Raw genomic sequence first — 55,752 nt, forward strand, 5'->3', positions numbered from 1 at the left:
CACTCTCGATTAACGAGTGCTAATTCATATTTTTTATTTACCATACTTTAATATATTGTGTCAACAATTATAAGGAGATTGATTTAATTACAGTAATAAATATAGATATTGAAAGACATGAATGAATAATTATAGGAATAACAGTAAATATGATATAATGAGCAAACTAAATATATTAGATCATTTACTGGAGGCAACATGTTAACATTTGAAGAAAAATTAGCAATTATTGAATCTTTCCCTGAACTAGAAAGAAAAGATGTCTCACTAGGAAGAGTTAATTTCCATTACAACATGAGTCACTATGATCAAAAAAACGTTGTTTATCATTTACATCCAAATGGAAATGGTTTTGTCTATGCTGGGAAAATGACAGGCTACCAAACAAATGATAAGGGGATGGTCAACATCCGTGATTTTACGGAAAAAGCCATTCGTTCTACGATCAGAAAATCTATTCTCTCTCTCATTCCAAAGCAAACGGAAGTAACAAATGAACCAAAAGAAGAAGTATGGATTAATGAGAATACTGTAACACTCACCTTACTAAAAGAAGAGGAAATCTGGAACGTTTATGCTGATGACAACATTCTAGACGGAACCTTTAATTCTTATGGAGAAGCCACGCAGTATTTAGATGAAGAAGGATTTTCACGGATTTAAAGATTATTAAAAAATAATGTTTTGCAATAAAAGCGATGCTATCAACTATGAGCATCGCTTTTATATATTTTAAGGGGAGACTAACTTTTTTCGGTTTTTCTACGTTTGATAATACATAAATTGAGGGTAGTAATCTTAGAAAACTGATAATAAGCATCAAAATCAGCCTCAATCCAGGATTATGGGAATTTACCACAACAGAAGCTGGCTGCCAATCATTCGGTAATAGGCCATTCCTCCGTGATAATTAGCATCTCTAACTATTTGATGTGTGCCCCCACATTCCTTATGGTTGAAATTCTCTCCTTTTAAAAAAACAGTTGAGATGACTGTCTCAACTATTTTGACTATCTTACTTAGATGATAATACAGTAATCTTTCCATCAACAACATCGACTTTAAATGAAAGAAGCTTTTCTTCAGTATCAATAATAATCGAAGTAATTTGATCTTCTATATGCTCTTGAATTGCACGACGTAATGGACGAGCACCAAAAGCTTTGTGATAACCAAGTTCGGCTACTTTTTCCTTGGCTTCATCTGTCACTTCAAGGAGAAAATCTTGTTCTAGAAGTGCTCCTCGTAGTTCCTCTAACATAATTTCAACAATTTTAATCAAATCATGTTTCTCTAAGTGCTCAAATTCAATAATCGAGTCAATACGGTTTAAAAACTCAGGTTTGAAGTATGCTCGCAAACTCTCTAGAATGCTTTCGGTAGCGAGTACCTGATGACCATCTGAGTCACTAAATCCAATTCCAGCTACCTTCTTATCGGTCACACCTGCATTAGACGTCATGATAATGACCGTTTCATTGAAACTAACCGTTCTTCCTTGGCTATCCGTCAGGCGACCGTCCTCCATTATTTGTAAGAACATATTCATTACGTCAGGATGTGCTTTTTCTATTTCATCTAAGAGAATGATCGAATATGGATTACGTCGAACTTGTTCCGTTAATTGACCGGCTTCGTCATGGCCTACGTATCCTGGAGGAGATCCAATTAATTTAGAAATAGAATGCCTTTCCATATACTCACTCATATCAAGACGTATCATGGAATCCTTCGTCCCGAACAATTCAGCTGCTAAAGTTTTTGTTAACTCCGTTTTACCCGTTCCTGTTGGGCCCACAAATAAGAATGAAGCTGTTGGACGAGACTTCGGTTTTAATCCTACACGTGCGCGTAGGATCGCTTTTGCGACTTTTTCAATTGCTTTGTTTTGTCCAATTACTTTCTTACTTAGATTCTTTTGTAAATCTTTCATTTTCAATTGCTCTGACTTCTGAAGTTGTTTAACTGGAATTCCTGTACTAGTTTCGATAATGTCTTGTATATGCCGAATCGTAATTTCAGTCGCAGGTACCAATATTCCGTTTTCAATTTTGCTTTTTAACGCTAGCTCTTCATCGCGAAGCTTTGCTGCTTTTTCATAGTCTTCTTGTTTTGTTGCACCCTCTTTTTCACGAGTAATATCATCAAGACGTTTTTGTAATTTCACTTTATCTGTTTCTTCTTGTGTTAAGTTTAATTTAGAACCAGCTTCATCTAGTAAATCAATTGCCTTATCCGGTAGGAAACGATCTTGAATGTAACGATCAGATAACGTCACACAAGCCTTTAACACTTGATCCGAATACGTCACATTGTGATAGTTTTCATAAATAGGTCGAATTCCTTTTAGAATTTCAAATGCTTCATCTACGGTTGGTTCCTTTACGACAACTGGTTGGAATCGACGTTCTAAGGCTGGATCTTTCTCAATCATTCGATATTCTTTTAATGTAGTTGCGCCAATAATCTGGAAATCTCCTCTTGCCAATGCTGGTTTTAATATATTTCCTGCATCCATTGAGCCTTCAGATGTACTACCAGCACCGACCATCATGTGTAACTCATCAATAAATAGAATCACATTATCACGTTGTTGTAGTTCACTTACAAGTTTTTGCATATTTTCTTCAAATTGGCCTCTATAACTTGTACCAGAAACTAAAGAGGTAATGTCTAATACATATACTTCTTTATTAAGGAGCTTTGATGGGACTTCTCCTTTGACAATTTTAAGAGCAAATCCTTCTGCGATTGCCGTTTTACCCACCCCTGCTTCACCAATTAAGACGGGATTGTTTTTAGAACGTCGATTTAATACTTCAATAGCGCGTGCAATTTCTTTCTCGCGACCAATGACACCATCAATACGTCCTTGTCTCGCTTCTTCAGATAAATTACGCCCATGTTGATTTAGAAATCCACTTCCTCCTTGTTTTAAAGGAGTTTCTTTTACTTGTTGTTGTGTAAACCCATTCGCAAATTGATTTCCTTGTGCTTGGATAAATCCTTTGAACAGATCATCAAAGTTAAACGAGTTCATTCCAATCTGATGGTTTATTTGACCATAACAATCTGAACACAATGAAATTTTCTTTTTTGATTGATTAATAATCAGGTTTATTGAAACATCTGCTTGATTTTTTTGACATTTTTCACATAACATATTTTTCATCCTTTCAATCCTTACTTTGACTTTGACTATCTTTGATCAATTTTATAAAAATTAAAGCCCGTAGGCTGTATTAGTGATTAAGATTATTATATTTGACCTTATTTGACTTTTCAAGTGAAAAGCACTGAAATGTTAAATCCATTATAATAACTACGCAAAAAGACCAGTTCCATCAGGACCTGATCTACTTATTTCTAATTAGAGCCGCCATTGCCGCTTAATATAAGTTAACCACCACTTCTAAAAGTGGTGGTTAACTTATATTTATCACGTACAATGCAGCGCAATCTGTATCGATAACGTTCGATAAGCCATGTTTTGTTCCTTTGTACTGCAAACGGTTTTACCCTCGTACTCCGGTGGTAATCATCTATCTACAGTTGGCAATACCAATCTGTCTATCTCTCCGTTGTTATTCCTTCAAGATAGTTCCCCTACCAAGTTTGGGTTTCTCGCTCGTGGGGTTTACCGCGTTCCACCTCTTTCATTTCTAAAAGAGCTTCGTCACTGTGGCACTTTTCAGGGGTACTCAACCATAGCCTGTGGCCTTAGGCGTTTTTCCCCGCCGGCAATCCAGTAACACCAGATTGCCCTAGCTTATTGTTTCGCTAGGCACGAACACTACGATCATTTCAGATCGTGCGAGCATGGACTTTCCTCTACACCTAATGATGCAGCGATTACCTAAACGTTATCTCAGTTGCTGTAGCAATAGTATATAATGAATTGTAATTCTGCGCAACTAGAAATATTTGGATATCAGTTTTCTAAGATGCCAATGTTTAAAGTAAAGCAATATCAAAAGTACCCCTCTAGTTAACTAAGCTATTTCATCAAAACCGGTCCCTTCCGTCCATTTTTCAATTTAAAATAGGTTTTAAGAGCTTGATCGGAAATATCTTGTGCCATTCCTTTTCTTCCGCCCCCATCATCCAATTTCGCAAAAGGAACAACAACTGCAAAGGCAATCTCAGGAGCATCATAAGGAGCATAGCCAACTAACGTTTGTGTATTCCCCTCTAAAAACTGTCGATTGTTATCGCTTCCTACGGCAATCCCGACCTGGGCTGTCCCCGTTTTCCCAGCTGGTCGATAAGTAGCATCCGCAAACTTCTTTGAGGCCGTCCCTCTAGTCATTACTCTTCTAAGTCCCTTTTTTACCCGTTTGATATGAGCATCGCTCATATCAATACGATTTAAGATTTCAGGTTCAAAACTCTGTACAACGATACTAGGTTCATTTTCTTTTATAGCAGGTTCTCTAATTTCTCGGACAAGTCTAGGTTGCATACGATACCCATCATTAGCGATCGTAGAAATATACTGAGCTAGTTGTAAGGGTGTGTACGTATCATACTGACCAATCATTAAATCCATTAGATTCCCGCCAACTTCACTTTCTCCTTTAAGTCCTGTTTCATAATAGGGTAAATCAATACCTGTTTCAGAACCCAAACCGAATTGACTAAAGCTGTTGCGAACCACACTATAGGCTTCTCTAATCGATTCACTATCCCATCCACAATGCTTGTTGGCTCCTTCGTAATAACACTTAGCTAATCTCATCCCAATTTGGAACATGTAAACGTTAGACGATTGTTCTAGTGCACGTAAGTCGTTAACAACACCTAACTGATTTGTCCAAGATTTTTTCACTGGTGTTGCCGGCAATCGGATAGGTTGATCATGAAATTGATCTCCAGGCTTAATAATTCCAGATTGAAAACCTGTTAAAACGGAAGCTGCCTTTACAGTTGATCCCATTACGAAAGCTTTTGTAACATTTCCAATATGGTCATCATAATTCGTGCTTTCATAATCTGCCCGGTCTAAGAAACCTGCCATCGCCAAAATATCACCTGTTCTGGGATCCATTAAAACCGCGTAAGCTGAACGATCTTGCAGGAACGCATAGTTTCCAGCTTTTTCCATTTCATTTTTTAATATATTTTCTAGATGTTGTTGCAACTCCATGTCAAGTGTTAATACAAGATCATTTCCTCTTTTACCTAGCTTGCTATTGGTTTCAAGATGAATTGTTTGATTAGCTGATTTTCTTGTGATACTTTCGATAACAGCTTTCTCTCCGCGCAATACATCTTCATACCGGGCTTCAAGAAAACTAACTCCCACTAAATCTGAGCGCTGATAACCTCGTGATTCATAATAGTCAACTTTCTCCTTTGGAATAGCATTTATAGATCCAAAAAAACTACGAAAAGAATCTCCGTACAAATAGGTTCTAGTCGAATCTCGTAAGATGTCTATACCAGGCAGACGATCTAAATTTTCACTGATGACATGTGATTCTTCCTCTGTTATGTTCTTTTTAATAGACTGAGGGATGTTCGCGTGCCCACGTTGCATTTTACGAAAAATAGCTATAACTTTATGATCTTTGTCAGTTAATGCGGTTACCCTGTCATCAGGAATTCTTGAAATTTCTAGTCGGTATTCTTCTGAAAACGATTCAATTTCCCTACGTTCCTTTTTACTTACTAATTTATAGCGAGATTCTTCATCCATCTGCAATAGAAGATATTCTCTTCTATCTCTATCTGTTATTCGCCTTGTGTCGATTTCTAACATAGGCTCTAATGCTTGAGCAATACCTAGAATTTCCTTCGTGTTTACTGTGCTAGAAGGGTTTGTATATGTAAGAGACAATTCTAATACATTATCAACGACAACATTTCCATACCTATCATACATAATACCTCTTGGTGCGCTGATTTTTGAAGTTGAATTAGATGTTGATTCAAGTTCATTAATATAATCTTCTCCTTGTACGATTTGAACGATACCTAACCGTAAGATCAAACCCGAGAACAAAAGGAATATCACAAAAAACAGGACATTAACTCGAAAGGTTAAATGAGTTCGTTTATTTTTGCTACTCATGATATCCCCCTATTTATAATCATATCTTTGTATTAAAGAGGCTAACCAAAAAACGAGATATTATCAAATACCGTTAATTTTAATTAAAAATACAAATCGATCCTTCCAAAAATTACTGTAATCGTTTTCATCAATTAATTACATAATATTAAAAGTTGAAAAACATACTAACTTCAAAACCAAGAAAGAGGTGTATGTATCATGGCAAATAACAATAATTCAAATCAATTATTAGTTCCAGGTGTGCAGCAAGCATTAGATCAAATGAAGTATGAAATTGCTTCAGAATTTGGTGTTCAATTAGGCGCAGACACAACTTCCCGTGCTAACGGCTCTGTTGGTGGCGAAATTACAAAGCGTCTTGTTCAAATGGCTGAGCAACAAATGGGTGGAACTCAGTTTTAATCACTGTAATAGAATAATGAGATTGCTTTGATAAGTAAACCACATTATTTAAGATCTAAAAAAAATAATCTTCTAAAATTTCACGTAAAAAGGCTTGAGGGTTTTATTATTCCCCCAAGCCTTAATTAAGTTATTAAATCATCTTGGTGAATAAAATATCCTCGATCTTCAGATACTACTAGACAGTCTGGATCCCGGGAGAATAGCTTCAATCAACATGAATATAAATGGGTACCATGCAAAACAAATCTTCTTAATTGATGAGAATGGCAAATAGAAATTTACCTTATAATGCTTCAATAGCATTTAGTTCCTCTTCTAAAAAGTTCATTAATTCTTTAATCATATCCTCCGAGAAGTCAAAGCGGATGCCTGCCATTTGATACACTTCAGGCAATGATTTGGAAGAACCTAGGGAAAGAGCTTTTTTATAATTTTCAAGTGCTCCTTTTGGGTTTTCACGATATTGTTTATACATTTGAACCGCGCCAAGTTGCGCAATGACATATTCAATATAATAAAACGGCACCTCAAATATATGAAGGACTCTTAACCAAGCAATTTGTTGCCATTTTTCATGCCTGCTCCAATCCACGACATTAGAATCTAGCTCATTCATAAGCTCCATATACTTCTGATTTCTTTCAGCTGCCGTATGTGTAGGATTTTCATAAAGCCAATGCTGAAACTGGTCAATAATCATCCCTTGAGGTAGAAAGTTAATAATATCCTTCAATTGCATTTTCATAGCTCGTTTCAACTCATACTCATCCTTGTAAAATAAAACCCACTGATCCATCGTTAATAATTCCATCGACATACTTGCGAGTTCCGCTGATTCCATTGGTGCTTCTTGATAGTCACTTACAGGCTGTTTTTGCATAAGGTCATTATGAATACAATGTCCCATTTCATGAAAAAGAGTTATCATATCATCATGTGTTGTTGATGCGTTCATAAAAATAAAAGATAAGCCAGATAAAGGAAGAGATGAGCAAAAACCACCAGGTGCCTTGCCTTTTCTACTTTTTAAATCAAGCATGCCTCTTTTGTCCATCGTCTTTAAAAGTTCTGAGAAGCGACTATCTAGGTTTTCAAAAACAGCTGCTGTATTCTCAATTAGATCTATAGTATCTTTAAACGGTTGCAAAGGAGTTTGGCCAGCTGGTACGGCATGTAAATCCCATGGTTTATATGTATCAATCTCAAGTTCAGTTTGATGCTCTCTTTGAAGCTTTTCTTTAAGTGGTTTTACATACTTCTGAATTGAATCTGCTAGTACTTTACAATCCTCTGGCGTATAGTCAAAACGCTCATACTCCTTAAACATATAATCTCGATAATTAGCAAGACCTGCATTTGCAGCTTTTTGGTCCCGTATGACGATTAAATCGTCCATAATTTTTTGAAGCTTAGGCTCAACTGAAGTAAACGCTTCAGCTGCTAATGTTGCAGCTTTTTCCCTTGTGTTTCTATTAGCATCTTGCAAGTAAGGTGCTAACTGACTAATCGTTAATTCTTCATCATCCATCTGGACCGTTAATGCCCCAGTGTGTTCAAAGTACTCTGTAGCAAGACCATCTTCCTTGATTTCAAGATCAATATTTTCTAACCTAAATAATTCTTTCGCATTTTTTTTGCTCTTAATTAATGGCTGATAAAAAACTGAATCTAACTGTTCTACATGGTTCGATGCCAAAAATTTATCATTTAAAAGTGAAATGTATTTTTTATACATCGGATCAATCACATTTTGATCATGTTCAAATACTGCTTTTGCTTCCTTTGAGTCACTTTGACATTGAAAATCTATGTAGTGCCCAGACATTGCCTCATCGAGTGCTCTTTTAAGCTTAGATTGTTCCTTAAGCCAACTTTCAACCTGTTCTACTGTTTCGAGTGGTTGCTTAAGCAACTTTTCAAATGCATTCTCCACTTCTTTTGGATTTTGAAAATCATACGTTTCTATATAATATTTGGACATTGAGGAATCTCCCTTTTTGTGAATTCATCCTATCAAAACCGTAGCATTAAAAAGATGAATTCGATTCGACCGAATTCATCTTTTTTTACGACTATTATTTTTCCATCCAGTTTGTATGGAACGTTCCTTCTTTGTCAACACGTTGATACGTGTGTGCTCCGAAATAGTCACGTTGCGCTTGCAATAGATTAGCTGGAAGTGTAGCTGTACGATAGCTATCATAATAAGCTAATGCGCTTGAAAGACCTGGTACTGGAATCCCAATTTTGATGGCAGTAGCAACAACGTCACGAGCTGCCTCTTGATAGCTCTCCACAATTTCTTGGAAATATGGATCAAGTAATAAATTAGTTAAGTTAGCATCACGATCATAGGCTTCTTTAATGTTTTGAAGGAAGCGAGCACGAATAATACAACCACCTCTAAAGATCATCGAGATATCACCTAAGTTTAGGTTCCAATCGTATTCTTCAGATGCCACTTTCATTTGAGCGAATCCTTGAGCATATGAAACAATTTTACTTAAATACAAAGCCTTACGAATTTTTTCAACAAACTCTTTCTTTTCGCCTTCAAAAACAGCGTTTGGACCACGAAGGATGCTACTAGCCTTAACTCTCTCTTCTTTCATTGCAGATAAAAAGCGCGAGAAAACAGATTCGGTAATGATCGATAACGGCACGCCTAAATCCAGTGCACTTTGGCTTGTCCATTTACCCGTACCTTTTTGGCCTGCTGTATCTAAAATAACATCAACCATGGGCTTACCTGTTTCTTCATCTACTTTTGTAAAGATATCAGTAGTAATATCAATTAAGTAGCTATCAAGTTCACCTTGGTTCCATTCTTTAAAAATTTCATGAAGCTCAGCAGCACTTAAACCAAGAACATCTTTCATTAAGTGATAAGCTTCACAGATCAATTGCATATCTCCATATTCAATACCATTATGAACCATTTTTACATAATGACCGGCTCCATTTGGCCCAATATACGTGCAACAAGCATCGTCTCCAACCTTTGCTGCAATCGCCTTAAAAATCGGTTCAACAAGATCATATGCCTCTTTTTGACCTCCAGGCATAATGGAAGGACCTTTAAGAGCACCTTCTTCTCCACCTGATACACCAGTACCGATAAAGTGTACTCCCGACTCAGCAAGATCTTGATTTCTTCGACGCGTATCCTCAAAGAATGTATTACCTCCATCGATTAAGATATCGCCTTTTTCTAAATGAGGTAAAAGTTGTTCAATTGTTGCATCTGTTGCTTGACCTGCCTTGACCATCAATAAAATCTTTCTTGGCGTTTCAAGAGAGGCAACAAATTCTTCAATATTATATGTACCTAAAACATTTTTACCCTCTGCTTCTTTTAACATGTCTTCTGTCTTTTCAGCCGAACGGTTAAATACGGAAACACCATAACCTCTACTTTCAATATTCAAAGCAAGATTACGACCCATTACCGCAAGACCAATAACTCCAATTTGTTGTTTTTCCATTATCTACCACTCCTAATTCAATCTTTCTATAGTGTGCTCTGACTTTACCCAATACATAATCATTTTCTCATAACATTTCATCTTCGGGAAGAGTTTTTGACTTCTTGATTATATTACTACCAACTTCGAGTAGCAAATTTTTTTATAATCGAATGCAATCAAACAGAACGTTTGTTAGCTTATGCTACTTTTAAGTACTCGAAATAACTTGCAAAATAAACATACTTTTTAACATTTCAGCTTAATCATCAGATGCGAAAACGAATCTCAAAACGGGAGGACTAATTTTTAAAACTTGAAAATGACCCTGACTTAAATCAAGGTACTGTAAACTTGCTTTCCTATAAACATATAAAAAAGTAAAAAATTTCTTAATAAAAGCCTATCTACCACTCGTCCAATTTACATATCTATCCATTAACCTGTTAATAAAAATAGCTTGCTTGCATATGATGAATCAAACAAGAAAAACAAATTGGTAGGTGATTATTTGAAACGGCCTCGAATGATACAGTACAATTTTCAAAACTTACAAGAGAAAAAAATGACTTTTGACCAAGTGTTTAACCGTATTATTAAATTTATGAAGATTAAACCAAGTGGAAATTATCGACTTATGGTCGGAACCGACTCACAAGTACATTCAAAAACCACTGTTTTTATTACTGGAATTGTCATACAACATACGGGTAAAGGAGCTTGGGCCTGTATTCGGAAAGTAGTGGTCCAAAGGAAAATGCTGCATTTACATGAACGAATTTCACTTGAAACAACTTTAACAGAAGAAGTTGTATCTATGTTTACAGAAGAAAAGAAAAACCGGATGATTGACATCGTTTTACCTTATTTGTATCAAGGTGCTACGTTCTCTTTTGAAGGTCATATTGATATTGGCTCTGGCCAAAGAAATAAAACACGTGAATTTGTTAATGAAATGGTTGCTCGTTTGGAAGTGATTGGAGTTGAGCCTAAAATTAAACCTGATGCGTTTGTTGCATCAAGTTATGCAAATCGATATACAAAAAAAGCAGGTAAATACACCCCTACTTAAATTACTTGCAAACGGCCAGATATAGTTGTAACTGCACGACCGCCTACTTTTGCGATCATTGTACTCTTCCTACATGATGTTTGAACCTTAACATAACCTGGTCTTCCTATCCTATGGCCTTGAGCAATAGTAAATTCATGTACACTTTTGTCATCAAGGAATCCTTCTAACATTAAATAACCAGCTAATGCACCATTTGCTGATCCCGTAACAGGATCTTCTGCAATGCCAACTGCCGGAGCAAAATCACGAGTATATAGCAAGCAATCCTTCTCTTGACTATCAAACGTAAATAAATGATCGTACAAATATTATTATTTTCATTATGTGATTCTAAACGTTTCAAATTCGGAACTGCCGTGTCTAGAGCTACTCTTATTTTTACAGGAATCAATAAATGCCAATTGCCAGTATAACCTAACTTGATTGGATACTACGGTCTATATCTTCTACTGAGAGACCCATTAAAGTAGACACTGTATCAAGATTTAATTCTATATCTTTCACTTTAGGTTTTACTTGTGTCATCATCAGGTTTTCATCAGCTATTTCTAATGAGATAATCCCAATAATTGTCTCTAAACGAATGGTCTCCTTTTCTCCCCAACCATATTCAGATACTAAGATCCAAGTAGAACCTAAAGTAGTATGACCGCAAAAATCAATTTCGTTGCTCGGTGTAAAAAAAACGAATTCGAAAGTCTGCTTGATTATGATTACAAGCAGTTAGGAAAGCCGTTTCGGATTGATTTAATTCTTCGGCTATTTTTTGCATCGTTTCAATTGAAAGTGGATCGAATTCAGGAACAACACCAGATGGATTTCCTCCAAAAGCAGCTATGTAAAGGCATCAACGTGATAAATATTCATTTTCAACTCACTCTCTCACCTAGTAGTTATTCCATGGTTTTTATAATATAACAAGTGACCATACAAACACTTTATTTTGAATTTGATTCAATCATCCATTTGATTAAACTAAGTTCCTTTTCGGTAAGTGTTCTACTTAGATTACGTTCGAAATAAGTTGCAAGCTCATTTACTGTTAATTTATCCAATTTATTACACCCTTTCTCATAAAATGATCATTCAGATTTTTCTAGATTTAATCGTTGTTCTTTTAAAATATGTCGTTGCGCTCTCTTTCGCTTTACCCAATTAAACACAAGCAAAAGGCCTACTAAACTAATTGCAATTGTACTAGAGTACCATATATGGGATGAAATCCATTGAATCATAAGGTCAAATCGAGGTATTACCCACAAAACACTTAAAAATAAAGTAAATACGATTATTTTCACAAAATCTGACACGCGTATTCCCCTCCAAAAGTTTGTCCCTATCACTTATATATGAGAAAAATGTGTAAAGATGTCAGTTTTTTAATAAAATCCAGAAAAACTTAATTAATATTAAAAACAGAATTACTTAGGTTAAAACAATAATGAAATAATTATATAAATTGAGTAAAACATAGCACTTATGTAAATTCTCAAATTTCAGAATTTTCCGTTTACCAATTTCAGTTTACATGATATTATGTTCTTACTTAGAAGAGGTGACAGATATGAAAACAATCTGGTTATTGCTATCTGGTATCATATTATTATCTGCATCCTCTACATCATTTTTCTATCCAACCAAAGGTTCAGCGTATGTCTATGACCACGTAATGGTTAGTCAAGATTTGACTACACAAGAAAATTTGTTCTCAAAAAGCCAAAATGGACTAATACCATTGATGGTACTTGGCATTTTTCTAGTAATCCATATCTTTTTTTTACTTAGAAAAAGACTAATCTCTCACCAAGCAAAACATTTTTTATTGGCCGTATTTTATCAGTCGAACAACTTTTTAGAAGCATTCGTTTTCTTTGTAAAAATAAGTAGAACGGAGGAAACGATATGCTATTATTACGTGCACTAACCATTTGTATTTTCTCAGCTTGCGCTCTTAGTATTTTCTTATATCAAGGAATAGAATTTACTCATGCGATATTTGATCTTATGAGAAATAAAATAAAATTTTAGATTAATGTAGTATGTCTAATAAAAGACATTAAATCTCTCCCAGTTTAATAGATTAAACAGTTAAAAGCGCAATGGATTTTAATGATCCCATTGCGCTTTTTAACGTTAGTTAAATTAAAAATTTTAGTATACCTCTTCAAATTCTAAACTCTCTAATTCATTAATTTTTTGGAATCTAACAGAAAAAAGCGTTTTGTTTAATTTTATATGCTTACATTCAAACTCAAACTACTTATCACTATAGATCCCACACCAATCTAATAACGTTAAGGCAATAATTTCTGCTGCTTCAAATACATGATCAAGAACAATATATTCATTAGGGAAATGTGCTTTTTCTGTTACACCCGGTCCGAATATAATTGATGGTGTATCACCTAACTCGGTTAATAACCCCCCGTCTGTTCCCCACGGAGATGCTTCAATAATAGGGGACTGGTTTAATACGGTTAAATAATTATTAGATAAGGAATGTACTAGAGGATGATCTACCTCTATCGAACTTGGCAACCACCTTGCCCCAAACCACTCAAGCTTAACAGGATGTCGCTTAAACCAAAGGTCTTTCTCAACTAATCTATTAATCCATTTCTCCATTTCCTCTTTTGCATCTTCAATAGGTTCATCTGGTGCTACTCCCATTCTACCTTCTATCTTTACCAGATCTGCAACAGACGATGGCCAATCACCGCCTTCAATCTTTCCAATGTTGATTGGAATTGGGATAGGGATTTTGTTATATAAAGGGTCTGAGATTCGTTTATTTCTTTTCGTTTCTAATTTCGCTATATGGTTAATGACAACCATACTTTTCTCAATTGCACTGACTCCTTCATAACGAGTACCACCATGAGCAGACCGCCCCTTGACGTGTAATCTGAACCACATCGAACCTTGTTGTTTGGGGAAGATTTTCATATTTGTGGGTTCAGGAATTAGAGCTGCATCCGCTTTATAACCTCTTAAAATAGATGATAATGTTCCAGAGCCGCCACTTTCCTCTTCTATAACACTTTCAAAAATAACATCGCCTTTTAGTTTAATGTTTAATGCTTGAAGGGCTTGAATCGCTAAGAGAAGAGAAACATTTCCGCCTTTCATATCGGTTACGCCCCGACCATACATTTTGCCGTCTTTAATCGCACCACTGTACGGCTCAACGTCCCATTGCTCTTTGTCTCCTGCTGGAACAACATCAATATGACCATTTAAAATGATTGACCGGCCCTCCCCTTTTCCTTTTAAGACACCTACCACATTAGGACTTCCAGTAAAGTCGGAACGAGATGATGCAAAATAAGGATGCTTCTTTAATTCGTTCCCCTTTTGTTCCCATAAATCAACATCCAACCCCATGCCAGTTAATGTTTCCAAAATAATATTTTGCGCTTTTGCTTCGTTTCCTTGTGTACTTTCTGCTTGCACTAATTTTTGAAGCAATTGTATACCAGCATTCTTGTTTTCGAAAAGCCATTGTTTAATTTGTTTTCTTAACTCTATTTCCTTGTTCATCTCCATTCTCCTCCCTGCAATCTTTCACAATTCTAATTGAATCAGGTACTAATAAGGGAGCTTCAGTTAGTTGAATGACGTCTTCAACTGTATGTGGTGCCATTACCTCACTTAATATTAACCCTTGTTCTGTTCTATGAATCACAGCCATATCCGTAATGATCATATCAACGCAAGCTTTTGCTGTTAAAGGAAACCGACACTCTTTTAGGATTTTCGGCTCTCCTTTTTTACTTGTATGGTTCATGACAACAATTACTTTCTTTGCCTTTTTTGCTAGCTCCATCGCCCCGCCTATACCAGGCACTCTTTTTCCAGGAACAATCCAATTAGCTAAATCACCCTGTTCACTTACTTCTAAACCACCTAAAATGGTCATATCAATATACCCGGACCTTATCATGCCAAAAGCTGTCGCACTATCGAAGAAAGATGCTCCTGGCTTGATCGTAACTGGAAGTCCGGCAGCATTACAAAGCAGTGGATCTTCTAGCCCTTTTTGAGGTGACTTATCCATACCAAGAATGCCATTTTCGGCATGAAACATGACATTAAAAGAAGTTGGAATATGATTTGCAACAAGGGAAGGAATACCAATCCCTAAATTAACAACCATACCATCTGCTATTTCTTCAGCTGCTCGTTTGGCCATTCGATTACGGATGTCTATTCCCATGACCATTTCCAATCGACTCCTTTGCTTTCAATCACCATGTCTACGAATATACCTGGTGTTACAATCTCAGTGGGTTCTAATTCCCCGAGTGGAACAATTTCATCTACTTCGGCAATTGTGTAGGTTCCAGCCATGGCGACCAATGGATTCGTATTTCGGGCACTTGTCTCATACACTAAATTACCGTAATAATCAGATTTTTTTGCGGAAACAATGGCAACATCCGCTGTTAAAGCTGTTTCAATTAAATATTCCTTTCCATCAATAAAAACTTTTTCTTTTCCCTCCTCAATAATGCTTCCTACCCCAATATCAGTTATGATTCCCCCAAGACCCACCCCTCCTGCACGAATTCGTTCAGCCAACGTTCCTTGTGGTGAAAATTCAACTTCTAATTTACCGTCAACCATTAACTGCCCAGCAACAGGATTTGATCCAATATGTGATGCAATTAATCTTCTCGCTCTACCTTGACTGACAATTTTCCCAATTCCAATATGAGGAAAGCCAGCGTCATTTCCAATTAAGATTAAATTTTTAATATCTTTTTCGATCATTCCATTAATCAATGTCGGTGGATTCCCCACGCCCCCAAATCCACCAAACATTAAGGTGCATCCATCACTAATTTTTGACAACGCCTCATCGAGTGTACCGATTTTACTAGAAGTATTTTTCGGTTTGACCATATCCGCCACTCCTATCCAGCCTGAATTCCTTGTAAAACTTCATCAAAAATAGTTACTATTTGTTTCATTTCCTTCTTTTTTATTAGTAAGGGAGGAGCAATAATAATGGCATCTCCCATCCTGCCATCTACTCCTGCTGATGCCGGGTAGAGGAGTAGCCCTTTCTCTCTAGCACGTTTAATCACTTTATTCGTTAATCCTTCCCCGGTTGGAAATGGTTCTTTTGTGAGTTGATTTGCTACAAACTCTACTCCAATCATTAAACCTTTCCCGCGAATATCACCAATTAGTCGTTGTGATTTAGCCATTGATTGTAATTTAGTCATTAAATACTTACCGTTTTCAGAGGATTTCTCGACCAAATGATGCTTTTCTATATAGTTAATAACAGCTAATGCAACTGCAGTAGATTGTGGATTTGCACTATACGTGTGGCCACTCATAACTGAGTTTGATCCTTCGATTATTGGCTTCACGACCTTTTCATTTGCTAGAGTAGCTGCTATTGGGGCATATCCTGCACTCATTCCTTTGCCAAGAGCGATAATATCAGGCTTAATACCCCAATAATCCATCGCAAACATCTTCCCTGCTCGACCAAAGCCAGTCATTACTTCATCTGCAATAAATAAGATATTATGCTTTTCGCAAATCTGTTTAATTCTTTGATAGTAGCCTTCTGGAGGTACAATAACTCCTCCAGCTGCACCAACTATCGGTTCTGCAATAAAGGCAGCAATTTGCATAGAACCGATGCGATTAATTGCCGTTTCAAGTTCAGTTGCACAAGTTAGATCACAACTTGGATAGGACTTATTGAATGGGCAACGGTAGCAATATGGCGGAGAAACAGATGGGTAGTCTTCTAAAAGTGGTTGGAACCGTTCTCTCCTTCCCACATGCCCAGACATCGATAAAGCACCAATGGTAATGCCATGATAACTAATCCAACGAGAGAGTATTTTCGTTTTCTTATAATCCCCTTGTTCTTGCCAATGTTGAATTGCTATCTTCATAGCCGTTTCTGTTGCCTCAGAACCGCTATTGACAAAAAACGACCAGTACCGTTCTTCAGCTCCTACTAGCTCGTTAAGCTTAAATGCCAACTCTTCTGCAGGATCAGATGTAAATTGTGATCGATATACGAAAGAAAGTTTCTTAGATTGGTCATGCATAGCTTTGATGATTTCTTTCACGCCATGGCCGATACTTGCTGTAATAGCACCCGATGATCCATCTATATATTTCTTTCCTTGATCGTCGTATAAATAAATGCCTGAGCCACGAACTGCTTTAGGATAGAAATCATTCATCATTGGTTTAATTAATAATGATTCTTTCATCACGATCCCTCTCTCTTTTTAAATGAAGGGCAACACATTATTTTAAAAACGGAAATAATTGTGTTTTAATAATTTGGGTTGAGCCATTAATTGCGTATATGTTATTGTTTTCTCAAGGTTCTTTGTATCAATAATCATTAATTGATCTTCTAATTGAATAATTGTGCTTTCCGTTTGATATTCCATCCCACAGGACTTACAGTAAATTCCTGGTGTTTCTGTTATTTCTATGGCACGGGAGCCATCTGGCAGCTCCCAATAAACCGTACAAGAGATTACTTTTGCCCCATCTTCTTCACACCATTCACACTTCATATTTCCATCTCCTTTCAGTAAGATTACGTTCTATGATTCATCCTTTTTCTTAAACTGAGCTTGATATTTCTTCTCTTTCATTTGATCTCTTTTTTCTCGTTTATCCTTTAAAGTTGTATATCCTTCCGATTGTTGATAATTAGTACGACGATTATACCGTTCTAATGATTTTGGAACGATCGTCATTTGCTCATCATTTAAAATCGCTGAAATACCTGTATTTCCTTGTTTTTCTTTATAATTTTGATAAATATTCTCGAAGTATTCATCCGCACGACCCGAAACATACCCTTTTGGTTCTGGGTAACTTGTAATCACTCCCTCGAAGTTTCTAAGAATGACTTTTTCTGGGCTTTGGGAGATCATATAATTGGGTTGTAAAGTGATTTTTCCGCCACCTCCTGGTGCATCTACGACAAACGTAGGTACACTATAACCGGACGTATGACCACGCAAGCCCTCAATGATTTCAAGTCCTTTCGAGATAGGAGCCCGGAAATGTCCTATCCCTTCAGACAAATCACATTGGTAAATATAATAAGGACGAACTCTAATTTTCACTAGGTCAAGGTTAAGCTTTTTCATGATAGGCAGGCTGTCATTGATTCCAGCTAAGATGACTGCTTGGTTTCCTACTGGAACTCCCGCATTTACTAACATTTCACAGGCTTTCTTGGACTCTTCTGTAATTTCAATAGATGTATTAAAGTGAGTATTTAACCATACTGGATGATACTTCTTCAAGATATTACATAAATTTTCTGTAATTCGTTGTGGAAATACAACCGGTGCTCTCGTTCCAATTCTTATAATTTCAACATGAGGAATATCTCTAAGGTTCTTTAATATATATTCAAGAATCTTGTCATTAATTAGTAGACCGTCACCACCTGAAAGAAGGACGTCTCGTACCTTTGGTGTGTTACGAATATAATTAATCGCATCATCTAGTTGCTTTTTTGGAACTCCCATTCCAATTTGACCTGAAAAACGTCTGCGTGTACAGTAACGACAATACATCGAACATTGATTAGTTACTAGAAAAAGTACACGATCCGGGTAGCGATGAGTTAATCCTGGTACCGGAGAGTCCTCATCTTCCTCTAGTGGATCTTCCAAATCGTATTTTGTTTTATTTATTTCTTCTCCAATTGGAACAGATTGCATTCGAATTGGACATCTTGGGTCATCTGGATTCATAAGTGATGCATAATAAGGTGTAATATTAAGCGGAATGGTTTTCGTCGATATAAGGACTCCTTCTTCTTCCTCAGGAGTTAGATGAATGACTTTCTTTAGATCATCTAAAGTACGAATCGTGTTGGTTAATTGCCAAATCCAATCATTCCACTGCTCATCTGTGACATCTTTCCACAACTCAATTTCTTTCCAGTGACGTTTCGGTTCATATAAATCCATTTTCATATTGATCCCTCCTATTTCACTCTTACTTATTCATTAGCAATTTCCGTGCCAACTTTCTAAGCTTGAGGAATGTTGACTAATTGCTAACATTAATTGTCTAAAGAGGATTATCATCGTAATTATTAATAAAAATACAAATAAACTGCCGAATATTGAGCAGTTTATTTGTATTTAATTGTTTTTTATAATGCCTGATTTCTGGCAGAAAGTTTAAAACTCGGCAGCTCTTCTTGTGAAGGTGATCGTTACAAATCTGAAATGAGCAGTCTAATTTCCCAACTCAATTCCCAGGTCAGTATTCTTACTGGGATAAATCTTTAACCCATACATTCATATCCTCAAGTTTATTATCGTAAATATAGCAATTGTTTGTTAATCTACCTTTATACGTGTAATCAAGCTGATAAAAGGCTGCATTCATTCCAAATGATAATGCTCTTGCAATGGAGAATGAACAATAAATCTTTTCTTTCCTCAACTCATCTTCAAGTTTCATAAGTAACTCCTTCATTAAACCATATTTGCGATGGTCCACTAACGTTGCACAATCCGTTAATTCAGCATGGTTATAATGTTTATTGATATCGGCTGATGCTGCACTAACAATCTCATTGTTACATTCAACAATATAAAAAAGCGTATCGTCATTCATTACTTTTTTCACATATTCTTCGTTACCCATTGGAGTAGGATAAACTTGGAAAACGCTTCCATAAAGGTTTGCCAGTTTGCTTGAATCAGATAAAGTAGCTCTCCTAAATTGATAATAAGACGGTGTTGGTTTTTGTTCTTGCTTTTTGCCTTTAGCTATCACACCGGTAAGGATTTCATCCTCCTTAATCCAAACGTTACTTGTTCGTCTAGCATTTTCTGTATAGTAAGACATCGTATAATTATCCGACCCATTAAAAAAACCACTAAAAATAGCTTCTAGTTCATAGCCATGGGACAGCAATTCTTCCCAATGTTCTGGTCGACTATGAAATATAATTTTAGAGAACTTTTCTTCATAAACCACATCTCTAATAGCCTCTACAATTTTCCCTATGTTTCCTCTATAATCATCAATTCTAAGTCGTTCATTAAAATAGTCCAGGTAAAACTTAGCCACAAAATGAGAGGTTGAAATCACTTTCGTTGCTGAATTAGGTTTCATTACTCAAACTCCTTTCTTTTATCTCTTATAACTCAATTTGATATTTCTTTAATTTATATTGGAGTGTTTGTCTTGGAATCTCTAGTAATTTTGCTGTTTGCATAATGTTATAGTTTGTCTTTGTTAATGCTTGATTGATCAGTTCAATTTCTGTTTGCTCAACGGTTAAACGAAGAGATTTTATATGTGCAAGATTTTTTTTCATAACCGGTATATCCTTTAAATACACAGGGAGATGTTCCATCGTTATTTTGTCATTTTCAACCATATTCATCGCAAATTCGATAGTATGTTCAAGTTCCCGTACATTCCCTGGCCAATGATGAGCCTCAAGCTTTTCCAAAACATCAGAATCTATGTCGACAACCAATTTATTGAAAGAATAATTATATTTTTTAATGAAATGATAAACTAATAAAGAAATATCCTCTTTTCGCTTACGTAATGGTGGGATTTCAATAAATATCACATTTAAACGATAGTATAAATCAGTTCTCAATTGCTGCTTTTCGATACATCTATGTGGATGCTCATTCATCGCTACGATTATACGAGTATCAACTAAATAAGACTCTGTTCCACCTAACCTCCGGATGACCCCATCCTCAAGAACTCTTAAAAGTTTTGATTGAAACTCAAGCGTCATTGAATTGATCTCGTCGAGAAATAAAGTTCCTCTATGGGCAAGTTCAAATAAGCCTGCTCGGTCAATCGATCCCGTATAAGTCCCTTTCTTCGTTCCAAATAATGTACTTTCAAGCAAAGTTGAAGGTAAGGTTGCACAATTCTGAGCGATGAATAATTCATTTTGTCGATTGGAGTAATTATGAATTGATTGGATAAGCAATTCTTTACCCGTACCAGTTTCTCCATAAATCATAATAGGAGAAGTTGTGTGAGCAGCTTTCCGAGCTAAATTCTTTATTTTCTTCATTTCAGAAGATGCCGTAACAATATCATCAAAATGATATTTAGCTCCGGAAATAGAAACTGGCTTTGACTTTGGAGGATGAACCTTCCCTTGAAGATCAAGAAGAGATTGCGAAAGACTTTTTATCATTGATAAATCTTTCGCAATCTCTACTGCACCGATAATTCTTTTACCAACCTTGATAGGTAACGTTGTATTAACTGTATCAATAAATTGCCCTTTTATATTTTTATATGACTGAGGCTGTTGATAAATAGGCTTTCCATTTTCAATCACCTTAAGTAAAGTACTGGATTGTTTATTTAATGAGGGGAATACGTCTAGAATATGTTTTCCTAGAACTTCTCCGATTTCGACTCCATCATTAATTGCCGCCACTTGGTTATAGTAAATAGTTATTCCATCTGCATTAACAACATGAATCGCCTCATCAATGCTTCCTAATATGGCTTCAAACATTTGTTTTGTTTCAAAAGGTTTTAAAAACAATAGTCTCTCCCCTTTCCAAAACAAATAATACTCATCATCAAACGATTTACAAAATTGGTGACAATAACCTTGAAATCGATTCCTTGAATCGAATTTTAGAAGAACGCTGTTCGTATTCCTCTAATGTAAGCTCTCTTGACTCTTTCATATCCTCGTGAAAAAGATGTGTTAACTCTTTTACTTTATCAGTTGAATAGAGAAACGCATTGACTTCGAAATTTAACCGAAAGCTTCGTACATCAATATTAGCCGTACCAACCGAGGCTATTTTGTCATCTGCTACGATCGTTTTACAATGAAGAAACCCATTATCATAGATATAAACTTTTGCCCCCATTCTTAACAACTCGCCGATATTGGAGTAGGTTGCCCAATAGATAAATGGATGGTCAGGTTTGTTAGGGATCATAATTCGAACATCTAAACCTGAAAAACAAGCGACTTTAAAGGCGTCTAATAAGCTTTCATCTGGAATGAAATAAGGTGTTTGAATATAAACATAATCTTTTGCTGTTAAGATCATTTTTATATAAGCTTTCTTGATTTGTTCTAATTGCGAGTCTGGACCACTTGAAACTATTTGTATTCCAAATTGTCCATAGCTCTTAGTAAAAGGAAAAAGAAAATCTTTAATTAGTAATTCCTTTCTTGCTGCCTGATTCCAATCTTGAATAAATCGTGTTTGAATATGATTAACAGCTTCACCAACAATTTTTAAATGCGTATCCCTCCAATAGCCGAAACGTTGGTTTAACCCTAAATATTCATCCCCAACATTGAACCCGCCAATATAACCCGTTTCGCCATCAATTACGACAAGCTTTCGATGATTACGAAAGTTAAGCGTTAAATTAATAAAATGAATTTTAGATGGAAAAAAAGCTTCCACCTCGCCCCCTGCTGATTTAATTTTATGAATAAAGGCTTTACTTAATGTCCTAGAACCTAAATCATCATATAATAATCTTACTTGGACACCGCTTTTTGCCTTTTTCACTAATTCATCAGCTAATTTGTTACCGAGCTCATCGTCGCGGATAATGTAATACAAAATATGTATGTGTCTTTTAGCCTGTTTAATGTCTGCTAAAAGAGCATCAAATTTTTCTTGGCCTATTGTATAAATGGTTACGTTGTTATTTTGAGTAAGCAAAGATGAATTCTGATTTAAATTCATCATAATAAAGTCTTTGTACTTTGAGATTGCCGGGTCGTCAATTTGATACGAACCATTTTTCAAAGAAGATTTCTGATCCGTGACTAACCCTTCTAACAGCAAATAGCTTTCCTTGTCCCATCTAAAAAGCTTTGAACGGCTTAAATTCCGACCAAAAATAATATACAGAATAAAACCAACTATAGGAAGAAAGGTTAATACTATTGCCCATGTCCAGATAGAGCTAACATTTCTTCTCTCAAGAAAAGTAATCATAAGTATGAGTACTATATTGACTAAAAAAACAATCGCGAGAATGATTGAAATCATATTCATATTCATAAAGCCTCCACCATTTCAATGTATTCAGCTATATGACTAGGATACCATGTTTCCTAATTTTGTCTAATTCTTCATTGAGTAAAGTATGACTACGGTTGTTCCTCTCATATCTATAAAGGCGCTTGTTTCCAGTCTTCGTCTTTTGCGTAGAGCTAATGTTATACATTAAATGAACGAAATAAGTTGTCTTATACTATAATTTCTATGATCTACTTAAATCGAATAGAAATGGGTATGATGGTATGTGAAGGAGGAGCAATACTTATGGACTTTATGTATGCTTATATTGCAATAGCAATTATCATTTCTTTTATCCCTAGAGTCAGACCTTTTTTTTTCATAATTTATACCCTTATTCACGAAACTGGACATGCACTAGCTGCATTATTAACTAGTGGCAAAGTCTACTGCATTTCCTTATATGCTAGTACTGACGGTGTTGCCCATACTGGGTCAAAATCATGGTTTAGTTCTGTCATCGTCGCCTATGCGGGATATACCTTTTCTTCTTTAATAGCCATTCTAGCCTTTTTTTTAATTGCGAATGGAGAATCAACCTTCTTGTTTTATGTACTCTTTACGATTGCATTAATCAACCTGCTCTTGTGGGTTCGGAATAAATTCGGGATTTTTTGGCTTCTTATCTACATAGGGGGTTCCTACCTTCTTATTCATTATCAGTTGACCTCCGTTAAAGAGATGATTGTGTACTTACTAGCCAGTATCATTTTAGTTCAATCCGTTCTCGCATCTTTAACCATTCTCATTTTAAGTCTTACCAATTCAAAACAAGCTGGGGATGCGCAAGCCTTACAGAAACTCACTTTTATACCGGCGTTTGTTTGGGGAAGCATCTTTTTTTTGCAATCCTTACTGTCTACCTATTTCGTTTTTATTTATTTTATATAAAGGTAATCAAATAAAAACATTATTAAAAGTGGGGTATTTATGATAAATGATCATTTTCCTTTACTCTTCCTAGATCAAAACATTAAAATAAAGAAATAACAGAAACCACACGTATTCAATCAATGATTGAATACGTGAATATTAAGGTCAAAGGAGATGATCATTACGTTACAAAAATCAACTCGATTACTAGGTGTCCTTTGTTATTTTACATCGCTTCTTTATCTATTTGAATTGTTTTTCCCTAGTGAAATACTTAGACTTATTTATAGTTTGATAGCCGCCATTTTACTAACTAGTACTTTATTTTTCTTATCTAATGTAAATCGTTTGATTGTTCTTGCTTTGTTAGGAACCGGAATGGTTTGTTTTTACATAGAAAGTGCTGATTTACAAACAGTAATCTTAGGTTTCGGAAAAAATATAAATCTATTATCATTGTTTTTATTAATTCCCATAATCGGTATCTTCATGTCAACGGCAGGCTATTTATCAGCTTTAAAACAAAAAGTTCAAGCTAACCAACAAAAGAAAGATCCGCATCCTTATCGTTTTAGTTTTATCCTAACAGCTACAATTAGTGTCCTCTTGAATTTTGGCTCAATGGCTATTGTCAAGCGCATCATCACAGAAAGTTTCTCCGGATATCAAAATAAAAAACTATCATTAACAATTATGAGAGCCTTTGCTACTTCAATGTTGTGGTCCCCTTATTTTGTAAACGTAGGGCTAGTCCTTATCCTTTTTGATCTTTCTTGGTTTGACATTGGTGGATTCGGATTACTGTTAGGAGTCGTTTATATTATCGTTTGTGTCTTAATGTTTCGTTTTATATCATTTGCAGATGATCCGATTATTGAGAGATCGACAGAACGGACTGAGAAACAAACTACTTCATTACGTCCATTTTTTATGTTTTCTGTGGTTCTGATTAGCTTATCTTTTATCCTTGATTTTCTTTTGGATGTGAAAATGTTAACAATCGTTTCATTACTAGCCATTCTCTTGCCATTCCTGTGGGCATTTTTCACAAGAATTTTCAAAACATTTGTTCAAGATGTTACCGAACAAGTGTTACACTCATTTGAGCGACTAAAGAATGAATTAGCTGTGTTCATAAGCGCTGGCTTTTTAGGAATGGCTATGGCTTCAACTGATATCGGTATTTATTTGTCTACATTACTATTTCAAACTTCACTCGGTTCCGTTTTCTTATTAAGTATCTTACTCGTGATTCTTGCAACAGCTCTAGCGCAAATAGGCATTCATCCTGTTATAATTGTTATTGGAATTGGTAGTGCATTGTCTCCGAGTAATTTCGGAGTTAGTCCAGAGTACTTAGCTTTAGTGTTACTTGTAGCTTGGACAGTAGCAACACAAATATCTCCCTTTTCAGGTCAAGTCCTAATGGCTTCACGATTAATGGAACAGCCAACAAGAATCATAGTTAAACAAAATTTTATATTTATCTGTATTCTTACACTCGTTTTAACAAGTGTTATATATAGTTTTTATTTATTAGGTTGGCTATAGGAAGGATTTTATATAATGGAAAGTTATATGCATAAACACCTTAAGATTCAATCTTTATATTGGCTTAAAGAAAAAGTAACAGATCTATGTGCGAATGAAGTAAAGCTATTTTACAAAAGGAAACGATTTAAAGCAGATGCACTTGGTATAAATATGAAACGAAAAGAAGCTCGCATCATTGAGGTAAAAGCAACACGAGCCGATTTCCTTCGAGATGAGGTACTTCATTCTGATTATGGGTATCATCACATTGCTCATTATGCTTATATTATGACACCTAAAGGGCTATTATCAACAGAAGAAGTACCTAAAGGGTATGGCTTATTGGAAATGGATGATTATGATAAAATTAAGGTTAAGAAAAATCCACTTCGAAACCCGAATCCACTTCTTACACTTGATACTCTTATTAAGCGTACAAGTCGAGCAGCAACGAATGCCCTTTTATTTCAACAATTAACAAAGGAAACAAAAGATAAAACAGAAGGAGAATTTTCAAAAGAAGCTACTGTTCAGCTGATAAGTGCAACATGTCCAACATGTAAAAAGAGAAAGAAATATCTAGTCAAGGTCGATCAACTAGAAGTGTCATGTCAAGTGAAAAAATGCAAGCAAACCATTCCTCTTACTAAAGCAAGGATTCATATCATTACTCAGTACAATGAAACATTTCTGAAACAATTAACTCTATTAATGGATGATAATGAAGGAGAGAAAAATGAATAAAAAAGAAATGGAACAAAAAGTGATCGCTAATTTTCAACAAGATGAACAGATGATGATTTTGGTTTTTGCACAATGGTGTATCAATCATGATATCGATCCAGTTGAACTATATACAACTGCCTATCCACACCAAGTCAAAAACGGAGCCCTCCAATATGCACTTGATTTAACAGTACCTAAACATGAATCTGAATCGATCGCTGATGAAACATTACTAGGTGTGTTAGCTCTATTTGGCAATGATGATCTGGCATTTGTCGTAACTGAAGAAATGAAGAAACGTAAGAATCAATCCTAGTAGCAGCACAAAAATAAGGTAGTCCCTTTCATTTTTCATTTTGTTCATTTAAATAATTGTAGTATTAAACGGATGATTCAACATAGACTAGAAGAGTTCATTTTCTAGGAGGTGACTGCCTTGATTCCAGCACTTTTAATTAAGATCGCTTTAATTATTATAGTTATTCGCTCAGGGTATATGTTTATTAATATGCTTAATAGAAAATTAAGCAGTAATTTATTAGATCTACTTTACCATGCATCGATTTTCATCATTGCTCTTTCATTTTTGATTTAACTACTTCTATTGTGAGTCAAAGTATTTGGCTTTGACTCACAATCCAATAACTCGTTTTATCTATTCTTTCACTCCACACTACTCTCTTCATAACCGCGTATATGATTATTTATTTACATAGTTAATGAATTATCTTGCCACGCACCACTATTCCTAAGTAAGGGCCTGCTATTTTGAATTTATAACTAAGCTTAGGTTAGTCCTTCTCTTCATCTATAAGCTTTTCTATTCCGGTAATATCCGTGTTCTCTTCTTTTATATCTAGAGGCATGACACGGATCACAAATGGTAAAAGCATGATCCCAATTAAGTTTTTTGCCACAGTGTTTGCATGTTTTCGTTAGATTTCTTACGTCATTTTTTAGAAACTCATGAACTCCATCACTTATCTCTTCTCTTACCCTCTCCCAATATATAGCTTCCGTTCTTTTATCTAACCGATATAAAAATAACAGATGAAGGCCAATTGCTTTGTAGGAAAGCTCCATTTCTTCAAGTGAACCCCTTGTTATCTGTGGTTCTGGAAGGTCTTCACCTCTAATAATAGCAATCATTTTTTCTTGCCATTGCTCAACCATCCCTGGATCTTTTGTAGAAAATGGAAGATGTAAAAAACCATAAAGATCCATCATAGAAAGACGAGCCTCAATTTCGGTTCCCCTTATTGTCTCGTACAATTCTTTTTCTTCAGATAGCGTAGCTTTTTTTGTTCCTTTGGGACTATCAAATTTATCCCACATTTCAAAAAAGGTTCCTAGATCACGGTAATATTTTTGAAAACGTTCAAAGACAGAGTTTGTTGGAGCAATGGCAAACGTTTGAATGGATTCATCCTCTTTTTGAAGTAAATGCTTCATTAATTTTATATCAGCAGTAAAAGCTACCTTCCCCACTTCATAAATACCTTTACGTCCTGCTCGCCCTGCGATCTGTTTTATTTCCTGAGAAGTTAATCTTCTTCTGCGTGAACCATCAAATTTCTCATTTTCTAAAAAAGCTATACGTCGGATCGGTAAATTTAACCCCATTCCAATTGCATCAGTAGAAACAATCACACTTGTCTCTCCTTCAATAAAACGCTGCATTTGTTTTTTTCTCGTTTCAGGTGGCATGCTTCCATAAATCATACTAACAGAATACCCGTTCTTTTGAAGTTGCGAAGCTGTTTCTAACACTCTTCGTCTTGAAAAACAAACAAGTGCATCTCCTTTTTTTGTTTGCTTCATCTGAAATTCTTTTCTCTCCACTTGAAGAGGAATATCCCGACTATAATCAAATATTTCAATGTCTTCAGAGTCACCTAGAAGTTGCAAAACCATTTGCTCTGCATTGCGGCTTCCAATGATATGAACTTCATTTGCATTTGCTTTTGTTATTGCCTTGTACCAAGAAAAGCCACGATCTTTATCCGCAATCATTTGTGCCTCGTCAATGACAATTACATCATAAGATTCTTTTTCGTGGAACATTTCAACTGTACAAGAATTATGAGTGGCACCCTCTACAGATTTTTCTTCTTCACCTGTTTTTAGTGTACAAGCAATTCCTTCTCCGTTTAGTTTGTCATACACCTCTAATGCCAACAACCGCAATGGAGCTAAGTAAAGTCCACTTCTGGCTTTCATCATTCTCTGCAAGGCATGATGGGTTTTCCCCGTATTCGTTTCCCCTATGTGCAAGACATAACGAATACTTCTTCCTGCAGAAGGCCGGTATTCACGACCAAAAATATCATCAAGAATTCTCGCTTCCTCTGCTAGCTTTCTTTGATTTTCTTCTTCTTCTTCTTGTTTTTTAAGCTCTCGTTCAATCAAGTCATTTTTATAAATGTCAGTGTGAATGTCTAATTTAAAAGGAATATCAGCTAACCTTAATAAATCAGCAAGAAGTTCTGATTGAATGAGTGAGAAATACTTTTTATGCCAAGGACCAAGTGAAAGGTCAACAACACCCTTTACTTTGGAAGATGTTAGTGTCTCATCATACATGTCCTCATATTGTTCAAATACTTCTTCCGTAAGTGACTCCATTAACTTATGACTTATATAATCCGTTAAAATTTGATGAACAAAACGATCATATGCATAAAAGTAAGTTTCGTATTCCCAATAAAAGGCATTGTGGATTTCCCCAGTTAATTCATCGAAGAATTTAGAAACGGTAAAATAATCAGTGGGAGAAAATAAGCCATCCTCTTCTAACTTCTCCTCAATCCTGAACGTTTCAATCATGCTATATTTCGGCTTTGTTAATAAATCTACTTGTATTTGTTCACTGACTCGGTGGCGAAGGTATATGTAAATCGATTGTTGATTTTGATGTAATAATTTTTCTAGAGCTTGTTCAATCTTACGTTGTAGATCTCTTCTTTGTTTCATTCGTTCTTCTTCTTTTAGGAAATGTTCATATTTCTTTTTTGCTTGTTTGTATGTCAGTTCCCACACATCTGAATGATTGATAAAAGTTTCGTTTAACCAGTTAAATACATCAAAGGGTTTATACGTTCTCATTTCATTTCGAAATAAGCGATTCAAAATTTTTCGATCAATACCATCGACTACATAATCCCGCTCAGCTAAGAAGGATTTTTTCTCTTTTTTTGGGATATCATTGGTAACCTTATTTAGCCAAACATTTACCCAAATCTGCTCTAAATAGATAAGACGATCTGATAAATATTGCTCGAAAGATGGACAAGTATCTCGTAATTCAAGATAACGGTCGATATCAACAAGGATTTTACTCTTAGTATGTTCAACAGCTTTTGGATACACGGTCATTATTTTATTCATGAGTGTCACCTTCAAAAATCTGACTTGTATTAGTCCCATAACACTGTAGGAAGTAATATCTATTCTTCTAATTGTAAATTGTAATCACCTATTCAATCAACACTTTTATAATTACTTAGTCCTAATTGCTAATTCCGTTATATTTTCTATTACTTTTAGAATACGGTAAACAAAGCTTTTTATGCACCTTTGTTGTGTCAAAACTTCACAATAAAAAAGAACAACTATGAAAGTCGCTCAAATTTAAAGATAATCATTATTAATCTTCACCAATTACTACTTTGCTTGAACCCCTTTTAATAAAGTTCATCGCATCTCCCATTAAATCTAAACCATAAAAAAGAGCACCGAAACCAAAAATAACTTGACCAATATAATTTAATTTATTGCTCTTTTAAAAAAAGATCAATTGGTAAAGAATAAGTAAAAATTTTAATCCCAATGATAAATGCTGTCACAGTTACCAATGTTAGCACCCATAATAACCCCGATTGCTTGTTTCAAGGTCATAAATCCGCATTAACAAAACCTATTTATCAGTTAAACATCACCTTTTCATGATTCAAAGAGCTTAATTTGTAACAAACTAACTTGACTGATTAGAAGGGAGAAAGATTTATGACAGATCATTTCGAGGAAGTATTTGAGCAATATCGCAAGCAAATTGAAAGAGAGAATTCCGTAGATAGTTCAGATATTGATTTTTCTCAAGAACATATTGTTGCAGTCAGAAAGAACGATAGCGGTGACTTAATTGCTTTTAAGACGAGTAGCGGTCGAGAATTAGATTATATTCAAGCTCTTAATGAAGCAAAGCAAGGTAGTTTAGCTCATGTCGATGTTTTTCATAAGTATGGTCGTGACATTTTGAGAAGTGAGCCTGATGGTATAAAGGAGAATAATTTGAATCAACTACCTCTATTTTAGAATACAGCTTTAAGAATACGGCGTTTCAAGAGTGAATATTTCTTGAAACGCTTTTTTTCGTCGAATGATCACCTAACGAACATTTCTTAATATGTTATCGTTAGGAGGTTGATTTTAAATGACATTATTTTCATTAGATCAAATTGAGACAGTACCTTTAACTACTTGGAAAACAGATGCGGTTTATCAATTTAAAAATAAAATGACTGATACAGAGAACGCCTTTCCTTGTATTCCCGCAATTCAAGCTCTTTATAACAAGCATTTAAGATTTGCCTTTGTGGGAGATCCTAGAGATCAAACCACATCACTCACATTAGCGGATACAATCAAAGAATATGCGCTTTCATCTCGAAAATTCGGGAAATACTCAACCCTAATTACTTTTTTCTTTACCCCCAATGATCTTGCAACAATGCCAATCGCTTATTTTGAACATTTATTCTGGGAACAGCTCAAAGCCATTCATGCAATTGATCAAAAAAAATGGCCTTCTTCTGTTCCAAAGGAAGTAAGTAACCCTGCATGGGAATTTTGCTTTCATGGAGAACCTCTTTTTATTTATTGTGCCTCACCCGCTCATAAACAAAGAAAAAGTCGGAATTTTCCTTACTTTATGTTTGCATTAACACCCAGATGGGTATTACAAAATTTTCCATCGTCCTCTGATTACGCAAACATCATTAAATCTAAAATTAGAAATCGCCTTACTAAGTATGACTCTATTGCTCCTCACCCTGATTTGAACACATATGGAAATGAAGATAACTTCGAATGGAAACAATACTTCTTACGTGATGACCAAACTTCTTCCAGCTGTCCATTTCTAAATGCATTAAAAAAAGAAAAATGAAAAAGCCGAATGAATCCATTCGGCTGTAATACTTTCATGATAATCTCTAAACTAAATCTTACCAACACTAAGAGAATAGCCTATTTTTTCCATATATATGTTCAAAGAAAAAATATAAGCGACTCTCTCTATTGAATCATTGCTCGAAATCTAAGCTCTTAATCGAGTCCATATGACTTGCAATCATTGCAATAATGGTACTTGCCTCGTCTTTACTAAAAATGAAATTGAATTCATCTTTTATGATATCATCATCTTCCGTCTTAACCCTATTAATTCTTTGAAGAATTCCATCTCCTGTTTCTGGAATGACTCCAAACTTATAGGTGATTTCAAGATCTTCAGTTTCATCAATATAAGCTGTTACTTCAGGAGTTTCCCAATCAACTTCTAACGTTTCAAATTCATCATCTTCAGTTAGAACGTCAATATCGTACACATCATTAAACTCTTCGTCGCTGTACTCTATGGCTGCTTCGTAATCATCGTCTTCATCATTAATGAAATCATGGAAACTCTCGTGTACAGCATCAATGATATCTTCAATATCTTCAAGAATGGTTCTTGAGGTTAAATCTAAGTCAAGATCAAACGATTCAATATAGAATTCGTTATTAAACGGATCATAGAACAGCGTGCAAAAATATTCCCGTTCAAGGTCTTCCAATTCAACAAAGAACTCAATTCGGGGATGTTTAGCACCTTTGTCGATAGACATATGACCTATTTGATCATACTTATCACAAATGGATTCTAAATCGTCTTGAAGCTCTTCAGTAACTCTATCAAACCAGTCTAATGTCACAATAATTCGCCCCTTTTTTATAAGATGCTTTCTTGGTCAATCTTATCTGTAGTTTGACCCCAATAATTGGTTTTCAATCACATTATGTGAAAGTTTTAGAAAAATTTTAGCATGGACGATAACTGCTTACTGCTTATTGTAATTGCTTAAGGGTTCAGGAACGTTTCTGCATACCTGGTCAATTAATTTGTGTTTTCTGCTTTAATGACATAAATACTGGTCATTCGCTATCATCCTTTCCACAAGGTGTTTTCTTATATTTTTCAACTGCTTTTATTAAGCTTCTTAGACCTTATGCTTTGAAACTTATTTTTCTTTATTTTTGATTTACTCAACTTATTTTTTTCCAGATTAACGGTCCATTTAGGTGATATCATTTTTCTTATTATTAATTACCTACATTCACTGCAACAGGCTCACTCATTCAATTATAAAAAAAAAGAAAAAGCTAACTTTGATGACATACTAGAACATCAATAATTAGCTTTAAAGTGGTAAAGTAATTAAAAAGATCGTTCCTTCTTCCGTAGAAGAAACTAATTTAATTTTCCCACGATGGTTGTTTATAATCCTTTGAACGATCGTTAATCCCAATCCTGTACCTGTCTCTTTAGACGTTAAGAACGGGTCGAAGATCGAAGGTTGAATTAATGGAGGGATTCCTGTCCCACTATCCTTTACATAGATTTGATATTCGTTTACTGAGGTTTGTGAGTAGATCGATATACTCCCACCTTTGTTCATCGAATCTATACTGTTTCTAATTAAATTATGAAAGACTTGTTTCATTTGCTTTCCATCAACCTTGATTGATTTTCTTTCTAGATCTATTGAAAATTTAATATTTTTATGTTCAGTTGAATGTTGAATTAACGGGAGTATTTCATTAATGATATCGTCCATATAATTTGCTTTAAAATGAGGCGCACTTGGTTTAGTAAGAAGCAACATTTCTTCAATAATTGTATTAATTCTTTCAAGTTCTTTTAATAACAATGGAAGGTGAAATTGCTCTTTTTCACTTTCTTTAAATGAATTGCTCATTATCGTTAAAAATCCATCTATGACCGCTAATGGGTTTCGTATTTCATGGGCCGCACCAGCAGCTAATTCTCCAACAAGGGCTAATTTTTCAGAGTGATGCATTCTTTTCTCTAGATTTTCCTTCGCTGTAATATCAATAAAATAAAAAATTGTTCCAATGTTATTTTGATTTTGATCAAGGAGCTTAGCTTGAGAAAGTAAAAATGTACGTTTCTCTTGCAATGTATAATAAGGAACTTTTACATTGTTGATCATCTCTTTCGATGTTAAAGCATCCCAAAACATGGTATTTTCTTTAGGGCTGTTTAACGGAATCGAAATAACCGATTCATCGCTTCCTAATAAACGTTTTGCCGTATGATTTAATGAAACATTGGATGACTTTTCATCGAATGTAATAATACCTACGGGTAGTGAATTTAAAATCTGTTCCCTGTAAATCTTATCTTTTACAATCGTGTCAAAGGATTCTCTCAACCTTCTAGACATTTTATTTATAGAACTAGTGAGCTGACACAATTCTACTTGTGAAGTTTCTTCAACAGTCAAACCATAATGACCACTTGCGATTTCATCGACTTTATTCACAACATTTTCTATTGGTCGTGTTAAATTCGAACTAATCCGATAAGCTGAAATCACAGAAGCAATAATTGCCCCAATCGTTAAAAATAAGAGTAACCATAGTGAATCTTTAATAATAGATAAAAAATGACTTGAATGATTATTAAGGCTAGAAAAAACGGTAAGCTTTTTATCGTTAATTTGGTCAGCTAGTTTGTCTAATTGTTGTAAATATTCATTATGTAAATAGTTTTCTAAACTAGCCTTATTGCTATATGAAATTAGTCCTTGAACATTATTCAAAATCATAAAATCCAAGAGCTCAATCTCTGTTTTTAAGGCTATTAGCGATAAGGGCACATCGCTATAAGGTAATCCGAATTCTTCAGTAGAAACAGCTATAAAAGATTCATACTCCTTCAGTAAATTACAGCAATAATCATTTTCTATAAATCTTTCAATTATAAATTTTTTCGTGATTAATTCTTGTTCCCAATGTGTAACCCAGACCAATTCCGGAATGTTATTTTGATTAATTTTATTACTTACAGAATTGACTTGATCAATAGATTGAATCAAAACGAAAGAAAAACTACTAAGAATCATAGTAGTCACCAGGAGAACTATCAAAATTTTATTACGAAATGACATTTTCTTAACAAGATTTTTCATAATGTTCCCCACTTCATCACAGTTACGTCACTATCTATCTAGTTCCCTATTGATCATCTCAATCTCATCATCTGTAAACATCGGTCCAAAAGGAGCAAGCTGATACACTCCATCTTCTTCCGTTAACAGTTTTTTTCCTGCCTGTAAGCCCTCTTCACTGAAATAATCTTTCATTATGGCAACATACATCTGAGAAACGTCGTTCATTACGCTAGTTAACACCCAACCATTTGCCATATATGCCTGATCTTCTAAGTAACCTATCATATAGACATTATGTTGTCTTCCATATTCGATGACAGCACGATTATAAGCATTTCCTCTTGAATAAATGACATCGACACCCTCATCAATCAACTCCTTCATTAATTCGACTGCTTTAGCACCATCATCTCTACTGTCAACAACCTTATAATAAAATGCAGCCTCAGGATTATAATGATAAAGAGCTTCTTCAAATTGAGGTTGTTCTTCACGTGCATCAATAGCATCAATCAAACCTACTTTATTTGTTTCTGTTATTAATGATGCTGCTAAACCAGCAGTTTTTTCAACTTCTCCTTGATTAAATGTATAGACAGATTGATTTTCATGTACAGAACTCCCATGAATAGTGACAAAATGAACATTTAGATGTTTAGGTGCCATTTCTGTAAAAACACCTGAAAATTCTCTCCCATGACCAATAATTAATTCAGAACCCTCTTTGATAGCCTTTTCAATTGTTTCTTCCTGAAACATTGGTGTATCGATTTCGCTATACAGAGTAACAGAAACAGGAAACTGTTCTTCTATTTTCAACTGCCCTTTGTATGCTAGACTTCCCCAGCTTTGATCAACAATTTCATCTGAAGTAAGGATCGTTATGACTATTTCATTTATCGTTTCACTGGTAGAAGATTCACTTAGAACGTCGCTAACTTTTATTATTATGGTAACAATAAAACCAATAGCAACAACGAATGTTAATAGCAAAATCCATCTAGGTTGTTTAGATTGTTGCATGGTAAGCTCTCCTCTTTTTGTTAATCTTCATCTATCTTACTTTAAAAACAAGTAACAGGTCTACTGTTCTTTGATATTCTTCTATAAAGGAAGCTTCAAATTAATGAAGCTAATTAAATTTATACAGCAAAGGCCCCTAATGACGTGTATTTTTTTCATTAGGGGCTCTTTGTTTTTGTTTCTATTCCTTATAAAAGATTAATACGATCAAATGGATAAAATCTTAACATTACTTTACCTACAACATTATCAATAGGAATGGGTCCTATTGCTCTACTATCAGAGCTGTTGTTTCGATTATCTCCCATGACAAAAACATGATTATCCGGTATGACAAAGACATCATTTTGCGCTTTCATCTCTTCTTTAATATAGTTTTCTACTAACAACTCTCCATTTCTATAAATATCTCCGTTATTAAATCGAATTGTGTCTCCAGATTCTCCTATCACTCGCTTTATCCAAATATTCCCTTCTTCTCTTTGGTCAGAAAAAATTGCTAACAAAGGACTATCAAATAGTCGATCTTTAAATGCTCTTACATGATCAATTCGGCTATCAATGATAACCATCTCTCCATATTCAGGTATATTCCCTAATACATAAGCACTTTTAAAAACAATAATTCGATCGCCAACTTTTTCCGTATCTAAAAGATCCTCACCTGCTAGAGTTGGTTCCATCGAACTTCCACTGACAACATATGGTTGGATTATAAAAATATTAATCCAACTAGCAAATAAAAAAGCTAACAATAAAGCATTTCCACATTTAAGATAATTAATTGTTTTCGTTGAAATAGTTATCACCTCTCATCTTCTTTTTAACCATTTTGGAGTGGTAATATAACACCTTATACTATTAATTATGTCTGAATCTTTATAAATAGATCTAAATAGTTTACATTTCTATCGTTTACTAGATTATGACAATCTCTAACCATTTTACAGAAAAGCATTTTTCACATTTCATTTTAATGGTGAATAAGCTGAATTAATATATATTTGCAAAGGTGAAAAGTGGAGAGAAGACAATTGAAAGGAGGGAATAGTAGTGGCAAGGTATCGAAGTAAACCCGTTATAGTGGAAGCCGTAAAAATATCTAGGACCATTTCCATCGATACATCAGAAGGTACCGTAAAGGGCTATCCTGGAGATTACCTTATAACAGATGCAAATGGTGATCAATATCCATGTAAAGCAAATACTTTCGATAAAACGTACGAACGGATTAGAGATGGAAGAGATGTGAAATCCTTCATCCTAAGATCGCTAAGGAAAATGAAAAGAAAATCGAAAGAAGTATTTCTAAAAAATTAATGGACTAGATTCACTAAAAAATGATTTACGATTATAGAGTTCTAATCAACCACTTCAACAGCTTTCTACATTAAAGGTGACTACATTTATTAAAGTAGTCACTTCATTTTTATCTATGTCGATTATGTTTTAACTTCTTTAATCTTTGTAAATTGATTATCTGCTTTTAAGAGCAACCCAACCGGAAAAAATGCATTTGCAATCTACGTTAAAAATTCGATCAGTTTACTTCCTGTACTATATCCTGAAGACTCATTATTAACTTGTTCACTTGAATATATAAGACCCTTCTTTAAAGCATGTAATCGAGCTCTAGCGTTAGTTAACACCAAAACTGAAAACTCTAGGCTATACTTGATCCGTTTTGAAATGGCCTCAGAAGGGCTAAATAGATTAGTTTTTAATGCTAGAACTGCTTTTATTGTAATCTCCTGTTACAGCTGCTTTTGCTACTATTTGCTCAAATAACTTAATTTGCTGAACAACTCCTCGACCGCTATAGGAAGGCCTCCTACTTCGATTGGCTTAGGTTCACCTTTGTAATAATGCAACTTACTTCAACTGCCAAATCATTAGGAATGCTCGCAATCGTATCGTTGATAATTGTATTTACTGGCTTAATATCACCGCGATCTTTATAGATTGCCGTAACGACAGTACACTTGCTTGAATCTCAGATGTAACTAATGTAACTGAGGAATATTCAAATCAATCAATTATTGTAGTCTCCATTTCCAGTTATGTATATTCTAGAGTCACTAGCTAGAGTGTTGGTGAATTATAAAAATCCAATAAAAAGAGTGACCTATAGCAGAAGCCAAACGTTTTTCAGTTATCTTTATAGAAATAATGCGAAGATAAAGCTAATGGTTAGCATTAAAAGTGAACCCACAAGTAGTGGACTAAGTGATAGTAGTTTACTTCCGCTTTTCGGTACATGATTTCCAAGTGTTTTCATAGCAAGATGGGCTTCAGTTGTCGTTCCACTGGTAGAAATTAATAAGGAGAGCGCTCCTACTATAAAAGCTATGTTTACCCATTCTGTATTAAGGTACCATCCAATGCCAAAACTAATAGCACTTAGTACCAGCACAATAATGAATGTAGCTCCAAGGAAATGTTTGATCTTGCTCACCTCTTTCTAATGACTAATATACAATGAAAATTGGTGAAATATAATCTTCTGATTTACATCATAGTTGTTTGATTCTTTCATACATAAAATAATCAAACTTAATAGAATGCTTTATTCTTGTAACTGACCCTCAACTAGATAATGCTACCTCCAAGAAAGGGGTAGCATTATCTGACAAGGCGTCAACTTAATTGAGTAAAGCACAAAGAATCACCCCTAAGGCTTCTATATCATGTACCGCAAAAGGTTCGGTAAGGACGGGTTGATTGCGCAGGCAGTTTAGAGTATTCAGCCTGTTCGGGGGAGTGCGCGTAGGGGCTTGAAAGAACATCAAGAAGTCGCTCCATCACGCTGTAGTCTTCTTGTTTCACTGCGGCTTCTAGTGCGGCTTCTACCCGGTGGTTCCGAGGGATTAGCGCAGGATTGCTCCTTTTCATCAACTGATGCGAGGAAGATTCAGATTCCTGCTGCCTGCCTAGTCTCGCCTGCCACAGTTCATGCCACTGAGCAAATTCCGGCGTCTCAAACATGACCGCATCCTCCCTCATATTAAAAGTTAATGCGCGGAAGGTATTGGTATAGTCTGCACGATACTTCTTCATCATGCTGAGGAGGTCTTCAATAAGGGATTCATCCTGTTGCTCTTCATTAAATATTCCCAGTTTTTCTCTCATTCCTCTAAACCAATTACTTTGATACAACTCACTGAAATCTGAAATCGCATCCTCGGCCATTTTGACAGCCAGCTCCTGATCGTCATGTAGCAACGGCAATAGGGTTTCAGCAAACCTAGCAAGATTCCATCCGGCAATATACGGCTGGTTACCATAGGCATAGCGGCCTTGCCTGTCGATTGAACTGAATACCGTTTCTGGGTCATAGACATCCATAAAAGCACATGGACCATAATCAATGGTTTCTCCACTAATGGCCATGTTATCGGTGTTCATCACCCCATGAATAAAGCCAACCAGTTGCCACTTGGCAATCAGGACAGCCTGACGCTTGATCACATCCTGAAGTAGGGAAAGATAGCGGTTTTCTTCAGCGTCAACATCTGGAAAATGCCGCTGTAACGTATAATCAGCCAGGGCCTTGAGATCCTGGGCAGTGCCCCATTTTGAAGCGTATTGAAACGTTCCGACACGTATATGACTGGAAGCCACCCGGGTCATGATCGCACCAGGCAGATCGGTTTCACGAATTACTGCCTCACCGGTTGTCACCACCGCTAGGCTGCGGGTGGTAGCAATGCCAAGTGCATGCATGGCTTCGCTGATGATGTATTCGCGCAGCATTGGTCCAAGTGCCGCTCGACCATCGCCCCCGCGGGAGTATGGCGTTCTACCTGAACCCTTTAGCTGAATATCAAATCGCTCAACTTTGGGTGTGATTTGCTCTCCAAGAAGCAGAGCTCGGCCGTCCCCTAACATGGTAAAATGCCCGAATTGATGCCCCGCATAAGCTTGAGCAAGAGGAAATGCACCTTCTGGAATCCGGTTACCAGCAAGTACAGCTAAGCCATTTTCGCTTTGCAGTGCCTGAACGTTCAACCCTAGGGATGTTGCCAACGAATCATTGAGAATGATCATCTTCGGTGAGCGTACAGGGGTGAGGTTGAGGCTGGTAAAAAATGATTTTGGTAGACCGGCATAACTGTTGTCTAAGTTCCATCCTGTTTCAATTATTTCTTTTCTCTTTGACATCGTATCTCCTTTTTCTTCTTTTGTCTTTTTGTATCCTAGTTATATACAACAAATATCATAGGATCATCATATTTTTTAGTTATCTAATGTTCAACACAAAGTAGCCCTTTTAGTGTCTACTTCTGCCAATTTATTATACCTTTTCATGCAAGAGTTGCGCCCTTTAAATATTTTTTAGCTATGTACGTACGGGGCTTCTGCTGACTTCTATTAGCGAAAACACACTTGCTTAGATTTCATGATCGCCTACCTGATAGACCTCCCAGGGTAAGCGCGCATTCTTCCTCCCGATATCCTTGCTTCATCTAGTATGTGTCGTCTTTGGCAGTAAGAGCTTCTACTTGTTATGCAGTACATCCCAGTACACCTAGCATTAATATGAAGTTCTTGTTCTTCAAAGCAGGGATTTGCCGGCGACTTCCTTCAGATTCTGGGTCTCCCCAGATACCCTTGTCTTAAGCTAACTGTTCTACTGCTTTCAAAGTTTGGGACTTGAACCTTAAAGAATGGGCTCATGCCTAGCGCACAAAAAGAAAAACGTCTGACATTGAGCATCAAACGTTTCTTTTTGTTTTAAATTCTATTTATTAATTGAATTTATTCTTCAACAAACTTACTACCCTTTTAGACATTCTTTCATCTTTCTCTGATAGTGTGTTTGCCTCAAGGGGTGAGCTGTTTTTAATCTCATCTTCTGGCTGAGCGGATAGAATCTGCAAATAGAATGGCTTTGTTCTTCGATCTCCTTTGAGATACCCTTTTAGTATATTCATTTTTCTTAAGGTTCCAGTTACTTTCCCATCATATTCCCACTTGATTTTATTCTCGTATGTCAAATCCATCTTTTCTTTTAATGCTAACATCTCAGACACCACTTCTTGAGGAGTGTAAAACCAATGATCCGTTCTTTTTAACATCTTCTTTTTAAAACCGTCTCCTGCTTTTGCTTGATAAGCTAATTCTGTCATTTGGTCATCCTTCCTAGGTTGGCCTTCCACCCTTTGCAAAAAAATTCTACAAATATATAGACCAAGGGAATTTATACCCTTCTTTTAATAGTATATCCCTAATCGCCAAAAAATACCATGAATCCAACTTATAATTAAAATAATCTAGACCGTCTTTCTTTTTAAGAAAAGGTTTTCATAAAAAGAAATCAAAAAAAATAGGATAACTTCCCTGTATGTATGAGATAATGTATAAATAGAACATTTAAAAGGTGGGGAAACACATGAAAAATAAAAACAAATTTGTTTCTAATCAGAAGGTACGCTTGAAGTCAACTGGAGAAACAATTACGATTAATAAGTTTAGTTATGTGCCAAATATGAAGAGATACTCATATACATGCATTGAACACCCTAGTACATTTTATTTCGAAGAAGAGATCGAACAGTTAGATTCTTAGTAAAGTTCACTTTATAGACATTTTTTACTATAGATACTTGCTATTATTTTCTTAGGCTGTTATAATTAGGTTAATTATTTTTGTTCGGTAAAACTGATAGAGTAAAGACTTTCTTAAACAAGTGGTTTTGTCTTGATGGATTATGTATCGACAAAGATAGTAATAATTTTGTGGGTAATCCACGTTGGAGGCAATATCATGACTGAAGGTAAAGTAAAATGGTTTAATGCAGAAAAAGGTTTCGGTTTCATCGAAGTAGACGGTAGCGACGACGTATTCGTTCACTTCTCAGCAATCCAAGGTGACGGATTCAAGTCACTTGAAGAAGGACAAACTGTAACTTTCGAAATCGAACAAGGCGCTCGTGGACCACAAGCTGCTAACGTTCAAAAGTAATTTGAGACTTTCTCAAGTTAAAAGGACTCCTCTTAGGAGTCCTTTTTTTATTTGTTTTTCTTTTGTTTTTTCTTTGTACGTTTATCAGCAGCATCCATCCGTGCCATCGCTTCTTTATCGTCTGAATCTGCTAGTTCTTCCGAATATTCTACCTCGTCGTAATTACCTTGCAGACCTTTCTTTTTACCCATTATTACATTCCCCCTAAAAATGATCCGTTACGATAAGTCATCACGCTTATCTACATGTAGTATGAACATTGTACTGCTTGTTATGTGATGTAAAATATGGTGGTTTCCTATAATGGGAAATGAGTAATGAACTTGGCTATTCTTCTTCTAAGAATTTTCGAATAACCTTTTCTAAAATTGCTTATAATAAGATCATCTTCTTTTTCCTGCATCGTTTATAAAAGTTCTGACCTTTTTGATAACCATTCAGCAAGAACAATCGGTAACTTTCCGGTCATTGCAATGGAAACATGACCTCCTTCAATCCGCTCATACGTTTTATCTTTAGATGCTACTAATGGCATAATTGGTTTAATTAACGTCTCTGAAACGATTTGATCTTCACTAGTAGCAATTACTAATAAATTCGATTGTACCTTATTTAAATGAACGTTTTTACCATTTATATCTAATTGATTTTTAACCAGATTGTTCTTCTTTCCCAATTCATTAATGAACTGTTTTAAAGTAGCACCAGCAAACGGAATATGTCCTTTGATCCACTTATTAAAAAGTCTCCATTTTAGAACGGATCTTTCATCGTTGGCTCTTTGCAGTAATGAAAAATAAGAACTATACGTAAAAGGAGATATCGCCATCCTCATTCCTAACTCAACTAGTTTTGCTGGAATGACCCCATATTCATCAATAAGGTTATCTAGTTTGCCCTCATCTCTCCTTAATGCTTTTATCCAATTTTTCAGAACGGGTGAATGCTCAAAATCTATTGGAGTAGCAATAAGAACAAGGTTCTTTACTGGTTCTGGTTCAATAGCTGTATAAATGACCGCTAGTGTCCCTCCTAAACAAAATCCAATCATCGTCAATTCGTTTACACCCGAATGATCGATTGCTCTTGTAACTGACCTTTTTATATATTTCGTAATATAATCATCAAGGGTTAGAGCACTATCTTCGTAACCTGGTTTTCCAAAATCAAGCAAATAGACGTCATAGCCATTTTCTAAAAAAGCTTCAATCATACTCATTCCTGGATACAAATCAAGAATATAAGATTCGTTAATAAGCGAATAGACAAGAAACAATGGTATTTTATAGGTTTTTTTACTTGCTGGATAGTACCATAAAGAGGCTTTATTTTTTTTCCATACTAATTCTCTAGGTGTTTGTCCAACTCTAAGATCAGCCTCAACTAAAGAAATTTCATTCCCGACCTTCTTCTCCTTTATGATTTTGTCTCCATTCACTTTATCTCCTCCGGTCCATCAAACTTTCAAGCAGCTTATTCATTGCTAAAGCGTTATTTCCTGATTGATTCACCATGATATTTTCTATTAGGATTTTTCTTAATCTTTCCTTCTCTCCCTCCTTACTATCGCTATTCTTTTTCTGACAACTACCGGGCATAGCCTTTTTCGAAATGGTTAACATTTTGTCTTCTAAATCATCTAACTTCTCTTCAATTTGAATGGCTAACTGGGCTACATTTCTAACGTCATCTTTTGTTGGTATATTTAATTGAGTGGCAAGAACATCTGCGTATTCACGAACTAGCTTCATAAGACGAATATGTTGTTTAGCACCTAATTTAATAAGGTTAATGATGTCGGGATCATCTAACCACTTATGAATTAGTTTGTTTAAGTGCGCTTCAGATTTTTGACCAAACATCTTTAAACCCTCAAGTTGTTTTTTCTTTTTCTTTTTTTTGCTCATGTGAATAATACCCCTTTCCCTGTTCTTCTTATAGACATCGATTATTTATCTATATTCTCGCTCTTCCAATTCTGGTAGTCACTGTGACTACTTAAAATAAAATTAGGCACACTCATACATTTTTCCATTCTTCCGCTTATGTTTACGCTACTTTATTTTTCACTCATAAGATAAACAATCACAATTATAGGAGGAATTAGACATTTGGATGAGCTAAAAAAATATCAACAGAGCAAAGGACCAAAAGGTAATTTACTCACAGGCAATTTAAGTGAATTCCAGAAAGATCCTCTTTCCTTTATGGCCAAGCTTGCCAAAGATTATGGAGATATTGCTCCATTTCGCTTAGGACCCTTTCAAAAAATTTTTCTAGTATCAAACCCAGAACTCATCAAGGAAATACTCGTTACAAAACAACAGAAATTTAGTAAATCACTTGATCTACAGGTAGTAAAAGATATCGTAGGAGAAGGGCTTTTGACAAGTGAAAAAGACTTTCATTTAAGTCAGCGTAGATTGATTCAACCTGCTTTTAAACACACCCACATCATGAGCTATGCCCAAAGTATGATTGATGTAACATCTAAATATATAGATGGCTGGGAACATGGCAAAGACTATTGGATTTCAAAGGATATGATGAATATCACCTTGGGAATTATTAGTAAAACGATGTTTAACATGGAGTTCGAAAAAGGGGCTAAAGTAATTGGAGAACCTTTAGATACGTATATGAAACTTGCTATTAAAAGAATGAGAGCCATCTTAAAATGGCCACTTTGGATTCCAACCAAAAGTAATCGAACGTATAAAAGAACAATAAGGGAACTAGATGATGTCCTTTATAAAATTATAGAGAAAAGAAGGAATAGCTTGGATACTCATCAAGATCTACTAGGAATTTTGATGGCTGCTCGTAATGAAGAGAATGGGCTGGGAATGTCAGACAGACAATTACGAGATGAACTTATGACCATCTTTCTAGCAGGTCATGAGACAACTGGAAATGCCTTAATATGGACCCTTTTTTTGCTTTCTCAAAATCCACGTGCGGAGCAGAAATTGCATGAAGAATTAGATCAAGTCGTTGGCGCACGACAAATACGCCCTGATGACTTTAATCTATTACTATACACACAAAATATTATTAGGGAGTCTCTTCGCTTATTTCCACCTGCTTATGTGATTGGACGACAAGTAGATGAGGACCTTGAATTAGGGGGAACCTCATTAAAAAAAGGTGACATGATTATGATTAGTCAGTACGTAATGCAACGTGATGCACGTTTTTTTGAGAATCCAGACTCGTTTATTCCAGAACGATTTGAAGGTGATCTCTTAAAAAAAATACCTACTTATGCGTACTTCCCATTCGGTGGTGGTCCTCGTGTCTGCATTGGAAACCACTTTGCCCATATGGAAGCAGTTCTTGTGCTAGCTTGTATTTGCCAGCGTTACCGTTTTAGTCTTGCTGATCATCATCATGAAATAAAGCCACAACCCCTTATCACGCTTAGACCAAGGCGAGGAATACAAATGCATGTCGAAAACAGAAAATAAAAAACCCAAATTTACCTTAAAGGGTCGTATTCGTGAATGGTTCTAATCTCCTATCACAGATACAACCCTTTAATCTATCAATCATCTATTTTGTATTTAACGAGTGCTGGATTTAAAATCAAACCCTCTAGTTCGTGCATCAGTGTTGTCATGCAATATATTGCATGACGGAAAAAGTAACAATCTAAACATTTATTTGGAAAAGAACTTCAAAAATTCGAATCAAGGTTTATTCTTACATATTAGATCGAGGATTATCGAGAGTGAGAGAGCTGCTTGCTGATAAATCAATAAACAATAACTTTTTATGTCCAAAAACGAGTAAATAGTACAACATATCTTCTAATATCAGCTTTTTTACTGATTGAGTTTTAACAAGGATTTCGTTAGAGTGAACCTCATTGTTATTGAAATTTAAAAGGGAGGTCATAGGAGATGACAAAAAAATTATCATCATCATCTTCATTTTTGCACTTTCCTTCATTACAGGGTTATTCTTTGTTGAAAATAGAAATCTCACTAATAAAATCGAAGAAACACAAAAGTTAAACGGAATTCAAAGAATTAATCAAGAAATGCAGGAAATGCGTTCTCATTTAGCAAGTAAGTCGGTCTCTTCCAATTTAGCATTGAATTTTGAATCATGGGTAATATCTAATGAAATAGCAGAAGAACTTTATTTAGATAGTGATGGGAAGTTTGAAAAAGAATGGGGTTTATTTCTTGGCGAACTAGCCCAGCAACATAATGTGGACCCCTAATCGTTTATGAATTATTAAAGACTGAAACAGGGGGAACATTCGATCCTGAGTCGGTAGGTCCAAAAACACAATATGGACAAGCATATGGATTAGCACAATTTATGAAAAACACAGCACCGTGGATCGCTGATATGGCGGAACTACCATATACGGATGAATTGTTATATGATCCACTTTACTCAATAGAACTTTCTGTCCACTATTTAAATTTTCTTTATAGCCAATACAAAGATTGGGACTATGCTCTAACTGCTTATCATCGGGGGATGGGCGGCCTTGAAACGTATATTACTCGTAATGGTCATGCAATGAGTGAATATGCCACTACTATTCAAGAAAGAGCAACTGAATTTGACGGGATTGCATTTGTTGACTAGGGCTCCTGATTGAATGATCATTGACTTTTCGAGATGAGAGCGGTATGTTTTATAAATGATACAACAGTAGGTCAGACTACTAAGTGATTAACGTCATATACCTAACCAAAATAAGGTTTCAAAAAACGAGAGTATAAAAAGAAGAAAGAAGCCTTGTATTTTCTTCTTTCTTTCACAAAATAACTTAAAGGAACATAAAAGGAGGAATAGTAATGAGTGAAAATAATCAAGTAAATCAAACAGACACATCTAAGAAGAAAATAAGTTTACAAGAAGCGATTAAACAGCAGCTTGCTAGGAAGAAAAACGAATCATCTTCTGATAGCAATAAACGAAACCCAATCCAACAAACAAAAATGAAAAGTCAACAAACGAAGAAAACGAACAATCAACGAAAAAGACAAGTTGGAGGACAATAATCCTAAACCTCAAGTGGTTAATTTTTCGACATTCACATGTCTTTATTAGAATTTCTTCGATTTTTTTCGTATCATCAGGATGGAAAATATGAGCGGATTTATCCATCTTGATGTACTGTTTTCCCTTCGTCGTATCGACGCTCTGATAATATTCTTCAACTAGTTGACGGCTGACATGGACATCTTTATTCTCATGTATAGATGCAATAGGTACATCTATCCTTTTGCTCGTCTCTAAAAAATTAATACTAGGTATTTCTTTCACAAAATCAAAAGTATATATCAACTTAAAACCTTTGTAAAATAATTATAAATATCTTTTAGAGAATAATCTCTAGAGGTGAACATTACTTTTGAAATTTGCAATAGCCCGGGATGTTTTGACTTCTCCTTCTGAATAAATCATTGAATTAAACCACGCTTGCCACTTCCTTAAGATCCCCCCACTGCTCAAAACTCTCGAAAAAAGAAGGTTCTCCAACCGAGTTTAATTCAGATAATACCTTTTTATTCCTTCTTTTCTTTGCTTCCTCTTTAGCCCATTGATGAGCTATTCGATCATTTTCTGTCCAACTAATAATTTGAGATGCCAATATAGGAATGAAATTTTTCAGGATATAAGTTGATTAAATTCTGACCTAGAATGGTTCCCCATGAATGACCAACTATAAATATTTTTTCTTGGTTGAATTCCTTCCTTAAATATTCAGTTACTTCATTAGCATCATTAAGAAGCTGAGCTATGTTCATGGAATTGGGTGCGATTGACTTGCTATAGGATTTCCCTGTCCCTCGTTAAATCCCAATAAAAAATGGTTGCCAATTCAAAGAGAATGAATTACTTATGAACATCTTATTATCGCCGTTGAAAAAAGATTACGTCAAATTAAGGTCTCTGTTTAGAGTGTTAAATCAGCAGCTAACTACTGTAGCTGCTTTAAAAACGTTATACCTCATTTTTATAACTATTCTAATTTGAAACGAACGGTTCATTTTTCTATGTATACGTTCACTCCCCTTTTACGTCATTAAATCTTACATGATTTTTATGTAATCGATAATAATTTAATTTATCTCTACAGACAATTCTTAATTCTTAATGTAGGATAGAAATAAGATAAGAAATAACGTTTTCAAAAAACTTTTTGATGATTTTTTTGATGATAGGAGTGAGTCAAATGCATTTAACTAGTTATACAGATTATGCACTTAGAACGCTTGTTTATTTAGGAATTCGAAAGGACCTTCCATTAGCAAGAATTAAAGACATTTCTAAAAATTATAATATATCCAACAACCATATGAGTAAAGTTGTTTATGAACTAGGTCAACTTGGCTTGATTAAAACAGTAAGAGGAAAGAATGGCGGTATTAAACTCGCTCTAAATCCAGAGGATATAAATATTGGTACGGTCGTAAAAAAAACCGAGAACTTAAATATTGTTGAGTGTTTTGATCCAAGCAACAATTTGTGTATCATTAGTTCAGCTTGTAAATTAAAATTCACTTTAAATGAAGCCTTACAAGCGTATTTGTCTGTCCTGGATAAATATACTTTGGCTGATGTTGTTTCTAATGGGAATGAGCTCCTTGAAATTTTTAGTTTTCATGAGCAGAAAGCTTAAACATCAACACAAAAAAAGAGGCTGATTAAAGATTATCCTATACTAACCCTTTAACAAGCCTCAAATCCAATTTTGTTTAGAGTCTATTTTACTTTGTTTAACTTTAAAAAAGTCTCCTCCTGTGTTTTTCATGTCCGATATTTTATTCCTTTTTTCTAGCTCAGGTATATGCTTTGAACAATGAATAAAAGCCTCTTCTATTTCGATCACAATCCACCGCTCTGCTTTATTGTCTTCTTTGCTTTCAATATCAATTAAGACTTCTGATGGAAGGTTAAGCGTTTCTAGTTCTTTATTTTCACAAATGTATGCTTTACCATTGACGTGCAGGCCAACTTTACTTTCAAAAAAATCAATAAACATAAGACCGATATGCGGATTTTCTGTTATATTTCCCATACTTGCCATTACACCGTTTCCACGGTATTCAGGATACATAACTGTGGACTCACCAATAATTCTTACAAAACCCGTTGGCCCAGCACGAAAAGAAGAGTCACAATGGCCACTACGATCGGATGTTGAAATGAAAACCATTTCTTGATTCCTTATAAATTCTTGCATCACTAAATTTAGATGATCTAACACCTGATTATTGTAAAATGCAACTGCTCTTCTTGATGTATTATATTTTTCTTGTAGGAGTTGTTCTCCTGTTTGTTTAGGCATGTATTCCAACCCCTTTTCACTACCTAAATAGGTTAAACGAATTAGTTAGCCTCATTTTAACTGAAAATTCTATCTTAGAATCATCGAATGTGAGTTTTCCTTACAAGGTATGTTTTGATTTTAATTAACACGATAACAAAATTACATATAAGAAAAATCAAAGGCAATTACTCCTTTAGTCATTGAATACTAAAAGTAGATACACTTTTAATACAAGTCCGTATATGAATCTCATCATTACTTACAAGTTCTTGCCGAACCTCCTCTGCATTTATAAGCCGATAAAAAGCTAACATATCATAAATATGTTAGCTTTCTCATTATTCTTAGCCCTCTAAACAGATTGCTTTAAGATTCGTTTATTCAGTTTATAATATAATTCTTCACTTGTATCACTTTTTATGACTTTCCCATCTACTAATGAGAATGGACATTCTTTACATGTTTTACACTTTCCTAAACAGCCTTTACGCTTGATCCTCAAATCAGGATAAGAAGATTTAAGAGTTTTATACGCTTTTTTTGTTTTAAACTCATTTTCTTTACAAAAATAAACCTTATCCATTTTATATGCACCTCTTACTAATTGATAATTATAATCATTTTCATCAGTATAACAAATTCATTGGTATTCGTATACTAAAAAATCTGATAATTAACCCAAAAAAATAATCCTTCTTATATAGAAGAATTACATTTTTTGCTTTTTAGGAATTGACGATATTTTTCATACAAAATTTTTCTGTTTTTCACCGCCTGAACATTCACTAAGAAAAACGCCTGACTTTTTTCCTGATTTAATAACCAGTAATCAAAACCCTTGTTAGATGTTATCTTTTCCTTTATATACTTATAATTTATTACTTTTATCCAATCACTTGAGCGCAGGCCACTTTGGTATTTCGACATGGGTTTTTTCACTATAATACCCTCTAACCCGTAATCTTTTACAATATCAAAATACATTTGGGAATTCCCTTCAACCCATTGAGAAGTCACAATTGTGATGTTGTCTGTCGGAATCGTCTGATCTAACAAACTCTTACGCTTTAAAAGTGGAAGTTGAGTAACTCTTTTACCCTTATAATATAGAATGTCAAAAGCAACATATTGAATCGCGACATCTGTAAGTAATTTTTCAGATTTTACTCGATTCATTAAAAGCTGATAATCTGGTTTGCTCTCCCGATCTGTTGCAATCAATTCCCCGTCTAAAACAACACCTTTTGGGAGTTGAATGTCTAATATCTCTGGAAATAAGCGAGTTACATCTTGTTTGTTCTTTGTATACAGTCGTATCTCGCCATTAAGATTGCTATAAATTAATCGGATTCCATCTAACTTCAACTCAGTAATGACATTAGCGTAATCTTCTGGTGGGGAAATCACCTCTTTTACTAACATTGGAGAAATAAACATGAAATCACCTCACTCCTCATCATACACGGGACTTTTCAAATGATCATTAGTGTTTTATTGGTAGTTAATCATTTAATCCACTTAAGGAAGCTAAAGATAAAAAGAATAAGAAATTGAATAAATTTAAGTGTTAAACTTAAAATCTTCTTTGATGCCATTAGATATGGTGAGAACTCCAATTGAATTATTTTAGTAGTGGTGACGTACGTTAAAGTTGTCCCTTTTAGAAGAAAAATTAATTTTTCCACGTCTTTGGAATACCTAAATTCTCTCGTTCATTTGACCTCTCTTATTATTGCTCATAAATATTCACAGGAAATAATTACTAATACTAGTTAAGCCATCTAACGCTCGAATAATTATATTTATTTAAACTCATCCTAATAATTACTTAGTTCAGGGAGGAATGCTTTTTGAAATTTGTAGACGATTTATATGAGTTATACAAAGACCATTTAACCGGAGATGAAGAAGATGCACTTATTATAATTGATGGAATTATACGAGACTTCAATAACGCAGATATAAAAAAGTTGATATCCGATATGCCAAATAGAGAACGGTTTGAAATGCTGTCTCTTTATTTATACGAGAAGTTCCGTTTAAAGATAGCAAATGAAGGCGTTGGAAAAACTCTTAACCGAGATGACCAAGATGACATTAAATTCTTTCACTAAAAGAAGTGAATCAATGCATCTTTTATAAGTTACAGTTTTCCTTTTTGCATCTTAAATCTAAAACTTATTTAAGTACCATATCCTAACTTTGTCCGATTGTTAAAGGTATTGTCCTGAAATAATTATTCTTGAAAATATTCAAACAAGATTTCAAGAAATATTCCTAGTCGAGAATTGAATAGAGATTTTTACTAAAAGGTTTTTTTCTCTCTTTGAAATAGTTTTTTATTCTTTTGTAAAGTTTTCAAGCCGACATTGAACTTGACTAAATCTTTTGTTAACCTTGACTTATAATTAATACCTATTAAACAAGGTGGCAAATATGAGCAGTCAAAACAAATTAAAATTAATGTTGTTAGTAGAAATTTTTCTCGTATCTACGAGACTCGGTTTTACGTCATTTGGTGGTCCAGTTGCGCATTTAGGGTATTTTCATGAAGAATACGTCCGTAAACGTAAATGGATGGATGAAAAAGGATATGCTGATTTGGTTGCCTTGTGTCAGTTTTTACCGGGGCCGGCAAGTAGCCAAGTTGGTATTGGCATTGGAGTTGTCAGAGCTGGGATCTTAGGGGGCATCATTTCATTTCTTGGTTTTACTCTTCCATCTGTCATTGCACTCATCCTCTTTGCTTTGCTGTTACAAAGTTTTGGATTTTCTGACTCCGGTTGGATTCACGGTCTTAAAATAGTTGCAGTTGTCGTTGTTGCTCATGCAATTTTAGGTATGGCGAAAAATTTGACACCTGATGTTCAAAGAAAAACAATTGCTTTATTTGCAGTTGTCGTTACCTTGCTTTGGCAAACAGCCTTTACCCAAGTAGGGGTTATTTTACTTGCTGGATTGGCGGGCTTTTTTCTTTACAGACAGCTTACCATTAATGAAGCTGTTACTGACACAACTTCATTTGCTCTATCACGACGATTTGCTGTGATTTGTCTAATTGTATTTGTTGGCTTACTTGTTGCTCTACCACTTATAAGAGAAGCCACTACATCAAACTGGATTGCCATGTTTGATAGTTTTTATCGTGCTGGTTCTCTTGTCTTTGGTGGTGGACATGTTGTTTTACCATTACTTGAACGTGAATTCGTTCCATCTGGTTGGCTTAGTGAAGAACAATTTCTGGCGGGATATGGTGCTGCGCAGGCTGTACCTGGTCCCTTGTTTACATTTGCGGCTTATATAGGAGCTGTCATCAACGGTTGGCAAGGTGGACTTGTAGCGACTATAGCCATTTTTCTACCAGCTTTCCTTCTTATATTAGGTACTTTTCCCTTTTGGAATTTTCTACGTCAAAATTACAAAATAAAAGCAGCGTTAATGGGAGTTAACGCCGCAGTTGTTGGGATTTTAATTTCAGCTCTTTATCACCCTATTTGGACTAGTTCTATTTTATCAGCCATTGATTTTGCTTTTGCCGCTATTTTATTTAGTCTATTGGTCTTTTGGAAACTCCCTCCTTGGGTGATTGTATTAACAGGTGCTATAGGCGGTTTTTTACTTCAATGTTTTAAAGCATTATAAAAAAACACTAGGGATTCCCTTAGTGTTTTTTATAATGTCGTTATTTCCCGTCCATTCAAACGATATTGATATTGAATTCTCGTAATCTAAGTCATCGGACGTAACAGGTTGTGACTGGTGAAATTAAGAGCTACTATTTCTTAATTTCACTTTTGAATTTCCCCTGTAATCAACACATTAATTATAATTATTTTAATTTAGTATTGATTTTCCTTTGATAAATGTTATTATAATCATAGCCACTACGGTAAAACAAACACAAGGTTATCGTTTTTTTATTTATGCTCTGTCAGGTTTTGTTTCTGATCATTTAGAAGTGCTCTATGATAATGACTATGAATGCACAAACAGTCACAGCCGAGCAAGCTACTATCGTCCCCTTATGCCTAACACTGATCCTAGATTTATTCAAACTTTAGCCAATTTAGTATAGTTAGACTACGAAAATTATTAAATAAGGAGCTATCTATCTTGAAAAAACATTCAATCTGTCCTCAATGTCATTCAGAAATTAAACAATTAAAGCATAGCATTATTTGTAAATGCGGTATTAAGTTTAAAACGATAAAATCATTTGCAAGTTAATTTATCTACACATGAAAACGTAATGTTTTCATGTGTTTTTTGAATCCTGATTATTAGGCTTAACTTTTCAATTATCTTATAAGATCAATTGTTGCTAAAAGTTATAGGTAAAAAGTATAAGCATCTTCTCACTGCTATAGTTGATTAGTGTATATTTTTCCATTTTCCACTTTTTACGATAACAATAACAAAAAGACCTTACAAACCTTATGGGATAAAACCGATTACTCATCGGTGATACTACTCATTCTTCTTTTATTAATTAATCAAAAAATCAGCATCCTACTTTTAGTAGCTACGCTGTTTCATAAGATTTATCTTCTTTCTACACATCTGAAGGATTTAATTGTTTGATGAGTTCAGTCTCACTTTCCATTGATTTAAGCCACATATCCACTAGTTCAATCCCACTGATTAGTTCTATACCTAATCCTTCAGCATATCGCATGGCTTTGTCTGTAAAACCTGCTGTTGTAATGACAAGCCCTCCTATAGCTCGCCACTTTTCCATATTTGAGTGGACGAGTGCGATCGATTCAAAGTCCAGATCATCTTTGCTACACTTAACCTGCCCTAGGTACAAACCTTCTTCTCGGCGATTCTCAAAATCAACTCCAAAGTCTCCACTCGCTTTACTCACAAACATATCTCCGCCATAGAAAGATTTAATCATATCAGTCACAAAATGCTCAAATGCTAAAGGATCTTCTTTTATGAATGTTGCACTGTATGAAGTCTCGTCAAGTTGTTGTTCCTCTTTAAAACGTAAATATAAGCCCATTGCTAATGTTTGACGTAATTCAATGTCGCTCTCAACTTTATCAAGTAATAGGTCTGTATATTCTTCTCTTTTGTTTTTCAATCGGATTCCATTAATAACTGTAAGTATGGTAATTAAAATAGCTACAATCGTTATAATCATTTGTGATTCCACTTCTTTGCCCCCTCTTTTTAGTAAGTTTGTACAAAAGGAGGCACTATCAAACAAAATGGCATTAGGTCTATTTTAAATCGTTCCATTCCACTTTTTTCTCTTCGTTCAACATTTCTACAAATAAGTTGGTTTAACCGTAATTCCATTTGCTGCTAGTTCAATTAAGTGTCTCATTGTCTCTCATCATTTTATTGCTTCTTTTATTGATTCTCCTTCTAATAAAAAGACCACCGACCCTATTTAACAAGGATCAGTGGACAGATATTACTCCTTATTTACCATTTGCTCTATTTCTTCTAAAATCCCCTTCCTAATTTGATCTATTTTAGTGAAATCCATCGCCTCAATATAGTAAGATTCTAGCTTATCACGAAGCTCCTTTGCTTCCGCTAAGTAAGAAACTCCTTCTTTCATTTTATCTTTATAAGGTTTTGTTGTTCTTGCAATTTCCGCTACAAATTTCTCGTCCGTATCTGGCGCAATACATCTTGTATACATATCAACGACCTCATCTGTTTCTCGATCTGGAAAATACTCATGGGGTGCGGTACTATCAAAAATAGCGATCCCTCTCTCTCTCAGAATCACCATATCCAAACTATCTGGATCAAAGCCACAATGATACACTTCAACATCAAACCCTTTTGCCTCAGCTGCTGTTGCAATCTTTTTTAGCATCGTTGATTTTCCTGATCCAGCTCTTCCTTTTATGAAATAACGTTTCTCAACATCTTCTGTTAAAGTTTGAATAAAATCAACGGCACCTTTAGGTGTTGCAGCACCTAAGAAACGATGCTTTATTGTAGATTTTTTATCTACACTTTTCTCCCTGAAGAACAATTCAATTAATTCATCTGTTAACTTATTAGCTTTCTCAAAATCCATGTTCTTAATGTAAATTTCCTCAATATCATCATGAGCCTTCAAAGCAGCTGCGAATGTGTCATATGCTAATTGAAATTTTGCAGAAATGGCTTCGTTCAATTTAAGAATTTCTTCTTTATGAACAGCGAGTTTTTTTGAATCCCATGCTACTCCTAAATTCACATATTCATCTATGAGTCCAGGGGCTTTCGGTTCAATAACGTGAGGTGCAGTTCCATCCACTATTCCAACTCTGAATTTAGGTATAATGACTCCATCAATTGAGTTATTATCAGAAGAACAATGTAAATACTCAATATCCAATCCTTTACAAGTCATTTCTTCTCCGACCGCTTTCATGAGTGAGGACTTTCCTGTTCCAGGACCCCCCTTTAAAATAAACAAACGGTCTAACTGGTCTAACGCATTATCATAAAGACTATAAAACCCTTTTGCTGTGTTTCCCCCGGCGTAGTAGTTACGAACTTTCCCACTCATCCAATCACCCTTTCATTCCTTTACCTCAACATATGTAGATCTTCTTACAAGGGTGAATGCCTATTTTTGTTATATTTACTAACGAAAAAGAGCCCAGAGGTGGTTACCCCTAAAAGTTAGAGTTTTTATTATGCAGCTGATTGGCTGGGCTGAGTTCGGTATTCGACTGGACTTAAACCAGCCAATTTTTCTTTTGATCGTTCATGGTTGTACCAGTAGATATATTCTTCAATCCGTCTTTTTAATTCTTCATAGTTTACTAATTCTTCCCCATAATACATTTCTTGCTTTAAAATACCAAAGAAATTCTCCATCGAAGCATTGTCTGCACAGGTTGCTTTACGTGACATGCTTTGGAATACTTTATCTTCTTTTAATGTCCTCACCCATTGGTTATGCTGGTAATGCCAGCCTTGATCGGAATGGATGGTGGTGCGATAGGTTGCACGATTCTTTATTATCTCTATCGTTTCTT

The 55,752-nt window shown here is 35.1% G+C and carries 56 protein-coding genes, 1 other RNA gene and 3 pseudogenes; 22 read left to right on the plus strand and 38 right to left on the minus strand.

What is annotated here, in order from left to right; all coding sequences use genetic code 11:
- The first annotated feature begins 198 nt into the window (after positions 1–198).
- Positions 199–663: a hypothetical protein gene (locus LDX58_RS18100; RefSeq protein ID WP_227938219.1), complete on the plus strand. Its 465-nt coding sequence runs from the start codon at positions 199–201 to the stop codon at positions 661–663.
- A gap of 352 nt (positions 664–1,015) precedes the next feature.
- Here the strand turns inward: LDX58_RS18100 and LDX58_RS18105 are convergent, their stop codons facing one another.
- From LDX58_RS18105 to LDX58_RS18115, 3 genes are all read right to left on the minus strand, one after another.
- The gene (locus tag LDX58_RS18105) at positions 1,016–3,163 is read right to left on the minus strand and encodes an ATP-dependent Clp protease ATP-binding subunit (protein WP_227938268.1); all 2,148 of its coding nucleotides are present in this window, start codon (positions 3,161–3,163) and stop codon (positions 1,016–1,018) included.
- Between the two features lie 311 nt (positions 3,164–3,474).
- Positions 3,475–3,864, minus strand: an RNA gene (gene rnpB / locus LDX58_RS18110) — RNase P RNA component class B.
- 133 nt (positions 3,865–3,997) lie between these two features.
- On the minus strand, positions 3,998–6,073 hold the full coding sequence (locus LDX58_RS18115) for a peptidoglycan D,D-transpeptidase FtsI family protein (protein WP_227938220.1): 2,076 nt from the start codon (positions 6,071–6,073) through the stop codon (positions 3,998–4,000).
- Between the two features lie 201 nt (positions 6,074–6,274).
- Here LDX58_RS18115 and LDX58_RS18120 point away from each other — a divergent pair, with 201 nt between their 5' ends.
- The gene (locus LDX58_RS18120; protein WP_227938221.1) at positions 6,275–6,478 is read left to right on the plus strand and encodes an alpha/beta-type small acid-soluble spore protein; all 204 of its coding nucleotides are present in this window, start codon (positions 6,275–6,277) and stop codon (positions 6,476–6,478) included.
- Between the two features lie 286 nt (positions 6,479–6,764).
- Here the strand turns inward: LDX58_RS18120 and LDX58_RS18125 are convergent, their stop codons facing one another.
- Both LDX58_RS18125 and gnd read right to left on the minus strand, forming a co-directional pair.
- A complete protein-coding gene (locus tag LDX58_RS18125) occupies positions 6,765–8,462 on the minus strand; it encodes a M3 family oligoendopeptidase (protein ID WP_227938222.1) in 1,698 nt (565 codons plus the stop codon).
- Between the two features lie 94 nt (positions 8,463–8,556).
- The gene (gene gnd / locus LDX58_RS18130; protein WP_227938223.1) at positions 8,557–9,966 is read right to left on the minus strand and encodes an NADP-dependent phosphogluconate dehydrogenase; all 1,410 of its coding nucleotides are present in this window, start codon (positions 9,964–9,966) and stop codon (positions 8,557–8,559) included.
- A 544-nt stretch (positions 9,967–10,510) separates the two neighbouring features.
- Here gnd and LDX58_RS18135 point away from each other — a divergent pair.
- A complete protein-coding gene (locus tag LDX58_RS18135; RefSeq protein ID WP_227938224.1) occupies positions 10,511–11,017 on the plus strand; it encodes a ribonuclease H-like YkuK family protein in 507 nt (168 codons plus the stop codon).
- Here LDX58_RS18135 and LDX58_RS18140 read toward each other — a convergent pair.
- The 4 genes from LDX58_RS18140 to LDX58_RS18150 all read right to left on the minus strand — a co-directional run bounded on the left by LDX58_RS18140 (position 11,014) and on the right by LDX58_RS18150 (position 12,330).
- Entirely contained in the window at positions 11,014–11,280 is a 267-nt protein-coding gene (locus LDX58_RS18140) for a PhzF family phenazine biosynthesis protein (protein ID WP_265416750.1), read from the minus strand. The genes LDX58_RS18135 and LDX58_RS18140 overlap by 4 nt on opposite strands.
- 154 nt (positions 11,281–11,434) lie before the next feature.
- The gene (locus tag LDX58_RS18145) at positions 11,435–11,731 is read right to left on the minus strand and encodes a PhzF family phenazine biosynthesis protein (RefSeq protein WP_308017566.1); all 297 of its coding nucleotides are present in this window, start codon (positions 11,729–11,731) and stop codon (positions 11,435–11,437) included.
- Positions 11,679–11,792 carry a PhzF family phenazine biosynthesis protein gene (locus LDX58_RS26480; RefSeq protein WP_308017565.1) on the minus strand — a complete coding sequence of 38 codons (114 nt, stop codon included), beginning with the start codon at positions 11,790–11,792 and terminating at the stop codon, positions 11,679–11,681. The genes LDX58_RS18145 and LDX58_RS26480 overlap by 53 nt, the downstream gene beginning before the upstream one ends.
- A 310-nt stretch (positions 11,793–12,102) precedes the next feature.
- Entirely contained in the window at positions 12,103–12,330 is a 228-nt protein-coding gene (locus LDX58_RS18150) for a hypothetical protein (RefSeq protein ID WP_227938226.1), read from the minus strand.
- Positions 12,331–12,584: 254 nt separating this feature from the next.
- On the opposite strand from LDX58_RS18150, the gene LDX58_RS18155 reads away from it, so the two are divergent.
- A complete protein-coding gene (locus tag LDX58_RS18155; protein WP_227938227.1) occupies positions 12,585–12,944 on the plus strand; it encodes a hypothetical protein in 360 nt (119 codons plus the stop codon).
- 332 nt (positions 12,945–13,276) lie between these two features.
- Here LDX58_RS18155 and LDX58_RS18160 read toward each other — a convergent pair whose 3' ends face one another.
- From LDX58_RS18160 to cls, 9 genes are all read right to left on the minus strand, one after another.
- Positions 13,277–14,566, minus strand: coding sequence for a peptidase (locus tag LDX58_RS18160; RefSeq protein WP_227938228.1), 1,290 nt, complete (start codon positions 14,564–14,566; stop codon positions 13,277–13,279).
- The gene (locus tag LDX58_RS18165) at positions 14,526–15,242 is read right to left on the minus strand and encodes a 3-oxoacid CoA-transferase subunit B (RefSeq protein WP_227938229.1); all 717 of its coding nucleotides are present in this window, start codon (positions 15,240–15,242) and stop codon (positions 14,526–14,528) included. Before LDX58_RS18165 ends, LDX58_RS18160 begins: the two co-directional genes overlap by 41 nt.
- A complete protein-coding gene (locus LDX58_RS18170; protein ID WP_227938230.1) occupies positions 15,227–15,925 on the minus strand; it encodes a CoA transferase subunit A in 699 nt (232 codons plus the stop codon). The genes LDX58_RS18165 and LDX58_RS18170 overlap by 16 nt, the downstream gene beginning before the upstream one ends.
- Positions 15,926–15,936: 11 nt before the next feature.
- Entirely contained in the window at positions 15,937–17,268 is a 1,332-nt protein-coding gene (locus tag LDX58_RS18175) for an aspartate aminotransferase family protein (protein WP_227938231.1), read from the minus strand.
- 42 nt (positions 17,269–17,310) lie between these two features.
- Complete coding sequence (locus tag LDX58_RS18180; protein WP_227938232.1) at positions 17,311–17,583, minus strand: YokU family protein; 273 nt, start codon at positions 17,581–17,583, stop codon at positions 17,311–17,313.
- Positions 17,584–17,613: 30 nt separating this feature from the next.
- Complete coding sequence (gene kamA, locus LDX58_RS18185) at positions 17,614–19,008, minus strand: lysine 2,3-aminomutase (RefSeq protein ID WP_227938233.1); 1,395 nt, start codon at positions 19,006–19,008, stop codon at positions 17,614–17,616.
- 301 nt (positions 19,009–19,309) lie between these two features.
- Positions 19,310–20,164, minus strand: a complete 855-nt coding sequence (gene ablB / locus LDX58_RS18190; protein WP_227938234.1) for a putative beta-lysine N-acetyltransferase — start codon at positions 20,162–20,164, stop codon at positions 19,310–19,312.
- A gap of 25 nt (positions 20,165–20,189) precedes the next feature.
- Positions 20,190–21,584 (minus strand): sigma-54 interaction domain-containing protein, encoded by a 1,395-nt coding sequence (locus tag LDX58_RS18195; RefSeq protein WP_372459241.1) that lies wholly within the window; start codon positions 21,582–21,584, stop codon positions 20,190–20,192.
- Positions 21,585–21,630: 46 nt separating this feature from the next.
- Positions 21,631–23,076, minus strand: coding sequence for a cardiolipin synthase (gene cls, locus LDX58_RS18200; protein ID WP_227938270.1), 1,446 nt, complete (start codon positions 23,074–23,076; stop codon positions 21,631–21,633).
- 270 nt (positions 23,077–23,346) lie between these two features.
- Here cls and LDX58_RS18205 point away from each other — a divergent pair, with 270 nt between their 5' ends.
- From LDX58_RS18205 to LDX58_RS18225, 5 genes are all read left to right on the plus strand, one after another.
- On the plus strand, positions 23,347–23,991 hold the full coding sequence (locus LDX58_RS18205) for a M50 family metallopeptidase (protein WP_227938235.1): 645 nt from the start codon (positions 23,347–23,349) through the stop codon (positions 23,989–23,991).
- A gap of 156 nt (positions 23,992–24,147) precedes the next feature.
- The gene (locus LDX58_RS18210) at positions 24,148–25,524 is read left to right on the plus strand and encodes a hypothetical protein (RefSeq protein ID WP_227938236.1); all 1,377 of its coding nucleotides are present in this window, start codon (positions 24,148–24,150) and stop codon (positions 25,522–25,524) included.
- A 15-nt stretch (positions 25,525–25,539) separates the two neighbouring features.
- Complete coding sequence (locus tag LDX58_RS18215; RefSeq protein ID WP_227938237.1) at positions 25,540–26,250, plus strand: hypothetical protein; 711 nt, start codon at positions 25,540–25,542, stop codon at positions 26,248–26,250.
- Positions 26,243–26,548, plus strand: coding sequence for a protein YxiS (gene yxiS / locus LDX58_RS18220; protein ID WP_227938238.1), 306 nt, complete (start codon positions 26,243–26,245; stop codon positions 26,546–26,548). Before LDX58_RS18215 ends, yxiS begins: the two co-directional genes overlap by 8 nt.
- 120 nt (positions 26,549–26,668) lie before the next feature.
- Positions 26,669–26,827 (plus strand): hypothetical protein, encoded by a 159-nt coding sequence (locus LDX58_RS18225; protein WP_227938239.1) that lies wholly within the window; start codon positions 26,669–26,671, stop codon positions 26,825–26,827.
- 209 nt (positions 26,828–27,036) lie between these two features.
- Here the strand turns inward: LDX58_RS18225 and LDX58_RS18230 are convergent, their stop codons facing one another.
- Together LDX58_RS18230 and LDX58_RS18235 are read right to left on the minus strand one after the other, a co-directional pair.
- Positions 27,037–29,619, minus strand: a complete 2,583-nt coding sequence (locus tag LDX58_RS18230; RefSeq protein WP_227938240.1) for a helicase-related protein — start codon at positions 29,617–29,619, stop codon at positions 27,037–27,039.
- 307 nt (positions 29,620–29,926) lie between these two features.
- Positions 29,927–30,135 (minus strand): annotated as a pseudogene (locus LDX58_RS18235) (sodium-dependent phosphate transporter); the annotation flags it as partial.
- A 102-nt stretch (positions 30,136–30,237) separates the two neighbouring features.
- Here LDX58_RS18235 and LDX58_RS18240 point away from each other — a divergent pair.
- Both LDX58_RS18240 and LDX58_RS18245 read left to right on the plus strand, forming a co-directional pair.
- Positions 30,238–30,546 carry a DUF3892 domain-containing protein gene (locus LDX58_RS18240; RefSeq protein ID WP_227938241.1) on the plus strand — a complete coding sequence of 103 codons (309 nt, stop codon included), beginning with the start codon at positions 30,238–30,240 and terminating at the stop codon, positions 30,544–30,546.
- Between the two features lie 118 nt (positions 30,547–30,664).
- Positions 30,665–31,399, plus strand: a complete 735-nt coding sequence (locus LDX58_RS18245; protein WP_227938242.1) for a YqcI/YcgG family protein — start codon at positions 30,665–30,667, stop codon at positions 31,397–31,399.
- A 136-nt stretch (positions 31,400–31,535) separates the two neighbouring features.
- On the opposite strand, the gene LDX58_RS18250 is transcribed toward LDX58_RS18245, so the two are convergent.
- From LDX58_RS18250 to lepB, 4 genes are all read right to left on the minus strand, one after another.
- Positions 31,536–32,204 (minus strand): hypothetical protein, encoded by a 669-nt coding sequence (locus LDX58_RS18250; protein WP_227938243.1) that lies wholly within the window; start codon positions 32,202–32,204, stop codon positions 31,536–31,538.
- Between the two features lie 486 nt (positions 32,205–32,690).
- Positions 32,691–34,418 (minus strand): sensor histidine kinase, encoded by a 1,728-nt coding sequence (locus tag LDX58_RS18255; protein WP_227938244.1) that lies wholly within the window; start codon positions 34,416–34,418, stop codon positions 32,691–32,693.
- A gap of 96 nt (positions 34,419–34,514) precedes the next feature.
- Positions 34,515–35,489: a BMP family ABC transporter substrate-binding protein gene (locus LDX58_RS18260; protein WP_227938245.1), complete on the minus strand. Its 975-nt coding sequence runs from the start codon at positions 35,487–35,489 to the stop codon at positions 34,515–34,517.
- Positions 35,490–35,677: 188 nt separating this feature from the next.
- Positions 35,678–36,298, minus strand: a complete 621-nt coding sequence (gene lepB / locus LDX58_RS18265) for a signal peptidase I (RefSeq protein WP_227938246.1) — start codon at positions 36,296–36,298, stop codon at positions 35,678–35,680.
- Positions 36,299–36,542: 244 nt separating this feature from the next.
- On the opposite strand from lepB, the gene LDX58_RS18270 reads away from it, so the two are divergent.
- Positions 36,543–36,809 carry a PGDYG domain-containing protein gene (locus tag LDX58_RS18270; protein ID WP_227938247.1) on the plus strand — a complete coding sequence of 89 codons (267 nt, stop codon included), beginning with the start codon at positions 36,543–36,545 and terminating at the stop codon, positions 36,807–36,809.
- Positions 36,810–37,320: 511 nt separating this feature from the next.
- Here the strand turns inward: LDX58_RS18270 and LDX58_RS18275 are convergent.
- The 4 genes from LDX58_RS18275 to LDX58_RS18290 all read right to left on the minus strand — a co-directional run bounded on the left by LDX58_RS18275 (position 37,321) and on the right by LDX58_RS18290 (position 40,618).
- Positions 37,321–37,452, minus strand: coding sequence for a hypothetical protein (locus tag LDX58_RS18275; RefSeq protein ID WP_227938271.1), 132 nt, complete (start codon positions 37,450–37,452; stop codon positions 37,321–37,323).
- 195 nt (positions 37,453–37,647) lie between these two features.
- Positions 37,648–37,902: a hypothetical protein gene (locus tag LDX58_RS18280; RefSeq protein WP_227938248.1), complete on the minus strand. Its 255-nt coding sequence runs from the start codon at positions 37,900–37,902 to the stop codon at positions 37,648–37,650.
- 272 nt (positions 37,903–38,174) lie between these two features.
- A complete protein-coding gene (locus LDX58_RS18285; RefSeq protein ID WP_227938249.1) occupies positions 38,175–39,650 on the minus strand; it encodes a protein adenylyltransferase SelO in 1,476 nt (491 codons plus the stop codon).
- 587 nt (positions 39,651–40,237) lie between these two features.
- On the minus strand, positions 40,238–40,618 hold the full coding sequence (locus tag LDX58_RS18290) for a hypothetical protein (protein WP_227938250.1): 381 nt from the start codon (positions 40,616–40,618) through the stop codon (positions 40,238–40,240).
- 263 nt (positions 40,619–40,881) lie between these two features.
- Here LDX58_RS18290 and LDX58_RS18295 point away from each other — a divergent pair, with 263 nt between their 5' ends.
- Together LDX58_RS18295 and LDX58_RS18300 are read left to right on the plus strand one after the other, a co-directional pair.
- Positions 40,882–41,058 (plus strand): hypothetical protein, encoded by a 177-nt coding sequence (locus LDX58_RS18295; RefSeq protein WP_227938251.1) that lies wholly within the window; start codon positions 40,882–40,884, stop codon positions 41,056–41,058.
- A 198-nt stretch (positions 41,059–41,256) separates the two neighbouring features.
- Positions 41,257–41,454 carry a cold-shock protein gene (locus LDX58_RS18300; RefSeq protein ID WP_227938252.1) on the plus strand — a complete coding sequence of 66 codons (198 nt, stop codon included), beginning with the start codon at positions 41,257–41,259 and terminating at the stop codon, positions 41,452–41,454.
- Positions 41,455–41,501: 47 nt separating this feature from the next.
- On the opposite strand, the gene LDX58_RS18305 is transcribed toward LDX58_RS18300, so the two are convergent.
- From LDX58_RS18305 to LDX58_RS18315, 3 genes are all read right to left on the minus strand, one after another.
- A complete protein-coding gene (locus tag LDX58_RS18305; RefSeq protein ID WP_227938253.1) occupies positions 41,502–41,645 on the minus strand; it encodes a YfhD family protein in 144 nt (47 codons plus the stop codon).
- Between the two features lie 215 nt (positions 41,646–41,860).
- Positions 41,861–42,892: an alpha/beta fold hydrolase gene (locus tag LDX58_RS18310; protein ID WP_227938254.1), complete on the minus strand. Its 1,032-nt coding sequence runs from the start codon at positions 42,890–42,892 to the stop codon at positions 41,861–41,863.
- A gap of 1 nt (position 42,893) precedes the next feature.
- Positions 42,894–43,361 carry a hypothetical protein gene (locus tag LDX58_RS18315; RefSeq protein WP_227938255.1) on the minus strand — a complete coding sequence of 156 codons (468 nt, stop codon included), beginning with the start codon at positions 43,359–43,361 and terminating at the stop codon, positions 42,894–42,896.
- Between the two features lie 204 nt (positions 43,362–43,565).
- On the opposite strand from LDX58_RS18315, the gene LDX58_RS18320 reads away from it, so the two are divergent.
- From LDX58_RS18320 to LDX58_RS18335, 4 genes are all read left to right on the plus strand, one after another.
- Complete coding sequence (locus LDX58_RS18320; protein WP_227938256.1) at positions 43,566–44,921, plus strand: cytochrome P450; 1,356 nt, start codon at positions 43,566–43,568, stop codon at positions 44,919–44,921.
- Positions 44,922–45,322: 401 nt separating this feature from the next.
- Positions 45,323–45,682: a hypothetical protein gene (locus LDX58_RS18325; RefSeq protein WP_227938257.1), complete on the plus strand. Its 360-nt coding sequence runs from the start codon at positions 45,323–45,325 to the stop codon at positions 45,680–45,682.
- The gene (locus LDX58_RS18330; protein ID WP_227938272.1) at positions 45,682–46,059 is read left to right on the plus strand and encodes a transglycosylase SLT domain-containing protein; all 378 of its coding nucleotides are present in this window, start codon (positions 45,682–45,684) and stop codon (positions 46,057–46,059) included. The genes LDX58_RS18325 and LDX58_RS18330 overlap by 1 nt, the downstream gene beginning before the upstream one ends.
- Positions 46,060–46,271: 212 nt before the next feature.
- Positions 46,272–46,478 (plus strand): hypothetical protein, encoded by a 207-nt coding sequence (locus LDX58_RS18335; protein ID WP_227938258.1) that lies wholly within the window; start codon positions 46,272–46,274, stop codon positions 46,476–46,478.
- 573 nt (positions 46,479–47,051) lie between these two features.
- On the opposite strand, the pseudogene LDX58_RS26825 reads toward LDX58_RS18335, so the two are convergent.
- Positions 47,052–47,261 (minus strand): annotated as a pseudogene (locus LDX58_RS26825) (alpha/beta fold hydrolase); the annotation flags it as partial.
- A gap of 395 nt (positions 47,262–47,656) precedes the next feature.
- On the opposite strand from LDX58_RS26825, the gene LDX58_RS18345 reads away from it, so the two are divergent.
- Positions 47,657–48,103: an Rrf2 family transcriptional regulator gene (locus LDX58_RS18345; RefSeq protein ID WP_227938259.1), complete on the plus strand. Its 447-nt coding sequence runs from the start codon at positions 47,657–47,659 to the stop codon at positions 48,101–48,103.
- A 60-nt stretch (positions 48,104–48,163) separates the two neighbouring features.
- Here LDX58_RS18345 and LDX58_RS18350 read toward each other — a convergent pair whose 3' ends face one another.
- The 3 genes from LDX58_RS18350 to LDX58_RS18360 all read right to left on the minus strand — a co-directional run bounded on the left by LDX58_RS18350 (position 48,164) and on the right by LDX58_RS18360 (position 50,191).
- The gene (locus tag LDX58_RS18350; RefSeq protein ID WP_227938260.1) at positions 48,164–48,772 is read right to left on the minus strand and encodes a pyridoxamine 5'-phosphate oxidase family protein; all 609 of its coding nucleotides are present in this window, start codon (positions 48,770–48,772) and stop codon (positions 48,164–48,166) included.
- A gap of 334 nt (positions 48,773–49,106) precedes the next feature.
- The gene (locus LDX58_RS18355; protein WP_227938261.1) at positions 49,107–49,337 is read right to left on the minus strand and encodes a DUF1450 domain-containing protein; all 231 of its coding nucleotides are present in this window, start codon (positions 49,335–49,337) and stop codon (positions 49,107–49,109) included.
- A gap of 113 nt (positions 49,338–49,450) precedes the next feature.
- Complete coding sequence (locus LDX58_RS18360; RefSeq protein ID WP_227938262.1) at positions 49,451–50,191, minus strand: ATP-dependent DNA ligase; 741 nt, start codon at positions 50,189–50,191, stop codon at positions 49,451–49,453.
- A gap of 413 nt (positions 50,192–50,604) precedes the next feature.
- On the opposite strand from LDX58_RS18360, the gene LDX58_RS18365 reads away from it, so the two are divergent.
- The 3 genes and pseudogenes from LDX58_RS18365 to LDX58_RS18375 all read left to right on the plus strand — a co-directional run.
- Positions 50,605–50,868, plus strand: a complete 264-nt coding sequence (locus tag LDX58_RS18365) for a DUF6154 family protein (RefSeq protein WP_227938263.1) — start codon at positions 50,605–50,607, stop codon at positions 50,866–50,868.
- Positions 50,869–51,190: 322 nt separating this feature from the next.
- Entirely contained in the window at positions 51,191–52,396 is a 1,206-nt protein-coding gene (locus tag LDX58_RS18370) for a chromate transporter (protein WP_227938264.1), read from the plus strand.
- A 259-nt stretch (positions 52,397–52,655) separates the two neighbouring features.
- Positions 52,656–52,829, plus strand: a pseudogene (locus tag LDX58_RS18375) (ferrochelatase); the annotation flags it as partial.
- A gap of 477 nt (positions 52,830–53,306) precedes the next feature.
- Here the strand turns inward: LDX58_RS18375 and LDX58_RS18380 are convergent.
- The 3 genes from LDX58_RS18380 to LDX58_RS18390 all read right to left on the minus strand — a co-directional run.
- The gene (locus LDX58_RS18380; RefSeq protein ID WP_227938265.1) at positions 53,307–53,915 is read right to left on the minus strand and encodes a restriction endonuclease; all 609 of its coding nucleotides are present in this window, start codon (positions 53,913–53,915) and stop codon (positions 53,307–53,309) included.
- Positions 53,916–54,179: 264 nt separating this feature from the next.
- Positions 54,180–55,277: a PRK06851 family protein gene (locus tag LDX58_RS18385; RefSeq protein ID WP_227938266.1), complete on the minus strand. Its 1,098-nt coding sequence runs from the start codon at positions 55,275–55,277 to the stop codon at positions 54,180–54,182.
- A 128-nt stretch (positions 55,278–55,405) separates the two neighbouring features.
- On the minus strand, positions 55,406–55,752 hold a 347-nt coding region (locus tag LDX58_RS18390), incomplete at its 5' end, for an IS3 family transposase (protein WP_227938267.1).

Origin of the sequence: Alkalihalobacillus deserti (genome assembly GCF_020734105.1) — a bacterium.
Taxonomy (GTDB): Bacteria; Bacillota; Bacilli; order Bacillales; family Bacillaceae_D; genus Halalkalibacter; species Halalkalibacter deserti.

Excerpts from the sequence above, each read along its gene's own strand:
- LDX58_RS18100 (WP_227938219.1), top strand. The coding sequence starts at position 199 with ATGTTAACATTTGAAGAAAAATTAGCAATTATTGAATCTTTCCCTGAA.
- LDX58_RS18105 (WP_227938268.1), bottom strand. The coding sequence starts at position 3,163 with ATGTTATGTGAAAAATGTCAAAAAAATCAAGCAGATGTTTCAATAAAC.
- LDX58_RS18115 (WP_227938220.1), bottom strand. The coding sequence starts at position 6,073 with ATGAGTAGCAAAAATAAACGAACTCATTTAACCTTTCGAGTTAATGTC.
- LDX58_RS18120 (WP_227938221.1), top strand. The coding sequence starts at position 6,275 with ATGGCAAATAACAATAATTCAAATCAATTATTAGTTCCAGGTGTGCAG.
- LDX58_RS18125 (WP_227938222.1), bottom strand. The coding sequence starts at position 8,462 with ATGTCCAAATATTATATAGAAACGTATGATTTTCAAAATCCAAAAGAA.
- gnd (WP_227938223.1), bottom strand. The coding sequence starts at position 9,966 with ATGGAAAAACAACAAATTGGAGTTATTGGTCTTGCGGTAATGGGTCGT.
- LDX58_RS18135 (WP_227938224.1), top strand. The coding sequence starts at position 10,511 with ATGACTTTTGACCAAGTGTTTAACCGTATTATTAAATTTATGAAGATT.
- LDX58_RS26480 (WP_308017565.1), bottom strand. The coding sequence starts at position 11,792 with ATGCAAAAAATAGCCGAAGAATTAAATCAATCCGAAACGGCTTTCCTA.
- LDX58_RS18155 (WP_227938227.1), top strand. The coding sequence starts at position 12,585 with ATGAAAACAATCTGGTTATTGCTATCTGGTATCATATTATTATCTGCA.
- LDX58_RS18160 (WP_227938228.1), bottom strand. The coding sequence starts at position 14,566 with ATGGAGATGAACAAGGAAATAGAGTTAAGAAAACAAATTAAACAATGG.
- LDX58_RS18165 (WP_227938229.1), bottom strand. The coding sequence starts at position 15,242 with ATGGTCATGGGAATAGACATCCGTAATCGAATGGCCAAACGAGCAGCT.
- LDX58_RS18170 (WP_227938230.1), bottom strand. The coding sequence starts at position 15,925 with ATGGTCAAACCGAAAAATACTTCTAGTAAAATCGGTACACTCGATGAG.
- LDX58_RS18175 (WP_227938231.1), bottom strand. The coding sequence starts at position 17,268 with ATGAAAGAATCATTATTAATTAAACCAATGATGAATGATTTCTATCCT.
- LDX58_RS18180 (WP_227938232.1), bottom strand. The coding sequence starts at position 17,583 with ATGAAGTGTGAATGGTGTGAAGAAGATGGGGCAAAAGTAATCTCTTGT.
- kamA (WP_227938233.1), bottom strand. The coding sequence starts at position 19,008 with ATGAAAATGGATTTATATGAACCGAAACGTCACTGGAAAGAAATTGAG.
- ablB (WP_227938234.1), bottom strand. The coding sequence starts at position 20,164 with ATGAAACCTAATTCAGCAACGAAAGTGATTTCAACCTCTCATTTTGTG.
- cls (WP_227938270.1), bottom strand. The coding sequence starts at position 23,076 with ATGAATATGATTTCAATCATTCTCGCGATTGTTTTTTTAGTCAATATA.
- LDX58_RS18205 (WP_227938235.1), top strand. The coding sequence starts at position 23,347 with ATGGACTTTATGTATGCTTATATTGCAATAGCAATTATCATTTCTTTT.
- LDX58_RS18210 (WP_227938236.1), top strand. The coding sequence starts at position 24,148 with ATGATCATTACGTTACAAAAATCAACTCGATTACTAGGTGTCCTTTGT.
- LDX58_RS18215 (WP_227938237.1), top strand. The coding sequence starts at position 25,540 with ATGGAAAGTTATATGCATAAACACCTTAAGATTCAATCTTTATATTGG.
- yxiS (WP_227938238.1), top strand. The coding sequence starts at position 26,243 with ATGAATAAAAAAGAAATGGAACAAAAAGTGATCGCTAATTTTCAACAA.
- LDX58_RS18230 (WP_227938240.1), bottom strand. The coding sequence starts at position 29,619 with ATGAATAAAATAATGACCGTGTATCCAAAAGCTGTTGAACATACTAAG.
- LDX58_RS18240 (WP_227938241.1), top strand. The coding sequence starts at position 30,238 with ATGACAGATCATTTCGAGGAAGTATTTGAGCAATATCGCAAGCAAATT.
- LDX58_RS18245 (WP_227938242.1), top strand. The coding sequence starts at position 30,665 with ATGACATTATTTTCATTAGATCAAATTGAGACAGTACCTTTAACTACT.
- LDX58_RS18255 (WP_227938244.1), bottom strand. The coding sequence starts at position 34,418 with ATGATTCTTAGTAGTTTTTCTTTCGTTTTGATTCAATCTATTGATCAA.
- LDX58_RS18260 (WP_227938245.1), bottom strand. The coding sequence starts at position 35,489 with ATGCAACAATCTAAACAACCTAGATGGATTTTGCTATTAACATTCGTT.
- LDX58_RS18285 (WP_227938249.1), bottom strand. The coding sequence starts at position 39,650 with ATGTCAAAGAGAAAAGAAATAATTGAAACAGGATGGAACTTAGACAAC.
- LDX58_RS18290 (WP_227938250.1), bottom strand. The coding sequence starts at position 40,618 with ATGACAGAATTAGCTTATCAAGCAAAAGCAGGAGACGGTTTTAAAAAG.
- LDX58_RS18295 (WP_227938251.1), top strand. The coding sequence starts at position 40,882 with ATGAAAAATAAAAACAAATTTGTTTCTAATCAGAAGGTACGCTTGAAG.
- LDX58_RS18300 (WP_227938252.1), top strand. The coding sequence starts at position 41,257 with ATGACTGAAGGTAAAGTAAAATGGTTTAATGCAGAAAAAGGTTTCGGT.
- LDX58_RS18305 (WP_227938253.1), bottom strand. The coding sequence starts at position 41,645 with ATGGGTAAAAAGAAAGGTCTGCAAGGTAATTACGACGAGGTAGAATAT.
- LDX58_RS18315 (WP_227938255.1), bottom strand. The coding sequence starts at position 43,361 with ATGAGCAAAAAAAAGAAAAAGAAAAAACAACTTGAGGGTTTAAAGATG.
- LDX58_RS18335 (WP_227938258.1), top strand. The coding sequence starts at position 46,272 with ATGAGTGAAAATAATCAAGTAAATCAAACAGACACATCTAAGAAGAAA.
- LDX58_RS18345 (WP_227938259.1), top strand. The coding sequence starts at position 47,657 with ATGCATTTAACTAGTTATACAGATTATGCACTTAGAACGCTTGTTTAT.
- LDX58_RS18350 (WP_227938260.1), bottom strand. The coding sequence starts at position 48,772 with ATGCCTAAACAAACAGGAGAACAACTCCTACAAGAAAAATATAATACA.
- LDX58_RS18355 (WP_227938261.1), bottom strand. The coding sequence starts at position 49,337 with ATGGATAAGGTTTATTTTTGTAAAGAAAATGAGTTTAAAACAAAAAAA.
- LDX58_RS18360 (WP_227938262.1), bottom strand. The coding sequence starts at position 50,191 with ATGTTTATTTCTCCAATGTTAGTAAAAGAGGTGATTTCCCCACCAGAA.
- LDX58_RS18370 (WP_227938264.1), top strand. The coding sequence starts at position 51,191 with ATGAGCAGTCAAAACAAATTAAAATTAATGTTGTTAGTAGAAATTTTT.
- LDX58_RS18385 (WP_227938266.1), bottom strand. The coding sequence starts at position 55,277 with ATGAGTGGGAAAGTTCGTAACTACTACGCCGGGGGAAACACAGCAAAA.